Origin of the sequence: Kitasatospora sp. NPDC005748, assembly GCF_040630735.1 — a bacterium.
GTDB lineage: Bacteria > Actinomycetota > Actinomycetes > Streptomycetales > Streptomycetaceae > Kitasatospora.
Genome location: NZ_JBEXYD010000012.1, coordinates 111,880 through 165,017 on the forward strand (window position 1 = coordinate 111,880; position 53,138 = coordinate 165,017).

Here is a 53,138-nt window from a genome sequence, read left to right on the forward strand (position 1 = left end):
GCATGGCCGTCGCACCTCAGATGATCACCATGTTCGGCCTGGTGGAGCGGACCGTGCCGACGGCGCGGCTCGGCGAGGCGATGGCGGCGCTGGTCAGCGCGATCATCCTGGCCCAGTCGGCGGGAACGTTCCTCGGCGGCTGGACGGCCGACCACCTCGCACCCGAAGCGCCGTTCCGGATCACCGTCGTCGCCGCGGCGGCCGCCCTGCTGCTCACCGCCGCGACGGCCACCGACCGCCGCTACCCGCGCCGTTCGGCGCTGCCGGTACCACTGCCGGCAGCGGTACCGGTGAAGGCGGACACCCTGGACCCGGCGGTCGAGCCGGCCCCGGCCCGTGGGGTGAAGACCGCGCAGAACGCCCCGAATGTGCGGCCGTTGCGGGCCGGCCGTGAAGAAAGCGAGGAGCCGATCCGGCCCTCCCGGGCGTAATACCCTGTCCCCCACCACAGGTTAGGCTCTCTCCCCGGTGTCCGCGCCGTACCGTCGCGCGGGCACCGGTGGCAGGTGGACCGACGGACCGGAAGACGGGGGAACGGGGAAGCATGAGCGACGGAGCAGCGCCGGGCGGCGGCGGGGACGGATACGGCGTCAGCGTGGCCGGTCTGAGCGGCGTCACGGACCAACTGAACAAGACGGCGACGGACATCGCCGCGGCCAAGACCGCCTACGCGGGCTCGGTCTGCTACGCGGCCACCGCCTTCGGCGAGTTCGGCATGGACAGTGCGTGGTCCTCCTTCGACAGCGCCTGGTCGAAGGAGATCACCGTCACCCAGCGCGCGCTGGACGAGCTGTCCCAGAAGATGTCGACCACCACGGCCAACTACCGCAACGCGGAGAAGGCCATCACGGCCTCGCTGGTGCCGGCGGGCGGCGGCCGGTGAGCAAGGTCAAGGATCTGGAGAAGGCGCGGCACACCATCGAGAAGGTGAACTTCATGTTCGCCAACCTCCACCTGCTGGAGGGGATCGACCAGGCGCTGGCCGTGCCGGAGCCGGTCGGCGACGTGAGCGCCGTGCAGGCCCGCGCCAAGGACTACGGACAGGCGGCGGCCTCCTTCGGCCAGGCCTCGCAGGACCTCTCCGGGATCGCCACCAACCAGCTGCCCGCGGTCTGGAGCGGCTCGGTGGCCGAGCACGCGACGCAGGCGATCCACGCGATGTCGGAGGAGACCACCACCTCCCAGCAGACCCTCGCCCAGGCCGCCGTCCTGCTGGACACCTGGGCGAGCGAGCTGGACTGGGCGAAGAAGACCGACACCCAGGGCCGCGAACAGCTGCGGTCCGCCGGGGAGCGGGCCCGCCAGGACCCGGGCGGCTTCGACCAGGACGCGATGGCGACCGCGCTGGCCGGCGTCGACGCCCGGCTCGCGGCGGCCCGGCGGGTGGAGAGCACCGGCACCAGCACCGCCAGCAAGCTGAACCAGCTGGCCTCCGCGGCGCGCGCCTCGCGCGCCGGGATGGGCTCGATCGACCCGCTGGCCGCGGTGGTCCTGGCCACCGAGAAGAACCCCGGCGCGGGCGAGGACGGCGGCTACATCCTCACGCCCAACCAGCTCGACCGGGCCAACCAGACCCTCGGTGTGATGACCGGCGCCGACCAGGCGGCGTTCCGCGCGCTGCTGTCCGGCGCGAAGTCCCCCGAGGAGGCGGCCTACCTCTGGAAGGCGCTGGCGGCCGGGCACTCGGTGTCCGACATCCAGCGGTTCGACGCCCAGATCCACCCGCACGGCGACGACCCGGCCTGGCTCGCCAAGCACCTCGTGCCGGCCACCAGCACCGGCGACACCGGCCGGGAGTCCTCGGACAACCTCGACGTCACCTACGGCGGCCAGAACGTCAACATCGACGGCTACGGCCTCTATTCGCAGCGCAACGTCAGCGACTGCGTGGCGGCCTCCACCGTGATCGCCCAGGCCAAGCTGGACCCGCTGATGATGTTCCAGCTGACCACCGGCGGCACCCCGGACGCCCCCGGCGCCGACTCCCCGGAGAACTTCGAGAAGCGGCTGCAGGACACGTACCTCAACGAGTACAAGGACGGCCAGCGGGTCGACGGGAACAAGAAGGTCTACCCGCAGGTGGACAGCGGGCTCGGGCCGAAGGCCCAGACCTACCTGGCCGACAAGGACCTCGGCAAGGCCACCGGCGCCGACTACGAGCACGTCGAGCTGGAGAGCGACGAGGACCGGCGGGCGGCGCTGGCGCGGATCGAGAAGTCCGTCGACGAGGGCCTGCCCGTCCCGATCACCGTGCGGAACGACGACTCGGGTCACCAGATGATGATCATCGGGCGGGACGGTGACAAGCTGCAGGTCTACAACCCCTGGGGCTTCACCTCCTGGGTGACCGAGGAGCAGTTCGTCAACAGCCAGCTCGGCGGACTGACCCCCGGTGAACACCCCCTCAACAAGTCGACCGCGCTGGAGCTGCCGAAATGACGAACGTCCGCCCCGACGCCGAACTGGCGGACCTCGACGTCGCCGCCGCCATCACCCGTGGCCTGCTGCTCACCGGTGGCCCGCGCCAGGCCCTGTTCACCGAGGCCGCCATCGCGGCCGCCCACCGCGCCGAGGCGGCGGGCATCGGCGCGTACCCGCTGGGCTTCCTGGCCCAGCACGTCCGCGCCGGCGGCTTCGCGGCGGCCCTCGCGCTGCCCGAGCCGGTCATCGGCGAGCCGGGCCGGACCGTCGTCCGCGAGTGGCTGCAGGCCGCCGCCGCGAGCGGCGCCGACCTCGGGCGCGAGCACCTGTTCGCGCGCTGGCTGGCGGAGGTCGCGGCGCTGATCGAGCTGCGGCGCAACGCCCGGGAGGCGGACGCCCGGTGACCGCCCGATCCCCGCGCCGCCCGCTCGCCCTCGCGGCCGCCGCCCTGCTGGCCCTGGCGCCGGTGGCCGGCTGTTCGTCCTCCGGCGGGCCGTCGTCGGACGAGCGGCCGGACACCGTCCTCGCCCTGCCCGCCGACCTGGAGGCCGAGGCCGTGGCCGGCGGCAAGCCGGCCTTCGAACCGGCCGACGTCCACCTGGCCGTCGGCCGCTCGGTCGGCGTCAGCCTGACCTCCGCCCCGCTGCCGCACGGCTGGCAGCTGACCGGCGAGGGCGACCGCGCCGTCCTGCACCGGGACGCGGACGCCAAGTTGAGCAGCTGCCCGCCCGACTCCGCGGGCTGCGGCCACACCGTCCGCCAGACCTGGACCGCGACCGCCGCCGGCAGCACCACGCTCACCTGGCACTACGTCGACCGGGCCTCCTGCCGCGAGCCCGGCAACGCCGCCTCCTGCAAGGTGCTGGCGGTCAAGGACGTCCGGGTCACCGTCGGCTGACCGCCGCCGGGGCCCGGGGAGACCGGCCGGGCCGCCGAGGCCGGGGCGAGTCGGGAGCAACGGCGCTCATGGAGTGGGAAGTCGGCCGGGCCGACTTCCCACTCCGGCGGCGACGCCCGGACCCGGCAGGCGGGGTCAGGCGCCCCAGGTCCGGCTGCAGAGCACCAGCCGGTACCCGTCCGGGTCTGCGACGGTCACGCCGTACTCGTCCCAGTACGGGTTGTGCGCGGCGACCCGGGTGCCGCCGGCGGCCTCCAGCCTGGCCACGGCGGCCTCGTCGACCGGCGCGCCCAGGTAGACGACGAAGAGGTCGTCCACGGTCGGCGTCGGCTCCAGCGGGTGCTCCGGGTCGCGGGTGAGCTCGAAGTGCCAGCTGCCGCCGGCCGGGCCGACCATGATCAGGTCGTGCTCGCCGGACACCCGCTCGGTGGTGCGCCAGAGGACGTCGAGCCCCAGGCCGTCGACGTAGAACCGCTCGGCGGCGGCGAGGTCCCGGGAGGGGCGGGCGACCCGCACCCGCATCGTCGAATCGATCATCGGGCGAGCCTATCCGGGCACCTGACATCCCCTCAGCCCGGGGGCCGGGGGCGCCCGCCTCAGAGCCGCCGCAGCCGCTCCTCGTCCGGCGTCCGGGGGCAGGTGATACAGGCGGAGTCCGGCCGGATCGCGTAGTAGAGGCAGCAGCCGAGCCGGGTGCGGGTCGGGTGGCCGCGCCCGTCCTCGCCGCGCAGGAGGCGGAAGTCGGCGGCGCCGAGCAGCGGCTGGGTGCCGCCGGGCAGCACCGCTCCGGCGGCCGCGACGGCGGCGGACTCCTCGCCGAGCATCCGGCCGAGGTACCAGACGGCGGAGGCCAGATCGTCCGTCACCATGCCCCACAGGGCGCGGGTGCCGCGCCGGGTGGCGCCCGAGAAGGCGGTGAGCAGCGGCTCGACGTGGGTGACGACGGAGGCGCGCAGTTCGGCGCGCAGTTCGTCGTCGCCCGGCAGCGTGCTGTGAGCGCGTGGACGGAGTGCGAAGTCACCCGTGGGGGCGTGCATCCAGAGGTCCGCGCCGTCGATGACGGGGACCCGGCGGGCGAGGTGCCAGGGGCCGGCGATCAGGACGCAGACCGACCAGAGGTAGTGGTGCAGCAGCCGGGAGGCGGTGACGTGGGGGCGCGGGGCCTTGCCGTGCTCGGCGGCGATCCGGGCCTCCTCACCGGCCAGCGCGTCGGCCAGCGCGGTCGGATCCGCCGCCAGCTCGACGGCGGAGTACCAGCCCTGAGCACGTGTGGGCGCGGCCTCGACCGCGCCGAGCACGTCGACCCGCAGGGCCGGGGCGAGGTCCAGCAGCCGCCGGTAGTCCGCGTAGAGAGGACAAGGGGCGCATGGGGCGGCGGGCACGGGTGTGGCCCCCAAGATCATCGGTACTCCCCGAGATCGGCTAAGGTGAGCCTCACCTTATACGCGGTACGCGCGCCACGGGGGCCAAACTCGGCCTGGTCCGTACCAAGTCGCCAGGACTTGACGAGATAAGGATTGCCTAACCTAAGATCTCGCCCTGTGCTGAGAACCGACCCGCCGGCCGCCACGGCCCCGGCGGTCCCCCGACATCCGACGCTACGGCGGCCGCTCCTGCTGGCCGCCGGCGTCTGCGCGCTCGTGCTGTGCGCCGCGCTGAGCCTCGCTCTCGGCTCCCGCTCCATCCCGCTCTCCACCGTGATCGACGCTCTGACCGGCGCCGGGCACGGCGGCGACGCCGACGTGGTGACGGGCCTTCGGGTCCCCCGGACGGTCATCGGGCTGACGATCGGGGCGGCGCTCGGCGCCGCCGGCGCGGTCGCCCAGGGCGTCACCCGCAACCCGCTCGCCTCACCCGTCACGCTGGGGATCAACGCGGGCGCGGGCTTCGCCGTGGTCGCCGCGATCTACGCCCTCGGCCTCACCCGGCCGGTCGAGTACCTCTGGTTCGCCTTCGCCGGCGCGGCCGTCGCCGCGGTGGCCGCCTACGCGATGTCCCGCCGGGGCGGCGACCTCGACCCCGTCCGGCTGGCCCTCGGCGGCACCGTGCTCACCGTGGTGCTCACCTCCTGGACCTCGGCACTGATGCTGGCCAGTCACCGCACGCTGGACGAGGCGCGGTTCTGGCTGGCCGGCTCCATCGCCGGGCGCCATCTGGACACCCTGACGCCCCTGCTGCCGTTCCTGGCGCTCGGGCTGGTCGGCGCGTTCGCCGTGGCCCCCTCGCTCAACGCGCTCGCCCTCGGCGACGAGAGCGCCCAGGCGCTCGGCGTGCCGGTGGCCCGGATCCGGGTGCTCGGCGGTCTGACCGTCGTCCTGCTGGCCGGCAGCGCCGTCGCCGTCGCCGGACCGATCGCCTTCGTCGGGCTGGCGGCGCCGCACCTGGTCCGGCCGCTGCTCGGAAACGACCACCGCTGGCTGCTGCCGGGCTGCCTGATCACCGGTCCGCTGCTGCTGCTCGCGGCCGACGTGCTGGGCCGGCTGGTGGCCCGGCCGTCCGAGATCGAGGTCGGCATCGTGACGGCCTTCCTCGGCGCGCCGCTGCTCGCGGTGCTGGCCCGGAAGGTGGCCCGATGAGCGTCCTGACCCCGGCGGTGCCCGCCACCGCCGTCGGCACGGCGGCCCGGCGCCGGGCCCGCACCGCCGCCTGGTCGCTGCTCGCCGCCGCCCTGCTGGTCCTGCTGACCGGGATCGCGCTCGGCACCGGCCAGGTCGAGATGTCGGTCTGGGAGGCGCTGCGCGCCCTGGTCGGGCTCGGCGACGCCGGGAACGTGCTGGTGGTGCAGGATTTCCGGGCACCCCGGGTGGTCTCCGCCCTGATCGCGGGCGCCGCGCTCGCGGTGGCCGGCTCGATGCTGCAACGGCTCTTCCGCAACCCCCTGGCCTCCCCCGACACCATCGGCGTCACCGGCGGCGCGTCGTTCGGCGCGGTGCTGATGCTCGCCACCGGCGCCTCGCAGGAGCTGATCCCGCTCGCCGCGCTCGGCGGCGGGCTGCTCGCCGCCCTGCTGCTCGGCGGCTTCGCCTGGCGGTCGCGGATGGCCGTCACCCGGCTGGTGCTGGTCGGCCTGGCGGTCCAGCAGGGCCTGGCCGCGGCGGTGAACCTGATGATCGTCCGGTTCCCCGCCGAGCTGGCCTCCTCGGCGATGCAGTGGACCACCGGCTCGCTCTACGGACGGGACTGGACCGAGGTCTGGATCGGCGGCACCGCCATCGCGCTCACCGTCGTCGCCGTGGTGCTCAGCCAGCGACGGGTCGCCGTGCTCGACCTCGGCGACGACTCGGCCGGCGGCCTCGGCCTGAACCCGAACCGCGACCGGCTCGTCCTGCTGCTGCTCTCCATCGCGCTGGCCTCGCTGGCCGCCGCGCTCACCGGACCGGTCGCCTTCGTGGCGCTCGCCGTCCCGCACCTGGTCCGCCTGCTGGCCGGACCGCCCACCCTCGGCACGCTCGGCCTCACCGCGCTCGCCGGCGCCGTGCTGCTGCTCTCCGCCGACCTCCTGGTGCTCCATGTGATCCCCGTCCACGGCCTGCCGGTCGGTGCCGTCACCGCCACCCTCGGCGCGCCCTGGCTCCTGGCGCTGATGATCCGCCAGGGCCGGCTTCCCCAGAGGAGCGACCGATGACCCCCGACGTGGCGACCCCCTCCACGGCCCTCGACCCGGCGGCCAACCGCCTCGCCGCCCACGGCCTGCACCTGCGCTACGGCAACCGGGTGATCGTCGACGGCCTCGACCTGGAGCTGCCCGGCGGCGCCGTCACCGCGATCGTGGGCCCGAACGCCTGCGGCAAGTCGACCCTGCTGCGCGGCCTGGTCCGGCTGCTCGGCCCGGCCGCCGGCACCGTCACCCTGGACGGCTCGGACATCCACCGGATGTCCGCCCGGGCGCTCGCCAAGCGGATGGGCCTGCTCCCGCAGCAGCCCGTCACCCCCGAGGCGATCACCGTCGAGGCGCTGGTCCGGCTCGGCCGCTTCCCGCACCAGCGGCTGCTCACCCCCTGGTCCAAGGCCGACCAGGCCGCCGTCGAGGACGCGCTGGCCCGCACCGGCACCACCGACCTGCGCGACCAGCAGGTGGACCGGCTCTCCGGCGGCCAGCGCCAGCGCGCCTGGATCGCGCTCGCGCTCGCCCAGGACACCGACCTGCTGCTGCTCGACGAGCCCACCACCTTCCTGGACCTCCGGCACCAGCTGGACGTCCTCGACCTGGTCGCCGACCTGCACGCCGAGGCCGGCCGCACCGTCGTCATGGTGCTGCACGACCTCGGGCAGGCCGCCCGCTACGCGGACCACCTGGTCGTCCTCAAGGACGGCCGGCTGGCCGCCGCCGGACCGCCCGCCGAGGTGCTGACCGCCGACCTGGTGGAGGCCGTCTTCCAGGTGCCGTGCCAGGTCGTGCCCGACCCGGAGACCGGCACCCCGCTGGTCGTCCCGCGAGCCCGGACCGGGCGGGCCGCCGCCCGCTGACCCGCCCGACCGCTCCGCGGCCGGCCCCGCTCACCCGTGGACCGCGCCGCCGCCCCGCCGCACCCCGCCGGCACCGTCCGGCACCCCCGCACCGAAGAGAAGGAACCGTCATGACCCGCTCCGCCCGCGCCCGCAGAGTCCCCGCCGCGCTCCTCGCCGCCGCGCTCTCCACCACGCTGCTCGCCGCCTGCGGCAGCAACGGCGGCGACAGCGCCGAGCCCGCCGGAGACGCCGCCTCCGCCCCCGCCGCGGCCGGCTTCCCGCGCAGCGTCACGCACGCCGCCGGCACCGCGGAGATCAAGGCCCAGCCCAAGCGCGTCGTGGTCCTGGACAGCGGTGAGCTGGACGACGTCACCCTGCTGGGCATCACCCCGGTCGGCGCGGTCTCCCCGCACATGAAGACCGAGGGCGGCTTCCCGAACTACCTCAAGGACAAGATCAAGGACACCAAGGACGTCGGCCCGATGGCCGAGCCGAACCTGGAGCTGATCGCCTCCCTCAAGCCCGACCTGATCCTCTCCTCGAAGGTCCGGCACGCCAAGGTCTACGACAAGCTCAACGCCATCGCGCCGACCGTGCTCGCCGAGACCACCGGCTTCCCCTGGAAGGAGAACCTCGCCCTCTACGCCCAGGCCCTCGGCAAGGAGGCCGAGGCCAAGAAGGCGCTGACCGACTACGAGGCCCGCGCGGCCAGGCTCGGCGAGGCGATCAAGGCCAAGAACGGCGGCACCGAGCCGACCGCCTCGGTGGTCCGCTTCGTGGCCGGCCCGACCCGCCTCTACGCCAAGGCCTCCTACAGCGGCGTGGTCCTGAAGGACGTCGGCCTGAGCCGCCCGGCCGCCCAGGACGTGGACCAGAACATCATCGAGGTGAGCGCCGAGCAGATCAACCAGGCCGACGCCGACCTGGTCTTCGTCACCGTCGCCGACGACCCGACCAAGACCAAGCAGAGCGAGGTCCAGGGCACGCCGGTCTGGCAGGGCCTGAACGCCGTCAAGAACGCCAAGGTGTTCAACGTGCCGGACGAGACCTGGATGTCCGGCATCGGCGTCCAGGCCGCCGAGGCCATGCTCGGTGACATCGCCAAGGCCGCCGGCGTCGACGCGCCCAGGTAGCCGCCCGCCCCGGGTGCGCGGGGCGGGGGCCCACCGCCCCGCCCCGCGCCACGCGCCCCGCGTGGCCGCCCGCCCGGCCGCCCGGCCCCAGGCCTCGCCCCTCGCCCCTCGCCCCTCGCCCCCGTCACGGAGAGACCCGACATGCGGCTCTACCTGCTCGCCCTCAACCCCACCGACTCGGTCACCCAGGGCTTCCTCCCGGCCGCCGCACGGCTCGGGCTCGACGTCACGGTGCTCACCGACCACGCCGAGCCGCACCGGGACGCCTACGCCGCGCTGGCGTCCGCGCCGGAGGTGGTGGAGTGCGACGTCCGGGACTTCCGCGAGGTGATCGGGCTGATCTCCCGGCGGGAGGCCCCCGACGCGGTGTTCAGCAACAGCGACCACCTGCAGACCCAGACCGCCCTGGCCGCCGAGTACTTCGGGCTGCCGGCCAAGGACTGGAAGGCGGCCCTGCGGGCCAAGAACAAGGGCGAGCTGCGCCGCCACCTGACCGCCGCCGGCCTGGACGCCGTCCGCTCCTTCGAGCTCGACCCCGGCCAGGACCCCTCCGCGCTGCGGGAGTTCGACGTCCCCTTCCCGGCCGTGGTGAAACCGCGCGAGGGCGTCGCCAGCGAGGACGTCTCGCTGGTCGGCGACCGCGCGGAGCTGGAGCTGCGCTGCGCCGAGATCCAGCGGCGGCGGCCCGGCGCGGCGCTGGTCGTCGAGGAGTTCCTGGACGGGCAGTTGTGCACCCTGGAGACGCTCGGCGACGGGAAGCGGCGGCACGTCCTCGGCGGGCTGCGGACCAGACTCTCCGCTCCCCCGCACTTCATCGAGGAGATGCTGGAGTTCGTCCCCGACCACCCGCGGCCGGTGGTCGAGCAGATCCTCGCGCAGCTGGACGCCGTCGGCGTCGGACTCGGCGCCTGCCACACCGAGTTCGTCGTGCAGCCGGACGGCCGGGCGCGCATCATCGAGGTCAACTACCGTGCCATCGGCGACCAGTGCGACCTGATGCTCGCCGAGATCCTCGACATCCCGCTGTTCGAGCACATCCTCGCCGCGCACCTCGGCCGTGAGCTGCCCGAAGGCCTCACGGAGCACTGCGCGGCCACCGCGAAGCGGGCCCGCAACGAGGCGGTCTGCGCGGACCGGGCCGGCACCCTCACCGCCGCGCCCGGCCCGCACCACGAGGAGCGCGACGGCGTCCGGCTCAGCTACCAGCCGGTCCGCCCGCTCGGTGAGCGCCACGAGCTCCACCACACCAACCGCGACTACCTCGGCGTGATCTGGGCCGTCGGCACCGACCAGCAGGCCGTGGACGCCGCCGTCGCCCGCTTCGTCGCGGCCAACCGCTGGGAGATCACCCCGTGAGCGCCGCCACCCGCCCCGCCCCGCCGTGCGACGCCGGGCCCGGCACCCCCACCGCCGCCGAGCAGTTGGCGCTGCGGGTACTCTCCGCGCTGCTGCGCGAGGACGTGCTCGGGCTGCGGACCCGCAGCACCCCGCAGGACCGCGCGGACGGCCGCTGGCTGCTGCTGGCCCCGGCCGGCCTCGCCCTGCCGGTGGTCGCCGAGGGCTTCCAGAGCGAGTACGCGGCCCGGCTCCCGCTGCTGGAGCTGGACGGCGCCCCGCTGACCGGTCTGGAAGCCGTCCTGGCGGCCCTGACCGGCCTCGCCGAGGCGGCGGACCGGCCCGGCTGGGCGGCGTTCACCGAGGAGTGCCGGCAGACCCTCGCCACCATGGAGCTGCACGAGCGCACCCGGGCCGAGGTGCACACCGCCCTCACCGACCTCTACGGCGCGGACCCGGCCCGCTGGAGCGGCCCCGCCGCCGCCCTGGGGCACGACGCCCTGGCCGCCCACCTCGACCACCCGGTCTACCCCACCGCCCGCGGCCGCTCCGGTCTCACCGAGCCGCAGCTGCGCGCCTACGCACCGGAGTTCCACCCGGCCTTCGAACTGCGCTGGCTCGCCGTCCCGGCCGGTGCCCTCACCGTGCACGGCGACCGGCCGCTGCCCAGCTGGTGGCCCACCCCGAGCTGGCTCGGCCTCGACCTGGCGGGCGGTGACGACGCCTGGACCACCCTGCCCGTGCACCCGCTCACGGTGGGCGAGCCGCTCGCCGGGGCACTGCGGGCGGCCGGCCTCGACGGCCGCGCGGTTCTCGCCGACCGGCCCTACCTGACCGTCGTGCCCACCCTCTCCATGCGCACCGTGGCCGTCGCCGACGACCCCGGCCACCACCTCAAACTCCCGCTCGCCACCGCCACCCTGGGCCGGCTCAACCGCCGCACCATCAAGCCGGGGACCCTGGTCGACGGCGCCGCCGGGCAGCGGCTGATCGAGGCCGTGCTGGCCCGCGAACCCCGCTTCGCCGAGCGGATCCTGCACGCCGACGAGCAGAGCTGGGCCCACGCCGGCCACGAACTGCTCGCCGTGCTGCTCCGCCGCTACCCCGCCGACGCCGGCCTGGACCGCGCCGTGACCGTCCCGCTGGCCGCCCTGCTGGCTCCCGCCCCCGGCGGACGCCTGGTGATCGACCACCTGGCCGACCGCTTCCACGGCGGCGACCCGGTCGCCCTCTACGACGCCCTGCTGGACCTGCTGCTCGACTGGCAGGCCACGCTCTTCGGCTACGGCATCGCGCTGGAGTCCCACCAGCAGAACACCTCGGTGGTGTTCGACGAGGACGGCGGCCTGCGGCTGCTCTACAAGGACGACGACGGGCCGCGGATCCACGCCGGCCGGCTCGCCGCCACGCTGGGCGAACACGGCCCGGGCCGGGCGGAGTTCGACGACGCCCGGATCTTCGGCGACGGCGACCGGCCGCTGACCGACCTCTTCGCCACCATCACCGGCCACCTCTGCACCAGCTCCCTGGCGTTCGGCCTCGCCGCCCACGGCCGCGCCGAACTGGGCGACCTGCTCGACCTGCTGCGCAAACGGCTGGCGGAGGCCACCGAACGGATCGGGCCGGCCGGCGCACCTCTGCGCGCCGCCCTGCTGGACGCCGAGCGACTGCCGGTCAAGGCGATGGTGACCGCCGGGACCCTGCTCACCAAGCAGCGCTCGGGCGCCGCCGACATCAACAAGCACTACACCGACGGGCCCAACTACCTCCGCCCGGACGCCGTCGCGGCAGCACCGGCGGGCGGCGCCGGGGCCACCCGATGAGCGTCGACACCCTGCCACAGCACCCCGGCAGCGCCACCCGCCCCGAGGGGCTCGGCCGGCGCCAGGTGCACGCGGTGGCCGCCTGCTACTTCGTCGCCTCCTTCGCCGCCCTCGGCCTGCCGCCCTACCTGACGGCCATCCTCCCGGCCCTCGGCGACCCGCAGGGCCGCTGGGCGGGCGTGCTCTACATCGTCCCGACCGTGTTCAGCGCCCTCGGTGCCCCGCTCTGGGGCCGGCTCGCCGACCGGTTCGGCCGCAAACGGCTGCTGCTCCGCGCCCAACTCGGCCTCACCGTCTCGTTCCTGCTGGCCGGCGCCGCCGACAGCCTGCCCGCGTTCACGCTCGCGCTCGTCCTCCAGGGCTTCCTCGGCGGCACCTTCGCCGCCACCAACGGCTACCTGGCGGCCGCCCTGGACGGCTCGAAGCTCTCCCTCGCGCTGACCCTGATGCAGGGCAGCGCCCGGGCCGCGCTGGTCGCCGCGCCGATCCTGGTCGGCGCGCTCTCCCCGTGGATCGACCCGCACCGGCAGTACCTGCTGATGGCCGTCCTGCCGCTGACCGCGGCCCTGTTCCTGTCGCTCCTGCCGGAGCCCGACCCGGCCGCCCGGGGCGGCGGCGGCCCGGCCACCGACACCAGTACCGACACCGGCAGCGACCGGGCCCCCAGCGCCGCGGCCGCCCGACCCGCCCCGATCGGCCTGCTCTACACCTTCGAGTTCGTGTTCGTCTTCGCCACCGTCATCTCGTTCCCCTATCTGATATCCCTGGCGCAGGAGCGGCTGCCCGGGGTCTCGGGCACGACGACCGGCATCCTGTTCGCCCTGCCGCACCTGTGCTACCTGGCGTTCGCCGCCCGTACGCACACCGCCTTCCTCGCCCGCCCGCACGCCGGCATCGCGCTGGGCTTCGGCTTCGTCGCGCTCGGCCTCGCCGGGCACGCCGCCGCGCACTCGCTGGTGGCGTTCGTCGCCGTCCGGCTGCTGCTCGGGGCCGGGCTCACCCTCGGCCTGGTCTGCCTCTCCGTGCTGGCCGCCGAGGCCGCCCGCGGCCGGGCACCGGGGCGGATGTTCGGCACCCTCGAATTCGTCTCCAAGGGCGGTGCGGTGGCCGCCGGCGCCGTCGCCGCGCTGGCCAACGGCCGCTTCGGCGCCGCCGCCCCCGTGCTGGTCGGCACCGCCGCCGCACTGCTGGCCGCCACCGCGGCCGCCACACTCGTCTTCCCGACCCGCATCCGCTGGAGTAGTCGCCGATGACACACGACCTGACCGACCACGAACTGCCCACCCCCGACGACGCGGTCGCCCACACCCTGCTCAACTGCCTGCTGCGGGAGGTCTCGGGACCGGAACACCAGACCGCGGTCACCGACGGTCGGCTGCTGCTGCGCCTGCCCCGCCGGGGCGTCCTGCTCCGGGTCGCGCTGCGCCGCACCTCGCTGCTCGGCGCGCACCGCTTCACCGGCCCGGTCGAGGAGGAACGGGCCGCGGGCTGGGTCCCGTTGGCCTGGCGGGAGCTCGCCGGGCACGTCCAGGACGAGCTGGAGCTGCGCACCGGCACGGTGAACGAGGAGTTCCTCGACCAGCTGGCGTCCAGTCACGCGGGCGTGCGCGCCGGGCTGGAGAACCGGCCGGCCCCGGGCCCGGACCGCTACCTGGAGTCCGAGCAGGCCCTGCTGTTCGGCCACCGCTTCCACCCCGCGCCCAAGTCCCGCTCGGCCGAGCGCGGCGACTGGCGCGCCTACGCCCCCGAGTCGCGCGCCGCGTTCCGGCTGCGGCACCTCGCCGTGCGGCGGGAGCTGATCGCGGAGTCCTCGCTGGACGCCTCGGCGACGGCGCTGCTGGACGGCCTGGGCCGGGCCCCGGTCGGCTACCGGCTGCTGCCCGTCCACCCCTGGCAGTACGAACTCCTCGCCGACCACCCGCTGCTGCGCGGCGCCCTGGAGCGCGGGGACGTCGTGGACCTCGGGCCCGGCGGTGAGCCCTTCGCCGCGACCGCCTCGGTGCGCACGCTGCACGGCGCGGGCGCGTTCCTGAAGTTCAGCCTCAACGTGCGGATCACCAACTGCCTGCGCAAGAACGCGGCGTACGAGCTGACCGGCGCCGTCGCGCTGACCCGGCTGCTGGCCCCCGCGCTGGGCGACCTCGCCGAGCGGTACCCGAACGCCGCGATGCTGCGCGAACCGGCCTTCCGCACGCTGGCCCTGCCGGGCGCGGACGGCCTCCCCGACCGGGCCCTGTACGAGGGCTTGGGCCTGATCGTCCGCGAGGGCTTCGCCGGGGTGCTGCGGCCCGGCGTCACCCCGCTGCTGGCCGCCGCCGTCGCCGACGAGCACCCGACCAGCTCCGCGCACATCTCGCGGCTGCTCGGCGGGGACGCCGACGCCCGCGAGGCGCTCGCCTGGTGGACGGACTACCTGCGGCTGCTCGTCCCGCCGGTGCTCGCCGCCTACTTCGACCACGGCGTGGTGCTGGAACCGCACCTGCAGAACGTGCTGATCGGCGTCGACGCCGCCGGGCGGCCCGCCCAGGTGCTCTTCCGCGACCTGGAGGGCACCAAGCTCGTCCCCGACCGCAATGCCGCGCTGCTCGCCGCGCTGCCGCCGGAGGTGGCCGGCCCGATGGCCTACGACGCCGAGCGCGGCTGGGACCGGGTGGTCTACTGCCTGCTGGTCAACCACGTCGCCGAGCTGCTGGCCGCGCTCGCCGACCGCCACCCGGAGGCGGAGGGCGCCCTGTGGGAGGCCGTCCGGGACACCCTGCAGGAGTACGCCGACGCGCACGGCCGCCCGCCCCGGCTGCGTGCCCTGCTGGCCGGGGTGCCGCTGCCCGCCAAGGCGAATCTGCTCACCCGCTGGGAGCGCCGCCCCGACCGCGAGGCGGGCTACGTCCGGCTGCCCTCGCCGCTGGCCGGCTCCGTCCTGGCGGAGGCCGCGCGGCTGCGCCTGCCGGCCGCCCGCACGCCGGCCTGGAGCAGCCGGTGAGCCCCGCCCGCCCCCCGACCGCCGACCGGGTGCGGCGCAGGCCCGCCCGCCGCCCGACCGCCGCCGTCCCCACCTGGAGTCACCGATGACCGACGCCGTCCGCCGGCACGTCGCCGCGCTCGCCCCGGAGGCGCTGCCCGCGTACGTCTACGACCTGGCGGCGCTGCGTGCGCACGCCGCCGCCGTCCGGGCCGCGCTGCCCGCCCGCGTCGAGCTGTACTACGCCGCCAAGGCCAACCCGGAGGCGCCCGTGCTGGCCGCGCTGCGGGCCGCCGTCGACGGCTACGAGGTCTCCAGCGGCGGCGAGCTGGCCCACGTACGGCAGGCCGTCCCGGACGCGCCGCTGGCCTTCGGCGGACCGGGCAAGACGCCCGCCGAGATCGTGGCCGCCCTGGACGCCGGGGTGCACCGCTGGCACGTCGAGAGCGAGCAGGAGCTGTACCGGCTCGCCGCCGCCCTGACCGACCGGCCGGACGCCGCGGTGGACGTCCTGCTGCGGGTCAACCTGCCGGTGGGCGCGGGCGCGCTGGACACGGTGGCGCTCTCGATGGGCGGCCGCCCGACCCCGTTCGGGCTGGACCCGGACCGCGCCGAGGCCTGCGCCCGGCTGCTGACCGACCCGCTCGGGCCCTTCGGCCCGCTGCTCCCCCGGCTGAGGCTGCGCGGCGTGCACGCCCACCTGGCGAGCGGGCTGGCGGCGGCGGAGCAGCTCGCCGTCGCCGGGCAGATCGTCGAGTGGTCGGCCCGCACGGCCCGGCGGCACGGGTTCGCGCTGGCGGAGGTCAACGTGGGCGGCGGCATGGCAGTCGACTACGCGGACCCCCGGGCCCGCTTCGACTGGACGGCCTTCGGCGAGGGCCTGGCGAAGCTGCTGGAGCGCCACCCGGGGCCGACCCTGCGGATCGAGCCGGGCCGCGCGCTGACCGCGTACTGCGGCTGGTACGCCACCGAGGTGCTGGACGTGAAGCAGAGCCACGGCGCGGACTTCGCGGTGGTCCGCGGCGGCACCCACCACCTGCGCACCCCGGCCACCCGGGGGCACGACCAGCCGTTCGCCGTGCTGCCGGTCGACGCCTGGCCGCACCCGTGGCCGCGCCCGGCCGTCACCACCGGCCGGGCCACCCTGGCCGGGCAGCTCTGCACCCCGAAGGACGTCCTCGCGCACGCCGCCCCGGCGGCGCGGGGCCTGCGGACCGCGGACCGGGTGCTCTTCGCGATGGCCGGCGCCTACGCGTGGAACATCTCGCACCACGAATTCCTGATGCACCCCCGCCCGGGCTTCCACTACCTGGGCGAGGACGGCTGACGGCGGCCGGGCGGCGGACCGGGAGCGCGTCCCCCGGCCCGGCGCCCGGCGCCCGAGACGGGCGCTCCGGGGGCTGGCGAAGGTCAACACCGCACTGACGTGCGAAAGTGGTAGCCAGCGAAGGGAGCGCGCAACGTGCTGATGGACAGGGTGGCGGAGATTCTCGCCGAGGCGTGCGCCGAGGTGGTGGAGCCGCGGTTCCGCGCGCTGGCAGCCGGCGAGGTCATGGAGAAGGCCCCCGGCGAGGTCGTGACGATCGCCGACCGCGAGGCCGAGGTGATCATCGAACGGCGGCTGCGCGAGCTGCTGCCCGTCCCGGTGGTCGGCGAGGAGGCCGTGTCCGCCGATCCGTCGCTCGCGCTGGCCCTGCACACGGAGCCCGCCGCCTGGCTGGTCGACCCGGTCGACGGCACCTCGAACTTCATCGCCGGCCGCCCCGACTACGCCGTGATGGCCTCGCTGGTCCGGTCCGGGCAGACCGTCGCCTCCTGGATCTGGCAGCCGGCCACCGCCACCTGTTACACCGCCGAGCTCGGCTCCGGCGCCTGGTGCAACGGCGAGCGGCTGACCAGGCCCCTCGCGGCCGGCCCGCCGACCGAGTGGCGCGGCTCGCTGAAGAGCCGCTTCCTGGAGCCGGAGCTGCGCCGGACGCTGGAGGCGAACGCCGCGGCCGGCTTCGGCGAGATCACCCCGGGCCGCAACGCGGCCGGGATCGAGTACCCGGACCTCGTCGACGGCGCGCTGGACTTCATCCTCTACTGGCGCACCCTGCCGTGGGACCACGCGCCCGGTTCGCTGCTGGTCACCGAGGCCGGCGGGGTCTCCGCCCGGCTCGACGGCAAGCCCTACCGGCCGGAGGCCCCGGGCGGCGAGGAGGGCCTGCTGGTCGCCGCCGACCCGGACTGCTGGGAGCGCGCCCGCGCCGTCCTGTTCGGCCGGTAGGGGCCAGGAGCTGGCCGGGCCTCCGGGCCGCACGGCCGCCTGGCCGCACCGCCGGCCCGGCCGGCGCCGGCTACCAGAGCACCGGGAGCCGCTCCGGCAGGCGCTTGATGAAACCGGGCCGCCACGCCAGCTGCTCGACCGGCAGGGCCAGCCGCAGGCCCGGCAGGCGCTCGACCAGCGCCGTGATCGCGATCTCGGCGTGCGTGCGGCCGAGTGCCGAGGCGGGGCAGAAGTGCCGGCCGGCGCCGAAGGCCAGGTGCGGGTTGTCGACCCGGTCGAAGTCGATCCGCTCCGGGTCCGGGAAGACGGCCGGGTCGTAGTTCGCCCCCTCGACCAGGACCAGCACCAGCTCCCCCGCCTTCACCAGCACCTCACCGACCCGGACGTCCGCCAGCGCGATCCGGGGCAGCGCGTCGCCGATCGACAGGTTGACCCGCAGCAGCTCGTCCACCGCCCGGCCGATCAGCGCGGGCTCCCGGCGCAGCCGCTCGGCCAGCTCGGGCTGCCGGGCCAGGTGGATGACGGCGTGCAGCAGGAACGAGGAGGTGGAGACGGCGCCCGCGCCGAACAGCGAGAGCGCGACGGTGGCCAGCAGCTCGTCGCCGACCCGGTCCGCGGCGTCCGGCGAGCGCCGCAGTTCGGCGAACCGGCCCAGCAGGCCCTCGGTGGGCGCCGGCTCCGCCGCGAGCCGCTCCCGAACGTAGCCGAGGTCCTTGTACCAGTTGGGCGCGGAGCCCTCGAACGGCACCGGGCTGGTGACGAAGGCGACGTCGATGCCCGCCATCAGCCGCCGCCAGTCCTCGACGGGCAGGCCGAGCAGCCGGCAGTGCAGGGCGGCGGAGTAGGGCTCGGCGAAGCCGTCCCGCAGGTCGGCCGGGGCGCCCTGGCCGACCAGGGCGTCGATCAACCGGTGCGCCTCGGCCTGCAGCCAGCCGTCCAGCTCCTTGTCCGCGCGCGGCGAGAGGGTCTTCATGACGGCGTTGCGCAGGCCGGCGCCGTTGATCTTGCCCATGTTGTCGACCACCTCGGGCGGGATGGTCAGCGCGTACTGGCGGGGGACGCCGGGGTTGGCGGTGTCCTTGAGGCTGAAGCGCTCGTCCTCCAGCACCTGCTTGGCCAGCGGGTAGCTGCTGACCAGCCAGGCCGGGTCGCCGGTCATGGTGCGGACCGGGGCGACGGGCTGCTCGGCGCGCAGCCGGTTCGCCTCCTCGGGCAGGACGTCGCCCCGGCGGGAGAGCGGGAAGGTGAGGTCGGTCATGGGGGTACTCCCTGGGATCGGGCAGCGGGTACGGGGGGCGGCCCCACGAGGGCGGGGCGGGTGTGCGGGCACCGGTCGGGGCCCGGGCGCGCGGGCGGTCGGCCGGGCTGACCGCGGCACGGGTACGTGCGGGCGCGGCGCGGGTACGTGCGGGCGCGGCGCGGGTACGTGCGGGGCGCGGCCGGGTCGGGCCGCACGGGTCAGGTCGGGTGCGGTCAGGTCGGGTGCGGTCAGGCCGCGCGGGTCCCGGCGACGGCGCCCGCGGCGGCCGTCGGCGCGGCCGGGCGGACCACCGCGTAGCCCTGGCCGGGCGCCGCCCGCAGACCCTCCGAGCGACCGAACAGCACTGGGGTGAGCGGGAGTTGGAGGTGGTAGCAGCTCACCGAGGAGGGCACGCCGAGCAGTGCCGGAGTGTCCAGGAAGAACGGCAGCTCGGCGGCTATGTAGCGGAGCCCGGCGGCCAGTTGGGGCTCGTTCGGCGCCAGCCCCTCGTCCAGCCGGGCGGCCAGGAAGCCGCGCGCCATCGCCTCGGCGGCCGCGCCGAAGTCCCGGTCGGCGCGGAGGGCGTCGAGGGCCTCCCGGTGCAACCGCCGGTAGACGGGGTGACCGGTGAAATCGGAGAGCGCGTGCGCCCGGACGGCGTCGCGGTGGCCGGCCTCCTCGACGCCGCGGGCGATCCGGCGGGCGGTGGCCTTGATCTCCTTGGCAGCCCGCCGGTGCGCGTGTTCGGGGGTGTAGCCGAAGGTCTCGTACTGTGCCTCGACATGCAGATCGGCGTGGACGATGTCGATCCGCTCGAAGAACTCCAGCCCCCACCCGATGAGTTCGGCGATTCGGCGGTGACTGAAATAGCTGTTCCCGGGACTGACACCGATGAGCAGGTGCTCACCGCGGCGCCAGATCTCGCGGCAGCGGTCGGAGAACGGAAGGGCCTCGTACCCGGTCGTATCGATGGGTGTGGCACGTTCACCCGGGAGGGTTTCGCGCATGCCTTGCCTCCGCTTCGCAGGAATGGTCACAGGACTGGCTTCAGGTGGTTCACGCGGTTTTACCGGGAATTCACAGAAGTGCATGACGGCAGCCGGAGTTCACCCGGAGTCGGGGGTGGGGGCACCGCATGCTGATGACGCGCGCCTGGTCAGGCGGCCTGCCCCGGGGAGCCGTGTGCTCCCGGTGGGGCGGCGACCACATGAAGTTACCGCCGCCGTTCGGGATCTCCGCAAGCCCTGCCGAGGGGTTGGCGGATTCTGATCACCAGGCGGCCGGAATCAGCCTGTACTCCTCCGGGAAGGTATGTCCACGGAGGCTTTCCGGGGGCGGCCGAATATCCCCCGGACAGCATGGCACGCCAGTGTGCATTCCTCCAACATCCGCTCCCGAAAAGGCCTTTGTCTTTGCCTCGGCAATTCGGCCGGATGCGGGGACCAGCCGGCCGGACGCGGGGCCCACCGGTCGACCGCGGCGGTCAGCCGGCCGCGATGTCCCGCCCGGCCCGCACCACCCGGCCCAGCAGGACGCCGACCTCGGCGGCGGTGGTGTGCGGATTGAGCAGCGTCAGCTTCAGCCGGACCCGCCCGGGGCCCTCGCCCGGGAGTTCGGTCCGGCCGACAACGGCCCGGCCGGTGCGCAGCAGCTCCCGGCGCAGCTCGCCGTTGAGCGCGTCCACGGTGGCCGGGTCGGCGGCGCCGGCGCCCGGGCGGCCCGGCGGGAGGTAGCGGAACAACACGGTGGTCAGGACGGGTTCGGCGTACAGCTCCAGTGCCGGCTCCGCCCGGACGGCCTCGGCGGCGTCCAGCGCCAACCGGTGGCAGGCGTCGACCAGCCGGCCGAGCCCGGCGCGGCCGAGGGCGCGCAGCGTGACGGCGATCTTGAAGGCGTCGGCCCGCCGGGTGGTGCGCAGCGAGCGGCCCAACAGGCTCGGGTAGCCGGCCTGTTCGTCGTCGGCCGGGTTGAGGTACTCGGCCCGGCGGGCGAGCGAGACATAGGTCTCGGCACGGCGGACCAGGAAGATGCCGGCGGCGGCGGGCTGCCAGCCGAGCTTGTGCCAGTCGAGCGAGACGGAGTCGGCGCGGGCGATGCCGTCGAGCAGCGGGGCGAGCCGGTCCGAGAGCAGCGCGCCGCCCCCGTACGCGGCGTCCACGTGCAGCCAGGCGCCGTAGCGGGCGGCGAGGTCGGCGGCGGCGTGCAGCGGGTCGATCGCACCGGTGTCGGTGGTGCCGGCGGTGGCCACCACGGCGATCGGGGTCTGTCCGGCCCAGCTCGCCCCGGCCAGGGCGCTCGCCAGCGCGTCCGGGTCCATCCGCTGGTCGCGGTCGACGGGGACGGGGACGACGGCGCGTTCGCCGAGGCCGAGCAGCGCCGCGGCGCGCTGGACGGAGAAGTGCGCGGCGCGGGAGGCGATGATCCGCGGCTCGACGCCGGCCGGGATCCCCTCCAGTTCGACGATGCCGTCGAGCTTCTGGTCGCGGGCCAGCATCAGGCCCATCAGGTTGGACTCGGTGCCGCCGGAGGTGAGCACCCCGGCCGCGCCGGCCGGGTCGTAGCCGACCAGGGCGGCCAGCTCGGCGATCAGCGCCGTCTCCAGGGCCGTCGCGGCGGGGGCCTGGTCCCAGGAGTCCTGCGAGGGGTTCAGCGCGCTGACCGCGAGGTCGGCGGCGGCCGCGACGGCCAGCGGCGGGCAGTGCAGGTGGGCGGCGCAGGCCGGGTCGGCCGGGTCGGCGGCGCCGTGGGCGAGGAGTTCGGTGAGCCGGGCGAGTGCCTGCGGGCCGTGCGCGTCGGCCAGCTCCGCGCGGGCCAGCGCGGCGAGCTCCCCGGGTCGGCCGGCGGGCAGCGGACCGGCCCGGCGGGCGGCTCCGGCGGCCAGCGCGGCCAGCACCTCGGCGACCAGCGGGGCGAGCGCCGCGGCGCCGCCGGCGCCACCGGCCAGCGCGTCGGGGGCGGGAGCCGGGGCGGTTCCGGGCACCGCGGCGAGGCGGGCGGGCTCCCGGTCTGGGCGGTCGGGCTCGACCGGGGTCGTCACCGTACGCCCGCCGCGGCCGCCGCGGCCGCCGCGATGGCGTCGGCCAGGCGGTCGAGCACGGCGGCGGCCTGCTCGTCGGTGATGGTGAGCGGCGGCAGCAGCCGCAGGACGGCGTCGTGCCGGCCGCCGAGTTCGACGATCAGGCCGCGGGCGAGGCAGGCCTCCCGGACCTTGACGGCGAGCGCGGGCGCGGCCGGGCGGGCCCCGCAGGCGTCCGGTTCGGCGGCCGGGTCGACGAGTTCGACGCCCAGCATCAGCCCCCGCCCGCGCACGTCGCCGATCACCGGCAGCTCACCGGCCAGCGCCCGCAGCCGCTCGACCATCCGGGCGCCGACCAGCTCGGCCCGCGCGGCCAGGCCGTTCGCGGCGACGTACCGCAGAGTGGCGGCGCCCGCCGCCATGGCGAGGGTGTTGCCGCGGAAGGTGCCGGTGTGGGCGCCCGGCCGCCAGCGGTCGTACTCCTCGCGGTAGACGACGACGGCGAGCGGCAGGCTGCCGCCGATCGCCTTGGAGAGCACCATGGCGTCCGGGACGATCCCGCTGTGCTCGACCGCCCACATCGCACCGGTGCGGCCGACCCCGGTCTGCACCTCGTCGACGATCAGCGGGATGCCGCGCTCGGCGGTGATCCGGCGCATCGCGCGCAGCCAGCCGTCGGGGGCGGGGACGACGCCGCCCTCGCCCTGGACCGCCTCCAGGATCATCGCGGCGGGCCGGACCACCCCGCCCGAGGGGTCGTCCAGCAGCCGCTCGGCGTAGGTCGCGGCGAGCTCGGTGCCGGCCTCGCCGCCGACGCCGAACGGGCAGCGGTAGCCGTACGGGTAGGGCAGCCGGATCACCTCGCCGCCGCCCGGCAGGGGCTCCTTGACGGCGACGTTGCCGGTCAGCGCCAGGGCCCCGGCCGTCATGCCGTGGTAGGCGCCGGTGAAGGCGAGGGCGCCGGAGCGGCCGGTGGCGGTCTGCATCAGCTTGAGCGCCGCCTCGACGGCGTCCGTCCCCGCGGGCCCGCAGAAGTGCACCCGGGCCTGTCGGGCGAACTCCGGCGGCAGGCTCTCGAACAGGGCGGTGGTGAAGTCGTCCTTCTCGGCGGTGGCGAGGTCGAGCAGGTGCAGGGGCGCGCCGCTGTCCAGGGTGCGGCGGATCGCCTCCAGCACCACCGGGTGGTTGTGACCGAGGGCGAGCGTGCCGGCTCCGGAGAGGCAGTCCAGGTAACGGCGGCCGTCGGCGCCCTCGACCGTCATGCCGTGGGCGCGCACCGGGACGATCGGGAACGAGCGGGCGTAGGTGCGGGCGGCGGACTCGCGAACGCGCTGGCGGCGCAGGATGGCGTCGCCCGGGGCCTGGGCGGGGACGGCAGCGGGCCCGGTGGCGGGGACGGCGGCGAGCGTCAAGGCGGACTCCAAGAAGTTAGGTAAGCCTAACTTTACTTCCCTGACCTGACCTCACGGGCTCCGGGAGGCGAGAACCACCCGAGCGGGTGACGCGGAGCCCGACTCCCCAACGAGTGAACCGCCCACCGGTTACGGCCCGCGCGCTACTCTCGCCCCCATGCCGCCCTCACCCTCCCCCGCCCCCGGCGCCCCCGACCCGGCCGGGCGCGACGCCGAGCACTCCGCCGAGCTGGCCCGCACCCGCGCGTTCTTCGCCTCCCGCGCGGCCGGCTGGGACGCCAAGTTCCCCGACGACGGCCCGCGGTACGACGCCGCCGTCGCCACCCTCGGCCTGCTCCCGGGCGGTCGCGTCCTGGACGCGGGCTGCGGCACCGGCCGCGCCCTCCCCCCGCTGCGGGCGGCGGTCGGCCCCGACGGCCTGGTGCTCGGCGTCGACGTCACCCCCGAGATGCTGCACGAGGCCGACGCCCTCCACCCCGGCACCGCGGCCCTGCTGCTCGCCGACTGCGCCCGTCTCCCGCTCCCGGACGCCGCCCTCGACGCCGTCTTCGCCGCCGGGCTGATCTCCCACCTCGACGATCAGGACCGCGCCCTGCGCGAACTCGCCCGCGTCACCCGCCCCGGCGCCGTGCTGGCCCTCTTCCACCCCGTCGGCCGCTCCGCCCTGGCCGCCCGCCACGGCCGCGCGCTCACCCCCGACGACCTCCGCGCCGAACCCAACCTCCGCCCCCTCCTGACCGCCACCGGCTGGCACCTGGACAGGTACACCGACACCGACGACCAGTACCTCGCCCGAGCGGTCAGGACCGCCGGCTAGGTGCCGCCATCGGGGGCCGGCCCCCGGCGGGCGAGGGCGACGGGCGGATCACGCTCGTCCCGGTGGGACGCCCTTCCGCTCGCCGCCGCCCGTCCAGCGGTAGCAGAGCTCCGGGCGGCCGACGTTGCCGTACTGCGGTTCGCGGGCCGCCAGGCCGGTGTCGACGAGGTGTTCCAGGTAGCGGCGGGCGGTGATCCGGGAGACGCCGGCGGCGGTTCCGGCGGCCGCCGCGGAGATCCCGGTGCGGGCCTCCCGCAGCACGGTGGCGACGGTGTCCAGTGTGGGGGCGCTCAACCCCTTGGGGAGGGCGGTGCGTTCGGGGGTGCGCAGTAGGGCGAGCGCCTGGTCGACCTCGTCCTGGCCGGTGGCCTCGCCGGTGCGGCCCAGGGTGTCGCGGTAGCGGGCGTAGCGCTCCAGCCGGTCGTGCAGGGCGGCCGCGCCGAACGGCTTCAGCAGGTACTGGACCACGCCCGCCGAGACGGCCTGGCGGACCATCGCGAGGTCGCGGGCCGAGGTGACGGCGATGACGTCGGTGGTGTGGCCGGCCGCGCGCAGCGTGCCGCAGAGCTGGAGGCCGTGGCCGTCCGGCAGGTAGAGGTCGAGCAGGGTGAGGTCGACGGGCCGGCCGGCCGCCCGGGCGCGGTCCAGGAAGCGCAGCGCGTCGGCGCAGCTGTGCACCGTCCCGGCGGCGCGGAAGCCGGGCTCGCGCCCGACGTACAGGGTGTGGGCGGCGGCGGCCACCGGGTCGTCCTCGACCACCAGGACGGAGATCTCGGGCCGGTCCGATGGGCTGTTCATGACGCCGCCGTCTCGGGCTGCCGGGGCCGGCGGGCGAGCGGCAGCCGGACGGTGAGCACCGCGCCGCGGTCCCGGCCGACCTCGACCGTGCCGCCGTTGCGCCGGGCGGTCTGGGCGACCAGGGCGAGCCCGAGGCCGTGCCCGTGGCCGTCCTGCTTGGTGCTCCAGCCGCGCCGGAACACGTCGTCCACCGCGCCCGGGTCGATCCCGGCGCCGGTGTCGGCGACCCGCAGCAGCAGGTGGTCGCCGTCGACCCGGGCGGTGACGGTGACCTCGGGCTGGTCCGGGTGCCCGGCGGCGCCGGCGATCGCGGCGTCCACCGCGTTGTCGAGCAGGTTGCCGAGGACGGTGATCAGGTCGCGGGCGGCGAGCCCGGGCGGCAGCACACCGTCGTCGATCCGGCTGTCCTCGGTGAGCGTCAACTCCACGCCCCGCTCGGCCGCCTGGGCCGCCTTGCCGAGCAGCAGGGCGGCCAGGACCGGCTCGCCGACGGCCGCGACGACGCGGTCGGTGAGCTGCTGGGCGAGTTCGAGTTCGGCGGTGGCGAACTCCACCGCCTGTTCGTGGCGGCCGAGTTCGATCAGTGAGACGACGGCGTGCAGCCGGTTGGCGGCCTCGTGCGCCTGCGCGCCCAGCGCCTCGGTGAAGCTCTTCACGGAGTCCAGCTCGCCGGTGAGCGACTGCAGTTCGGTGTGGTCGCGGAGGGTGACGACCCGGCCGAGGCCGGTACCGATGGTGGAGGTGTTGAGCACCAGCACCCGCTCGGCGGTGAGATGGACCTCGTCCCGGACCGGCTCCTGCCCGAGCACGGCGGCCACCAGGGCCGCCGGCAGCCCCAGCCCGTCGATCGGCCGCCGCTCCACCTCCCCCGCCAGCGACAGGAGTTCGCGGGCCGCGTCGTTGCAGAGCACCACCCGGTGCTTGCGGTCGAGCAGCACCAGCCCCTCCCGCACCGAGTGCAGGGTCGCCTGGTGGTACTCGTAGAGGTGGCTGAGCTCGGCCGGCCCCATGCCGTGGGTGTGCCGCCGCAGCCGGGAGTTGGCGAGGTAGGTGCCGAGACCGCCGAGGGCGAGCGCGGCCACCGCGACGCCGACCAGCGCGAGCAGCGGCCCGCGCAGCTGCGCGGAGATGGACTGCACCGTGATGCCGGCGCTGACCAGCGCGACCACCCGGTGGTCCGCGTCCAGGACCGGGGTGACCACCCGCACCGACGGCCCGAGCGTGCCGGTGTACGTCTCGCTGCGGGTCTCCCCGGCGAGCGCCCAGTCGATGTGCCCGAGGAAGGTCTTGCCGATCTGCTCGGGCAGCGGGTGCGTCCAGCGCACCCCGGCGGTGTCCATCACGGTGATGAAGGAGACCCCGGTGTCCACCCGCACCTGCTCGGCGTAGGGCTGCAGGACGGCGGTCGGGTCCGGCCCGGCGACGGCCGCCCGCACCGACGGGGCGTCGGCCACCGAGCGGGCGACGGCGGTGACCTGGCGGCGGGCGGCGTCCTCCGTGCGGTCGGCGGTGAACAGGTAGGCCAGCAGGGCGCCACCGGCCACCACGGCGGCGACGATCACCACCTGGACGACGAAGAGCTGTCCGGCCAGGCTGCGCACCGGCCGGCGCGGCGAGGGGAGGGTGCGCGCGGACATGCCTGACAGTGTGCACCACCGCCGGAACCCGGCCCGGCCCCCGCGGGCCCCGCCCGGTCCGCCGCGGGCCCGGGCGGGGTGTGAACTCTATGAACGTAAACGTGACCTCCGTCACGGCGCGGCCCATAGTCGGAGCGGCCCACCACCCGGGGCCGCCAGGACTGCAGGCGAAGGAGCCGCGGATGTCGATCACTGGAGCAGGGCCACAGGCGGGAGGCAGACGCCGGGACCGCACCCACTACCTCTACCTCGCGGTGATCGTGGCGGTGGTCGCGGGCGTGGTGGTCGGCTTGGCCGCACCGTCGTTCGCGGTGGAGCTGAAGCCGATCGGCACCGGCTTCGTCAATCTGATCAAGATGATGATCAGCCCGGTGATCTTCTGCACCATCGTGCTGGGCATCGGCTCGGTGACCAAGGCGGCGAAGGTCGGCAAGGTCGGCGGACTGGCCCTCGGCTACTTCCTCGCCATGTCGACCGTCGCCCTGGCCATCGGCCTGCTGGTCGGCAACCTGCTGGAGCCCGGCGGCGGGCTGCACCTGACCGCCGCGCTGGCCAAGTCCGGACACGCCCAGGCGGCCGCCGGGGGCGCCCAGTCCACCGCCGACTTCCTGCTCGGGATGATCCCGACCACCATGTTCTCGGCCCTCACCGAGGGCAAGGTGCTGCAGACCCTGCTGGTCGCCCTGCTGGCCGGCTTCGCCCTCCAGGCGATGGGCACCGCCGGGGCGCCGGTGCTGCGCGGGATCGAGCACGTGCAGCGGCTGGTGTTCCGGGTCATGTCGATGATCATGTGGGTGGCGCCGGTCGGCGCCTTCGGGGCGATGGCGGCGGTGGTCGGCGCGACCGGCACGGCCGCCCTGAAGAGCCTCGCCGTGATCATGATCGGCTTCTACCTCACCTGCGGACTCTTCGTCGTCGTGGTGCTCGGCACGCTGCTGCGGCTGGTCGCCGGGGTGAACGTGTTCACCCTGCTGCGCTACCTCGGCCGCGAGTTCCTGCTGATCCTCTCCACCTCGTCCTCGGAGAGCGCGCTGCCCCGCCTGATCGCCAAGATGGAGCACCTGGGCGTCAGCCGCCCGGTCGTCGGCATCACCGTGCCGACCGGCTACAGCTTCAACCTGGACGGCACCGCGATCTACCTCACGATGGCCTCGATCTTCATCTCCGAGGCGATGGACAAGCCGATGTCGATCGGCGAGCAGCTGTCGCTGCTGGTCTTCATGGTGATCGCCAGCAAGGGCGCGGCCGGGGTCACCGGCGCCGGGCTGGCCACCCTCGCGGGCGGACTGCAGTCGCACAAGCCGGCGCTGGTGGACGGGGTCGGCCTGATCGTCGGCATCGACCGCTTCATGTCCGAGGCCCGGGCACTGACCAACTTCGCGGGCAACGCCGTGGCCACCGTGCTGATCGGGCACTGGACGGGCGAGTTCGACCGCGAGCGGGCCCGGCAGGTGCTGGCGGGCACGATCCCGTTCGACGAGCGGACGCTGGTGGACACCCACGGCGCGCCCGACGCGCCCGCCACCCCCGAGGTGCGGCCGGACCCGGTCCCCGCGCAGAGCGCCGCCCCGGCGGCCTGAGCCACCGCCACCGAGCCCCCCGGCCCGGCACCCCGCCCAACCCCCCGAGCGGCGCCGGGCCGGGGATCCGCCCGTCCGCACCCGGTCGCCGCCCGGCGACCGGGTGAACGCCGCCGGGCGAGGTCAGAAATCGTCGGATCCGCTGACCGCCCAGCTCAGACCGCTCGCCGGATCCTCCACCGCGATGTGCAGATGGCGCAGCCCGTCCTCCGGTTCGCACCAGGTGAAGCAGCGCATCCGGGCCACCAGGGCGTTCACCTCGGCGCGGTTCGGGCCGCCCGCGCCGGCCATCGCGCCGAGCGCCCGCCACAGCGCCAGCCGGCCCTGTGCCGAGCCGTGCGCCCGGTCCACCACACCGGCCAGCAGCAGCACCGGGTAGGCCAGCGCGAACGGCAGGTACCCCCCGGTGACCCGCCGCCCCGGCGCCACCAGGGCGGCGGCCTGCGGGGCCGGCCCGCGGGCGCAGACCACCTCCACCCAGTCCGCCAGCGCGGCCAGCCCCCGGGTGGCCCGCTGCCCGCGCAGCCGGGTACCGGGCTCGGGCAGCAGGACGGGGCCGAGCCCCTCCCGGGTGGCGGGCAGCGTCAGCAGGGCGCTGCGCGAACCGCCGGCCGGCAGGTAGTCCCGGACCCGCACGCCCTCGCCCCAGCCGGCCGTCTCCCAGGGCTCCAGTTGCAGCGGGACGCCCTCCGGATCGGGCTCGGCCCCGTACGAGAGGTCCTCGCCGATCAGCACCCGGGTGTGCGCGACCAGCCGGCGCACCGGGGCCGGACCGAGCAGCGGGGCCAGCCGCAGCCAGGAGTGCCGGGTCGCCAGTACCTCCCAGAGCGGACCGGCGTCGTGGTCCGCCGTTCCGGCGGCGCTGCCCGGGCCGCCATCGCGGTCGAACAGGCGGACGGCCAGCTCGGGCGGCGCGGCGTAGGCGATCAGGTGGCCGAGCGACGCGGTCTCCGCCGCCGCCCGCTGCTCGCCGTCGCGCGCCGCCGCGAGGGCCCGGGCGCGCCGGTAGTGGCCGAGCAGCTCGGACCAGCGGCCGTCCTCGGCCAGGGTGCGGATCCGGTGTTCCTCGTACGCGATCACGATGGGCAGCGTACGGGCCGGGGACCCGCATCAGCTGACTTGCCGTCAGTTCGGTGCGTCGGCGGCCCCTCCCCGCCGCCACCGCTGGGCGCACGGCCGCGCCTCGGGGCCGGAGCGGCCCCGGACCGGGTCGCAGCGGCGGGCACGGTCGCGGTCGCGGTCTCCCGCGCGTTCGACCGGGTTGCGGCCGGGGAGCCCGCCGGCACACTGCCCCTCGCACCCCCGGCCTCCCTCGTCACCGCGTCCGTGCTCGCGTTCGCCTTCGAGGACCGCCCGGAGCCGGGCCAGCGCCCGGCGCCGGGTGACCGCCAACGTGGAGCGGTGCAGGCCGAGCAGCGCGGCGGCCTCGTCGACGCTGTACCCGTCGAGGTCGACCAGCTGCACCACCCGGGCCTGCTTGGCGGTCAGCCGGCCCAGCAGCCGGAGCACCTCCCAGCGCGCCAGCAGCTCCCCCAGCCCGCCGCCGAGCGGATCGGCGCAGGCCTGCTCGTCGGCCGCCCACTCGGGCGGCAGCACCCGGCGGCGTTCGCGCCGCCACTGGTCCCGGACGAGGTTCGCCATCGTGGTGAACGCGTAGGCGTAGGGCTGCGGATGGCCGAGGAACCGGTCGGGGCCGCGGGCGATCCGCAGATACGCGTCGTGGACGACGTCGTCGGCGGCGGCCCGGCTGCCGGTGAGCCCAACGGCCGCGCGGTGGAGCCGGGGCAGCAGATCCATGAACACCCGGTTGAACTCGGCCGCGTCGGAGGCGGGTCCGGGATCCGGCTCCCGCCCGCCCCGGCACCCACCACTGGACTCCATGCCGCCCCCTCGGACATCGGCACCCCGGAGGCACGGTTGACGGCCCGGCCGACAACCAGCCTGTGACACAGGTCACATCATAGATTGTCGTCTCACGCTCCGCAGTCATTCGTGTGCAATGCGTCATCGTCCGGGCGCAGCCGGGGACTTCCGGCTCCCGACGCCCGTCCGGGGCAGGCACCACGAGCGAGGAGAGAGCACCCATGTCAGGTTGTATCGCCAGGAACATCGCCAAGTTCGGGATGGTGGCCGCGGCCGCCCTCGGCGCGGTCGGCGCCACCACCCTGCCGGCGGCCGCCGCGCCGGCCGCCGGCGACCAGTCCATCTCCGCCGGTCCGGGCGCGTCCGCCGAGGCCGTCACCGCCTCCTACCGCTGCACCATCACCGCCGACTACGGCTGGCGCTGGGAGGGCAACTGCCGGATCTACTCGGGCGAGCTGCGCACCATCACCTACTGCGCCAACGGCACTTCCACCACCGGGCTCTGGATCGGCGCCCGGACGCAGCCGTGGGCGGTCTGGGGCAACTGCCCGGGCTCCAGCTGGACCAGGATCGCGTTCCAGACCCGCGGCTGACCCGTTCCGCGCACCGGCGCGGGGGCGCCACCCGTCCGCGGGTGGCGCCCCCGAACCGTTCCGGACGGCCCGTCGCGCCCGGCGGGCCGGCGGCCGGGACGGCGTCAGGCCGCGCGGTCGTGCCGCCCCGGCCCGGGGCGCGCGGGCGCCGCCGGGAACTCCTCGATGGTCAGCTCGCCCGCCTCCCGGCGGGCGGCGCGGTCCGGGGCCGGCGGCGAGAGCGCGGCGAAGGCGGCGGCGAGGAAGAGGAAGGACCCGGTCCCGACGGCGAGCGGAAGGACGAACTCCATCGGGCCGGTCCCGTCGAGCCCGGCCCGGGCGGGCACGGCGGCCGTCCGCGCGCAGTGCAGACAGCTGACGGCGAGCCCCATCACCAGGGAGGCGGCCGTCTCGGCCGCCGCGCTGCGGAGGGTGACGACGGCCCAGAGCGAGCCGGTGGCCGCCCCGACCGCGACCAGCACCGAGAGCGCCACCGTGCCCGGGTCGAAGCGCAGGCCGCCGCGGGTCCGCAGGGCCGCCAGGTCGAGGTAGTGCACCGCGGCGATCCCGAGGCCGGTGATCACGCCGCCGGCCAGGAGCGCGGGGCCGCGGCGGCGCCCGTACCCGACGGCGCACACCCCCGGACCGGTGACCAGGACGGCCACCGGCAGGCCGAGCACCGCCGCCGGAACGCCGTGGCACGCTTCGGCGCCGTCGGGGGTGAAGCCGGACATCGCCACGACGTCCATCGTCCAGATGCCGGAGCCGATCGCCGCTGCCGCGGTGAGCAGCCGGTTCCGCCGGGCGGCGCCGGTCGCCGCGAGACCGCGCAGGGTGCGGCGCAGGCCGAGCGCCGCGAGGGCGCAGGCCACCACGCACGACAGCGCGGGCGTCACCCAGCCGGAGCCGAGGTGGCTCGTCGTGCCCATGGGACCTCCGGTCGAGCGGTCGGGGCCCGGGGCGGTCCCCGCCGCGCCCCGGGCTCCCTGGACCGGGCGGACTCCGCACGGCCGGCGGGCGGGTGACCGGTCCGGAGGGGCCGATCACCCGTCATATGCCGTCCGCACGTGCGCTTCCGGTCCGGGGTGCGTGGGACGCTATCGGGCCCCCGAAAGAAGTCACCCGAAGATATGGAAAGCTGCCCGCACCCTGGGGAGGCTGTGCTCGAATGAACCGGTCCTGCGCCGCCCCGCCCGGCGGTCGGCCAGCGAGCCCTCCTACTCGTACTCGGTGCCGCCCTTGCGGGTCAGATAGGCGTCGCCGACCACCTTGGCGATCGCCCGGCCGCCCACCACCGGGCTGTACCGCTCGGCCACCGGACGGACCACCACGCCCTCGCGCACGTGCAGTTCGCGCCCGGAGACCGTCTCGCGCCCCTGGGCCAGCGCCAGCACGGTGTCCGGGTCGAACGGGCCGCGCCACAGCTCGGGCACCACCGGCAGCTCACCGCCGAGCAGTTCGGCCGCCGACAGCCAGCGCAGCTGCCCGTCCACCACCGCCGAGACGTCGAACGCCGCGTAGCCGGGCAGCTCGGTGCGGCCGGACTCGCCGTACGTGAGGTCCTGCACACCGGCGCCGAACACCTCGCCGAAGATGCCCACCCGCTCGGCGCCGAGCCGCTCCGCCAGCCGGGCGGCCACCGCCGGTATGCCGTGTGCCCGGACGGCCCGCCAGTAGAGGTTCCGCCCGTCCTCGGCCAGCGCGAGCCCCTGGGCGCCGATGCCCTTCGAGGCCACCTGCACCTCTCCCCCGGCGGCGTGGTAGGTGACGAGGCAGCAACTGCCGTGCAGCTTCTCGGTCAGTACGACCGGCTCGCCGGGCTCGAAGATCCCGGGGAAGCGCTTGAGGTTCTCGATGTCCACCCACGGCAGCAGGTCCGGCGCGCGGACCACCTCGCCGTTCATCGCCGTGGGGATCGGCGGCCGCCACTTCACCACGCCCAGCCGTTCGGCGAAGTCCTCGCCGCGCTCGGCGGCGGCCGCCAGATCGGTGCCGGCCAGCGCACCGGGCCGGCAGACGATGCCCTGCGACAGTTCGCCGCGCAGCCGGACGGCCTTCACCCGGTCGGCGCCGCTCCCGGCCAGCCGCCCGGTCAGGCCCAGCTCCTCGATCAGCGGCGCGGGCAGCACGGCCTGCTCGGGGATGTAGACGGCGTAGTCGCCGGTCCGGTACGCGCCCTTGGCCACCACCGCCCGGTAGAGCCCGACCTGTGCCAGCTCCAGGGCGTCGGCGTTCGGGTGCGCCAGGACGGTCAGCCGTTCGGCGGTGACACGCAGTGTGGACACGGGTGGGCTCCTCCCCTTGGCCCGGCCGGTCGGCCGGCGGTGCGTACGGGCGCGGGTGCGCACGGGCGGACCGCTGCCCGGCCGGGTTGACCGGGCGCGCTCACGCCCGGTGAGCACTCTCGCCCCTCGCGCTGCTCGCGCGCGACGGGTTTTCCCAGCCGGCGCGGGGATCCCCCGCTCGATGCCCGCCCGCCGCGGAGGTGCCGGGCGGCGGGCTCGGCAGGGGCGCGCAGCGGCGTCGGCCCCCTCGCCGAGGGGCCGGCCGACCGCCCGGTTTGAGCCTTCCCACAGCTGGGGCACGAATCCCGGCGGCGCCTGCCTGTGCAATGAGACAGGCACTTTCCGCTCGCATTTGCGGCACTATGATCGGCGTAATGGCCGCACCTGCGGCAGCGTCCCCGCGCCCCTTCCGGCGCGCCCAGGAGGGGAATACCGATGAGCATCCGTGCCGTGCGCTCCCGCAGACTCGCCGTCGCCGCCGCAGCGGCCCTCGCCCTCAGCCTCGGGGTCACCGCCTGCGGCAGCGACGGCGGCGACAAGGCCTCCGGCGGCTCGTCCACCGCGGCCCCGGCCGCCGGGGCGGACACCCCGGCGTCGACCGGCGCCGCCAGGGTGTCCGGCCCGATCACCGTCTTCGCCGCCGCCTCGCTGAAGGAGACCTTCACCGACCTCGGCAAGACGTTCGAGGCGGCCAACCCGGGCGCCAAGGTCACCTTCAACTTCGGCGGCAGCTCCAGCCTCGCCACCAGCATCAACTCCGGTGCCCCGGCGGACGTGTTCGCCGCCGCCAGCCCCGCGACCATGAAGACGGTCACCGACGCGGGCGGCGCCACCGGTGAGCCGAAGACCTTCGTCAGGAACACGCTCACCATCGCCGTGCCGAAGGGCAACCCCAAGCACGTCGCCGGGTTGAACGACCTCACCGCCCCCGGGGTCAAGGTCGCCCTCTGCGCGAAGGAGGTGCCCTGCGGCGCCGCCGCCCTGACCGCGCTCAAGGCCGCCGACGTCAACCTGACCCCGGTCACCCTGGAGCAGGACGTCAAGGGCGCGCTCACCAAGGTCGAGCTGGGCGAGGTCGACGCCTCGCTGGTCTACCGGACCGATGTGAAGGCCGATGCTGCGAAGATCGACGGCGTGGACTTCCCCGAGGCCGCCAAGGCCGTGAACGACTACCCGATCGCCGCCCTCGCCAAGGCGCCGAACAAGGACGGCGCCGCCGCCTTCGTGGCCTACATCCAGTCGCCCGAGGCCCAGCAGGTGCTCACCGCGGCGGGCTTCCAGGCACCATGAGCCGCCGCACCACCGCCGGCTCCGGCGTCCGCGCCGCCTCCGGCGCCGAGCCCCCGCGAGCGGGCACGGCGCACCGGCGGCGGCGCGGGCGGCGCGTCCCGGTCGCGCTGCTGCTCCCGGCCCTGCTCGGGCTGGCGTTCCTGACCCTGCCGCTGGTCGGCCTGCTGGTCCGGGCCCCCTGGAGCACGCTGCCGGAACAGCTCACCAGTACCGAGGTGTGGGACGCGCTGCGGCTCTCGCTGTTCTGCGCGACGGCGGCCACCGGGGTGTCGCTGGTCCTCGGGGTGCCGCTGGCCTGGGTGCTGGCGCGGACCGAACTGCCCGCCCGCCGGCTGGTCCGTGCGCTGGTCACGCTGCCGCTGGTGCTGCCGCCGGTGGTCGGCGGGGTGGCGCTGCTGCTGGTGCTCGGGCGGCGCGGCATCGTCGGCTCCTGGCTGGACTCCGCCTTCGGGATCACCCTGCCGTTCACCACCACCGGTGTGGTGATCGCCGAGGCGTTCGTCGCGATGCCCTTCCTGGTGATCAGCGTCGAGGGCGCGCTGCGGGCCGCCGACCCGCGTTACGAGGAGGCGGCCGCCACCCTGGGTGCCTCCCGGCTGACCGCCTTCCGCCGGGTCACCCTGCCACTGATCGCCCCCGGCATCGGGGCCGGCGCGGTGCTGGCCTGGGCCCGGGCGCTCGGCGAGTTCGGCGCGACGATCACCTTCGCCGGCAACTTCCCGGGCCGGACGCAGACCATGCCGCTCGCCGTCTACCTGGCCATGGAGTCGGATCCGGAGGCGGCGATCGCGCTCTCGCTCGTCCTGCTGGTGGTCTCCATCGCCGTCCTGGCGGGCCTGCGCGACCGCTGGCTGTCCACCCCGTGACCGGCACCCCGGCCGGCGGCCGCGCCGAGCCCTCCGCCCACTCCCTGCCCACCCGCGCCCTGCCCGCCACCGCCGTGGGCGCCCCGCCGCCCCGCACCTCCCCCGGGACACTGCCACGATGACCGCCGCGAAGCACGCCCTCGACGCCCGGCTGCGGGTGGACCGCGCCGCCTTCAGCCTCGACCTCGCGCTCACCGCCGCCCCCGGCGAGGTGGTCGCCCTGCTCGGGCCGAACGGCGCCGGCAAGTCCACCGCGCTGCGGGCCCTCGCCGGGCTGCTCCCGCTCACCGCGGGCCATCTGCGGCTGGACGGCCGGGTGCTGGAGGACCCGGCCGAGCGGCTGCACACCCCCGCCGAGGAACGGCCGGTCGGCGTGGTGTTCCAGGACTACCTGCTCTTCCCGCACCTCAGCGCACTCGACAACGTGGCGTTCGGCCCGCGCTGCCAGGGCCGGCCCAAGCGCGCGGCCCGGGCCGAGGCGGCCGGCTGGCTGGAGCGGATGGGCCTGGCCGAGCACGCGCGCACCCGCCCCGGCCGGCTCTCCGGCGGCCAGGCCCAGCGGGTCGCGCTCGCCCGGGCGCTGGCCGTCCGGCCCCGGCTGCTGCTGCTCGACGAGCCGCTGGCCGCCCTGGACGCCCGCACCCGGCTCGACGTCCGCTCGCAACTGCGGCGCCACCTGGCCGAGTTCGAGGCGGTGGCGGTGCTGGTGACGCACGATCCGCTGGACGCCATGGTGCTGGCCGACCGGCTGGTGGTGATCGAGGACGGCCGCGAGGTGCAGTCCGGGAGCCCCGCCGAGATCGCCCGGCGGCCACGCACCGACTACATCGCCCGCCTGGTCGGTCTCAACCTGTACCAGGGCCTCGCGGACGGCCGCCGGGTCACGCTGGTCGACGGCACCGAGCTGGCCACCTCCGAGGAGCTGACCGGCCCGGCCTTCGTGGCCTTCCCGCCGGCCGCCGTGACGCTGCACCGGGAGCGGCCGCACGGCAGTGCGCGCAACGTCTGGAAGCTGGAGATCGCGGGGCTGGACCTGCACGGCGACCAGATCCGCGCCGACCTGGCCGGCGCCCTCCCGATGGCGGCCGACCTCACCCCCGCCGCCGCGGCCGAACTCGACCTGGCGACCGGCACGTCCGTCTGGGCCTCGGTCAAGGCCGTCCAGACCCACGCCTACCCGGCCTGAGCGGGCCGCCGCCCGGAGCCGCCGGCCGGCGCCCGGCTACTCCGAGGGCTCCACGAACCCGGACTCGTACGCGGCGATCACCGCCTGGGTGCGGTCCCGCGCCCCGAGCTTCGCCAGCACGCTGCTGACGTGCGTCTTCACCGTCTGCACGCCGAGGAAGAGCTGCTCGGCGATCTCACCGTTGGTCAGCCCCCGGGCCACCAGGCGCAGCACCTCGGCCTCGCGCTCGGTCAGCGCGGCGCGGGCCATCGTGTCCCGGGCCGCCCGGTTGCCCTGGCCGGCGGCCAGACGGCGGATCGCGGTCGGGAAGAGCAGCGACTCACCCGCCGCGACCAGCCGGACGGCGTGGGCGATCTCCGCCGGGCGGGAGCGCTTCAGCAGGAAGCCGTCGGCCCCGGCGCGCAGGGCCTGGTAGACGTAGTCGTCGTTCTCGAAGGTGGTGACGACCAGGATCTTCGGCGGCTGCCCGCCGGGCGGCACGGCCCCGACGAGCGCGCGGGTCGCCGCGAGACCGTCCAGCCGGGGCATCCGGACGTCCATCAGCACCACGTGCGGGCGCAGTTCGCGCGCCATCGCGACCGCCTCGGCGCCGTCGGCGGCCTCGCCGACCACCCGCAGGTCGCCCTGCGCCTCCAGGACGGCCCGCAGCCCGGCCCGGACCAGCTCCTCGTCGTCGGCCAGCAGAATGTCGATCATCACGCGCCCAAGCGTAGGGGCATCCGCACGGCCAGCACCCACTGCCCGGCCTCCGGCCCCGCCGCGGCCTCGCCGCCGAGCAGGGTGGCCCGTTCGCGGATGCCGCGAAGTCCCTTGCCGCCCCGGTGTGGTGTCGCGCGGACGGCGGACGACGCCAGCGCGTTGGTGCAGCGCAGCTCCAACTGCCCCTCCCGCACCGTGATCCGGACGGTGATCGGCTCACCCGGCGCGTACTTGAGGGCGTTGGTGACACCCTCCTGGACGATCCGGTAACCCTCCCGGGAGAGCACCCCGGGCAGTTTCGCCGCCGGTACGCCGATCCACGCCTCGACCGGGCTGCCGGCCGCGCGCGCGGTGTCGAAGAGGGCGGGCAGCTGCCCGATGCCGGGCCGCTCGGTGGCCGGGCCGTCGGCGCCGTCCGCGCCCTCGAAGGCCCCGCCCGTACCGGCGGTGTCGCGGGTCTCGCGGAGCAGGACGAGCGTGCGTTCCAGGTCCTCCATCGCCTGCCGGCCGGTCTCCTCGATGACTTCGAGCGCCTTGGCGACGAACGCCGGGTCGCCCACCTCCCGCGCCGCGCCCGCCTGGATGACCGTCACCGTCAGCGCGTGGCCGATGGAGTCGTGCAGCTCCCGGGCCAGCCGGTTGCGCTCCAGCAGGCGTTCGGCCCGCAGCTCGGCGGCGGCCAGCCGCTCGGCCGGGGACGGCCCCAGCAACCGCACCGCCATGGCGAGTTGGAGACGGCCCGCCCAGACCACCAGCCAGCCGAGGGCGAACATCAGCACCGGTGCCAGCAGCGGGTACCAGGTGAACCCCTCGCGCGCCGGGAGCCGGAGGCCGAAGAGGTCCGGCTCCGGCCGGACGAGCAGCCCGACGGCGGCGGCCGGCACCAGGACGGACGGGAAGCCGACGGCCGTCCCGAGGGCCACCCGCCCGATCAGCCAGGCCGCCGTACGGCGCCGGTCGGCGAAGCCGCGGGCCGGCTCGGCCGCGATGTCCTGCTCCCGCGCGGGCATCAGCAGCAACCGGGCCTGGACACCCTCCGCCCGGCGCATCGCGGGTACCAGGGCGGCCGCCACGAGCAGCGCGACGTCCAGCGGGACGGCCAGCGCGAGCAGCCCGCCGAGGCTGCGCCCCTCCGTCCCCGGGAAGACCAGCAGGACGACGCCGGCGAAGATCAGACCGATCAGCAGATGGAGCCACCGCGCGTAGGTGGCGGCGCTCAGCAGCGGCGCGAGGATCCTGGGCATCCGGCCATCCTGCCAGGCCAGGGGCACGGACGGCCTCCCTCCCGGGAGGGAGGCCGGTCCCCTCCCCGGCGGGATCCGCCGCAGCCTCCGCTCCGGTCGAATAGGGCCATCGACAGAGAGGGAGGGCAGCCGTGATCCAGGTTCAGGGCCTCACCAAGGAGTACGACGGCACACGCGTGGTCGACGACCTCGACTTCGAGGTCCGGCCCGGTGTGGTGACGGGCTTCCTCGGGCCGAACGGCGCGGGCAAGACCACCACCATGCGACTGGTCCTCGGCCTGGACCGGCCGACCGCCGGCCGCGCGCTGGTCGGCGGCCGCCCCTACGCCGAACTGGCCGACCCGCTGCGGCAGGTCGGCGCGCTGCTGGACGCCCACGCCCTGCACGGCGGCCGCACCGCCCGCGGCCACCTGCGCTGGCTGGCCGCCGCGGGCGGCCTGCCGGAGCGCCGGGTGGCCGAGGTGCTCGGCCAGGTCGGTCTCGCCGACGCGGCCGGCCGCCGGATCCGCGGCTTCTCGCTCGGCATGCGCCAGCGCCTCGGCGTGGCCGCCGCGCTCCTCGGCGATCCGCCGGTGCTGATGCTCGACGAGCCGGTCAACGGCCTCGACCCGGAGGGCATCCGGTGGATCCGCACCCTGCTGCGCGAACTCGCCGCCGAGGGACGGTCGGTGCTGGTCTCCTCGCACCTGATGACCGAGATGGCGCTCACCGCCGACCACCTGGTGGTGATCGGCCGGGGCCGGCTGCTGGCGGACGCCGCCACCTCCGACTTCCTCGACCGCCACGGCCGCACCCGGGTCCGGGTCCGCGCGGTGGACCCGGTGAAGCTGGCCGCCCTGCTGGCCGGCTCCGACCTGGCCGCCGAGGCGGTGGACGGCGGCGCCTGGGAGGTCACCGGCGCCGAGCCGGAACGGATCGCCGCACTGGCGGCGGCCAACGGCGTGGTGCTGTACGAGATCGCCGTCCAACAGGACTCGCTGGAGGAGGCCTTCATGCGGATGACCGCCGACAGTGTCGAGTACCGGGCGGTGGCGGCATGAGCGCCACCGGCACGCCCGTCCGCACCGGCAGGGCGCCGGCCCCGGGGTCCGCCCCGACGGGCTTCGGGCAGGTCCTGCGGTCCGAGTGGATCAAGCTCGTCACCCTGCGCTCGCTCTGGCTGACGCCGCTCCTGGCGGTCCTGCTGACGGCCGGGCTCGGCACCGCCACCGCCGCGGCGCTCGGCGACGAGGACGCCAGCCTGATCGACGACCCCGGCATCGGGATCCACTACGGCCTCAACTTCGGCCAGGCCGCCCTGACCTGCTTCGGCGTCCTGCTGGTCGGGCAGGAGTTCAACACCCGCATGATCGGCGTCTCGCTCACCGCCGTCCCCCGGCGCGGGCGGTTCTACGCCGGGAAGATCACCCTGGGCGCGCTGGTGGCCCTCGTCGTCGGCCTGCTCGGGACGGCCGGCTCCTTCGCGGGCTACGCCGCCTACGCCACCGGTGCCTGGGACGGCCCCGCCCTGCTCCGCAGCGCCACCGTCGGGGTGCTGTACCCGGTGCTGCTGGTGGTGACCTGCGTCGGCCTGACCGCCGTGCTGCGCAACCTCACCGCCGCGATGGGCCTGCTGGTACCGACGGTCTTCCTGCTCTCCCCGCTGCTGGCCGGCGTGCCGGGGGTCCGCCGCGTGGTGCAGTTCCTGCCCGACCGGGCCGGCCAGTACGCGCTGCACTACGCCGACGATCCGCAGGTCGTCTACGGGCACTGGGCCGGCCTGCTGATCATGGCCCTCTGGGCGGCCGCGGCCGCGTACGGCGGCCTGCGCGCGCTGCGCCGGGCCGACGCCTGACCGCCACTCCCCACGACCGGACCTGCCGGAAAGGACACCCCCGCGATGACCACCGCCGCCGTGCTCCGCTCGGAGCGGCTCAAGTTCACCACCCTCCGCTCGCAGTGGAGCACTCCGCTCGTCGCCCTCGCGCTGACCGTCGGCATCACCGCCGCCGTCAACGCCGCGTACGGGCAGGTGGACCACAGCCCCGGCGAGGACCCGTCCATCGGGATCTACTACGGCCTGCAGTTCGGCCATGTCGCGGTGGCCTGCGTAGGCGTCCTGCTGATCGGCCAGGAGTTCAACACCCGCATGATCGCCGCCTCGCTCACCGCCGTCCCCCGGCGCGGGCGCCTCTACGGCGCGAAGCTGGCCCTCGGCGCCGGGCTCGGGCTGCTGCTGGGGCTGGTCTCCACGGCCGGCTCGTTCCTGGCCACCGCCGCGACCGTGGGGGTGGACCTCACCGTTCCCGGTACCCGGCGCAGCTTCCTCGCTGGGGTGCTCTACCACCCGCTGCTGATCGTGCTCTGCCTCGGGCTGACCGCCGTCCTGCGCAACCTCAGCGCCGCGCTCGGCCTGCTCACCCCGATGCTCTTCCTCGGCACCACCGTGCTGACGGCGATCCCCGGGGTGCGCGAGGCGGCGCAGTTCCTGCCCGACCGGGCCGGCTTCCACGCGATGCGCACCCAGGCGGACCCGACGGTGCACTACGGCCACTGGACCGGTCTGCTGATCATGGCCCTCTGGGCGGCCGCGGCGGCCTGCGCCGGTCTGCGCTCGGTGCGCCGGTACGCGGTCCGCGCCGGGTGACCGGCGGCGGTCGCCCGGCCCGCCCACCGGCCCCGGTCAGCCGCGCCGCAGCGCCGGGTGCTCCGCGACCACCGTGCAGCTCCCCGGGGCGATCTCGGTGAACCCCGCGTCCTGGACCAGCGGCAGACCGCTCGCCACCAGCTCCGCCCAGGCCTGCGGGGTGGCCGTCCGGACCGCCAGCGCGAAGCCGGACTCCGCCCACTCCTTGCGCTGCGCGTCGTCCAGCCGCCACCAGGCGAGCTGGGCGGCGTGGCCGGTCTGGGCCATCGTCTTGCCGGCGCTCATCTCCAGCTCCGGGTTGAGCCAGAGCACCGGCAGGCCCGCCCCGGACTCGGCGACCGGACCGCTCTCCTCCAGATCGGTGCCGGAGACCTGGAGCTTGGCGAGCTCCTTGGGCCAGCCATCGAGCGGGACCGGCGGGAACACCCGCACCTCCGCCTCCCGGCCGGCCACCGTGATGCCCGGCAGCTCGCCCGCCCGGCGCCACTCGCCGCCCCGGGCGCGCCGGACGACCTTGCGGATCCGGGCGTCCTCCCAGGCCTCGACCCGCTCGGCCCACTCGCCGTCCGGCGCGGTGACCCGGGGGTCGGAGAGCAGGGTGAGCACGGCCCGCGCCGAGGTCTCCAGCGCGTCGGTCCGCCCGGGCGGGGTGGCCCGCTCCAGCCGGACGACCAGCGGCAGCACGTACTGCGGCCGGGCGTCGCGGTCCTCGGGAGCAGGGGCGGGGACGGGGGCGTCGAACGGAGAAGTCACCCGTCCAGCATGCCAGCCCGCACGCGGCGGTGATCACGCCAGGTCGGCCGGGACGCACCGCCGGGCCCGGGGCTCCCACCGGGGGCCGGCGGGCCGGTCAGCGCAGGCGCTGCCGCAACTCCTCGACGGCGGTCCGGATACCCGCGCTGTACGCGTCCTGCGGCAGCGCGTCGAGGCTCCGCACGGCGCGCTCCAGCTGCTCGCGCGCCGGCTCGGGCTCGCCGAGCTTGAGGTGGTCGGAGGCCAGGTTGAGGTGCAGGGCCGGGTAGAACGCCCGGACCTGGAGGGCGGCCGCGTAGGTCTGCGCGCGCTCGGCGGTCAGCGAGTCGGCGGCGGCCAGGGCCCGGCGGTCCCACTCCAGCTCGGCGTGCGGATCGTCCTGCAGATCGGCCAGGTAGTGGGCGAGCACGCAGCGGTGGAAGACGTCGCCGCGTTCACCGAGCTCGTGCCAGAGCCGCTCGAAGCTCTCCCGGGCCTGCGCCCGCCGCCCGCGCTGGGCGGCCTCGACGCCCTCCAGGCCCAGCGTGAGCCGCTCCAGCACGCGGTCGTCGGCACCGGCGGCGTCGTGGGCCCCGGCATCGGCGGCTCCGGCGGCGTCGTGGGCACCGGCTCCGGCGGCGGCTCCGGTGGCGCGGGCGCCGGAGACGGCGGTACCCAGCGCGGCGGCCGCACCGGCGTCGGCGAGGCCCGCGCCGGGGGCGGGCCCGTCAGGAATGTCTGACAAATCGGACATGCCCGCAGCCTAACCGGCCGCCGCGCCCCCCGCCCCACCCGGCCGGGCCGCCCCGACCCGCGCCGTCAGCGCCGGTAGCCACGCTGCGGATCCCGCTCCTCGGCGTCCTCGTACACCAGGAACCAGCCCTCCGGGTGGGTCGCCGCGAGCAGCAGTTCGGTGCGCTGCTCGGTGCTCAGCTCCGGATCGCCGTCGTCCGGCCCGAAGACCCCGAAGAGCTCGTCGTGGCAGCCGTCCCAGTCGTAGTCGTAGAGGTCGGCCGGCAGGTCGCCCATCATGTCGGCGACCGACTCCGGCTGCGCGCCGAGCAGCGTGCGGGCGTCCACCAGGGCCATCCGCAGCGCGATCTCCTCGGCCAGGTTCCGCGGCAGCGGCCACTCACCGAGCGCGAGGTCGTCGGCGAGGTCGTCGAAGGCGCGGGCCATCGCCCGGCGCCAGTTCCGGTGCTGGCGCCAGGTGCGCTGCGGCAGCCGGGCGAAGACCGTCCAGTCCGTCTCGTCGCCGTCGCCGACCGGCTCGTCCTCGTGCTCCTCCAGGTCGTCGTACGCGGCGTCGGCCAGGCCCAGCAGCTGGGCGTGGAGGAGGCAGGCCGTGCGCGGGGTCAGCGTCCAGTCGCCGGCCCCGCCGCCGCCGTCCTCGTCCTCGCCGCCGTCCAGCGGGAACAACTCGGCGAAATCCGGCGCGAAGTCCTCGGTCACGCTGATCTCCAGCGTGCCGCCGATCGCCTCGACACCGGCGATCGCGGCCACCAGCCGGTCCGGGTGCAGCAACGCGCCGAGCGCCGCGTTGGCGTCCTCGGACACCTCGCGCAGCAGCTCACGCCGCTGACCCGCCGGGTCGACGCCCGCGAAGTCCAACTCCTCGACCGCCGCGATCGCGGCCGCCCGCAACGCCGGCCAGTCGGTGATCCGCAGGCCCAGCACCACCGTCGCCTCGATCTCCTGCGCGCCCGAGTCCTCCGCCGCGCCCGGCCCCTGTGGATGATCGCTTCGCTCGCCCATGGGGCTACGGTACGGCCTTTCCGCCGACCGATCACCGGTCCGTCCGGCATCTCGACGCCTTCTCCGCCGGTTCCCGGCCATGCCTCTGCCCACCGGCGGTACGCAGCCCGCAGGATGGCCCCATGGCTAACATCGACGAATTCGGCGGCGGGCAGCGCCCGGACGCCCAGGTCCTGGTCGTGACCACCAACGACATCCCCGGCTTCCGGGTCGACCACGTCATCGGCGAGGTCTTCGGCCTGACGGTCCGCAGCCGGCACATCGGCAGCCAGATCGGCGCCTCCCTGAAGTCACTGGTCGGCGGCGAGCTGCGGGGTCTGACGAAGACCCTGGTGGAGAGCCGCAACGAGGCGATGGAGCGCCTGGTCGAGCAGACCAAGGCACGCGGCGGCAACGCGGTCCTGATGTTCCGGTTCGACGTGACGGAGGCGCTGGACGCGGGGACCGAGGTCTGCGCCTACGGCACCGCCGTGGTGATCTCCCCGCTCACCTGAGCCGGCCGCCCGAGCCCCTGGCCGCACCCACCGCCGGGTCCCGGCGCGAGGGTCCTCCCCCGCGCCGGGAACACTCCCCGCCCGCGGGGTGTTTCACCGGCGTGACTGTTTACGGTGCAACCAGCCTGGGGGCGGTCGAGCCCGGGGCCGCCCCGCTCGCCGCCGACGCCGCCCCGGGGGCCGGCCGGACCACCCGACGGGTGGACGTCCTGGTGGTCGGGGCCGGGCAGGCCGGACTGTCCGCCGCCTACCATCTGCGCCGCCGCGGCTTCGCCCCCTACCGGGAGGACGCCGACGGCGGCTTCGTCGTCCTCGACGCCGGTTCCGCCCCCGGCGGCGCCTGGGCGCACCGCGCGCCCTCGCTGCGGATGGCCACCGTGCACGGCTTCCACGACCTGCCCGACTTCGAACTGCCCGAGCCCGACCCGGACGCGCCCGCGCGCGAGGTGGTCCCGGGGTACTTCACGGCGTACGAGGCGAAGCACGCGCTCCCGGTGGTGCGCCCCGTCCACGTCCGGGCGGTGCGCTCCGAGTCCGACCGGCCGGACGCCCGCCTGCTGGTCGGGACGGACGCCGGTACCTGGTCCACCCGGGCGCTGATCAACGCCACCGGCACCTGGACCCGCCCCTTCGTGCCGCACTACCCCGGCCACTTCGCCGGGCGGCAGCTGCACTACGCCGAGTACCGGGGGCCGACGGAGTTCGCCGGAAAGCGCGTCCTGGTGGTCGGCGGCGGCGCCTCGGCGGTCCAGGTGCTGTCCGAGGTCGCGGCCGTCGGCGAGACGGTCTGGGTCACCCGCACCCCGCCCGTCTTCCACGAGGGCCCGTTCACCCCCGAGTACGGCCGCGCGGTGGTCGCCAAGGTCGAGGAGCGGGTCCGCCAGGGGCTGCCGGTGCGCAGCGTGGTGAGCGTGACCGGGCTCGGCCCGTCCGTCGCCTACCGCCGGGCCGAGGAGCTCGGCGCCCTGCACCGCCGGCCGATGTTCGACCGCCTCACCGAGCACGGCGTCGCCTGGGGCGAGCGGGAGCTGGCGGTCGACGCGATCGTCTGGGCCACCGGGTTCCGCCCCGAGGTGGGCCACCTCGCCCCGCTCGGCCTGCGCTCCCCCGGCGGCGGGATCGCCCTCACCGGCACCCGGGCCACCGCCGACCCGCGCGTCCACCTGGTCGGCTACGGCCCGTCCGCCAGCACCGTCGGTGCCAACCGGGCGGGCCGGGCCGCCGTCCACGACATCGTCGCGCTGCTCGGACCGCCGGCCGGGGCGGCCGCGGTGCCCGCTCAGCGGTCGTAGTCGACCGTCACCCGGTCGGTGAGCGGGCGGGCCTGGCAGGTCAGCACGTAGCCGGCGGCCAGCTCCTTCTCCTCCAGCGCGAAGTTGCGGCGCATCTCCACCTCGCCCTCGGTGACCAGGGCCCGGCACGTACCGCAGACCCCGCCCTTGCAGGCGAACGGCAGGTCGGGGCGGGAGCGCTGGGCGCCGTCCAGGACGGACCGGTCGCGCGGCAGCGTGAGCGTGCTGCCGCGCCCGTCGAGGACGACGGTGACCTCGCTGTGCGCGACGCCGTCCGCCGGACCGGCCGGCTCGGTCCGCTCGGCGGCCGGCTCGTCCTCGGCGTGGAACAGCTCCTGGTGCACCCGCGCGGTCGGCACGCCCAGCCCGGCCAGCAGCTCCTTGGCGCCGGTGACCATCCCGAACGGCCCGCAGAGCCACCAGTGACCGACCGCCGGCACGTCCACCAGCGCGGTCAGCAGCGCCTCGACCCGCTCCGGGTCCAGCCGCCCGCTGAGCAGCTCGGCGTCCCGGGTCTCCCGGGAGAGCACGTGCACCAGCTGGAACCGGCCGAGGTAGCGGTCCTTCAGGTCGGCCAGCTCGTCGGCGAACATCACGGTGTCGCTGCGCCGGTTGCCGTAGAGCAGCGTGACGGTGGAGGTGCGGTCGGCGGCCAGGACGGAGGCGGCGATGGAGAGCATCGGGGTGATGCCGGAGCCGGCCGCCAGCAGCACGTGGTCGGCGGGCTCGCCGAGCGCGGGGGTGAAGAGCCCGGACGGGGTCAGCACCTCGACCTCCTCGCCCGCCCGCGCCTCGCGCACCAGCCGGCGGGAGAACAGCCCGCCGGGCACCTCGCGGACGGCGATCCGCAGCGGGCCGCCGACGGGGGCGCAGATCGAGTACGAGCGGCGCTCGTCGGTGCCGTCCACCACCTGGCGCAGCGTCAGCGTCTGTCCGGGGCGGAACGCGAACTCCTCGGCGAGCGCCTCCGGCACCTCGAAGGTCACCGCGACGGCGTCGTCGCAGAGCCGCTCCACCTCGGCGATCCGCAGGTGGTGGAAGGCCGGACGCCGGGCGGCCGGGGCGGGGCCGGCGGCCTGCTCGGCACTGGTGGCCGGGGCGGGGCCGGTGGCCGGGGCGGGGCTGGCGGCCATTCAGATCTCCTTGACGCGTTCGAAGGGCTCGCGGCAGTCCCGGCAGCGCCACAGCGCCTTGCAGGCGGTCGAGCCGAAGCGGGACAGCTCCTCGGTGTCGGTGCCGCCGCAGAGCGGGCAGGCCACCACACGGCGGGTCGGGCCGAGGGCCAGCAGGCCGGGGGACGACCGGTGCGCCGACGCCCGGTCGGGCGGCGCGATGCCCGCCTCGGCGAGCTTGCGGCGGCCCTCCTCGGTGATCAGGTCCGTCGACCACGGCGGGTCCAGCCGCAGCCGCACCCGGACGTCCGGGTACCCCGCCGCGTGCAGGCGGCGGTCCACATCGGCCGCCATCTCGGCGACGGCCGGGCACCCGGAGTAGGTCGGGGTCAGCCAGGCGGTCACCGTCGAACCGCCCTCCTCCACCTCGGCCAGCACCCCGAGGTCGGCCAGGGTGAGCATGGGCAGCTCCGGATCCGGGACGCTCGCCGCGACCTCCCAGGCCCGGCCGCGCGTGGTGGTCACCATGTCGCCCCCGGGTGCGCGCGGGCCACCACCTGGAACTCGGCCAGCAGCGGACCGAGCGCCTCGGTGTGCACGCCGTCCCGCCCGGCCCGGCCGCCGACCGTGGCCAGCCCCGGCACCTCGGGCACGGTCAGCCCGGCCTCGGCGAGGACGGCGGCCAGCGAGCGCAGCACCGGCTCGCGCAGGCCGGCCGGGTCCACGCCGACCCGCAGCTCCACCGGATGCGCCGTGAACAGCTCCTCCACCAGCGGCCAGACCGCGTCCAGACCGGCCTGCATCCGCAGCGCCGAGTACGGCGTCCCGTCGCCGAGCCGCAGCGTCCAGGCGGTGGCGTACTCGCGGTGGTAGGCCAGCTCCTTGACGCCCCGGGCGGCGACCGCCGCCAGCACGGGGTCGCGGTGCGTAGCCAGCGCCTCGTACAGCGCGCCGCGCGCGGTCGCGAAGACCAGCAGCCGGGCGACCGAGAACGCGAAGTCCCCGTTCTCCGCCTCGACCAGCCGGACGTTGCGGAAGTCGTGCTCCTCGCGCCAGTACGCCAGGTCGTCCTCGGTGCGGCCGGAGCCGTCCGCCTGGCCGGCCCGGGTGAGCAGCTGGCGGGCCTGGCCGAGCAGGTCGAGGCCCAGGTTGGCGAGCGCGACCTCCTCCTCCAGCTCCGGCGCCCGGGTGCACCACTCGGTGAGCCGCTGGGCGAGGACGAGGGCGTCGTCGCCCAGCATCAGGCAGTAGGCGGCGAGGTCGGCGCCGTCCAGGCCGGGCGGCACGGCGGTGTCCACCCCGAGCAGCGGGTCGGCGAAGCCCGTCCCGTACGCCCAGCGGCCTTCACCCTCGGGCTCGTCGGACGCCTCGGAGAGGCTCAGGTAGACGTGGTCGTCTGTCATGGTCGTGCTGCTCCCCGTCAGATGTGCGGGACATCCTCGGGGATGTCGTAGAAGGTCGGGTGGCGGTACACCTTGTCGCCGCTGGGGGCGAAGAAGGGGTCGCGCTCGTCCGGGGTCGAGGCGGTGATCGCGGCGGAGGGGACCACCCAGAGGCTGACGCCCTCGTTGCGCCGGGTGTAGAGGTCACGGGCGGCGAGCAGCGCCATCCGGTCGTCGGCCGCGTGCAGCGAGCCGACGTGGACGTGGTTCAGTCCGCGCCGGGGGCGCACGAACACCTCGTAGAGCGGCCAGCCGGCCTTGGACTCGGTCACTTTCCGTTCTCCTCGCTCTGCGCGCTCGGCGCTTCGGGTCCGGCCGTCGGGGCCGGGGAGGTGGCGGCCGGGGAGGTGGCGGCCGGGGCGGTCGGGCGGCTCTCCGCCCGGCGCTTGCGCGCGTAGGCGGTGGCCGCCTCGCGGACCCAGGCGCCGTCCTCGTGGGCCGCGCGGCGGCGGTCCACCCGCTGGGCGTTGCACGGGCCCTGGCCCTGGATGACCCTGGTCAGCTCGGACCAGTCCGGCTCGCCGAAGTCCCAGCAGCCCCGGTCCTCGTTCCAGCGCAGCGCCGGGTCGGGCAGCGTGACCCCGAGGTGGTCCGCCTGCGGGACGGTCATGTCGACGAAGCGCTGCCGCAGCTCGTCGTTGGTGTGGCGCTTGATCCGCCAGCCCATCGAGCGGGCGGTGTTCGGCGACTCCGCGTCGGAGGGACCGAACATCATCAGGGACGGCCACCACCAGCGGTCCACCGCGTCCTGGACCATCCGCCGCTGGGCGTCGGTGCCGCGCATCAGCGTCATCAGCAGTTCGTAGCCCTGGCGCTGGTGGAAGGACTCCTCCTTGCAGATCCGGACCATCGCGCGCGCGTACGGGCCGTAGCTGCAGCGGCAGAGCGGTACCTGGTTGCAGATCGCGGCGCCGTCGACCAGCCAGCCGATCACACCGACGTCGGCGAAGCTGAGGGTCGGGTAGTTGAAGATCGAGGAGTACTTCTGGCGGCCGGAGATCAGCTTCTCGGTCAGCTCCGCCCGGTCCACGCCGAGGGTCTCGGCGGCGGCGTACAGGTAGAGGCCGTGGCCGGCCTCGTCCTGGGCCTTGGCGAGCAGGATCGCCTTGCGGCGCAGCGACGGGGCACGGGTGAGCCAGTTGCCCTCGGGCTGCATGCCGATGATCTCGGAGTGGGCGTGCTGGGCGATCTGGCGGATCAGGGTGGCCCGGTAGGCGTCGGGCATCCAGTCCCGGGGTTCGATCCGCTGCTCGGCGGCGACGACCGCCTCGAACCGCTCCTCCTGCGTCTGCGCGGAGGCCGGTTCGGCCACCTCTGTTGTCACCACTCGCCCCTCTCGCGTCCTGTCCCTGCGGTCCGCGCCCGGTGGCCGGTGCCCCGGTGGCCGGTGCCCGGGCGCGATCCGCTCGCGTCCCCGCAGCGGCGCCCCGTGCACCGGCCACCGGCAGCGCGGTGTGCCGGGCTCGGCCGCCGCCCTCACGGCAACCGACTGACCGTTCGGTCGGTACCATTGTGCGCGGTGAGGCGGCGCCCTGACAAGGGAACCGGGCCGCCCGGGGTCCGCCGGGGCTCGCTCCCGCGCCGGGGACCGCCCCGGGCGGGGGTGCGGGTGGCGGCCGCCGTCTCCCCGGGGGCCTCACCGGGGCCCCGCTGTGGCCTCGCCGGGCCCCGCTGGGCAGCGACCCGTCCGTCGCGGCGCGTCACGGCGGCCCCAGCGGGGGAGCCGCTCACCGCAACCGGCCCCACGGCGGTGGGCCCGCCGTCCGGGGTCGGACGACGGGCCCACCCGGCCCGGCCCGCCGCTACCGCGACGGGGGCGCGCTCACCCCTCCGACCGGTCCCGCAGGCGCGGCAGCGGTACGGCGAGGAGCGCCGCCAGCAGCGCGATCCGGGGCGCCAGCTGATCGATCCGGATGTGCTCGTGCCGGGCGTGCGCCCCGGCCCCGACCGCGCCGAAGCCGTCCAGCGTCGGCAGGCCGCGCGAGCCCGGCAGGTTGGTGTCACCGGCGCCGCCGGCCGGGCCGCCGTCCAACTGCTGCCCGAGCACCGCCGCGAGCGATCGGACGTGCCGCAGCAGCGGGTTGGCGGTGCGCTCCGGCCAGGCCGGCCGGCTGGACAGGACCTCCGTCCGCACCCGGGCCCCGGGCCGCAGCGCGGTGAGCCGGGCGAGGCTGTCGAGCGTGCGGCGCTGCGCCTCACCGGTGGAGAAGCGCAGACCCAGCTCGGCCTCGGCCCGGCCGGCCACCACGTTGGCGCGGGTACCGCCGCTGATCCGCCCGGCGTTGAGCTCGGTACCGGGCCGGCGGGCGAGGTCACGGACCGCGACCAGCTGGTCGACCAGCTCGTCCACCGCGGAGACCCCCTCGCCGGCGTCGTTGCCGGCGTGCGCCTCCCGCCCGGTGACGGTGAGCCGCACCCGGGTGCTGCCCCGGCGGGCCGTCTTGAGCCGGCCGTCCGGGTGCGGCGGTTCGAGCCCCAGGACGGCCGCCGCGCCGCGCAGTTGGCGCTCGACCAGGCGCCTGCCGTCCGGGCTGCCGACCTCCTCGTCCGAGACCACGACCAGCCGGACGGTGCGGTGCGGGCGCTGACCGAGGTCGGCCAGCAGTGCGAACGCGCCCTCCAGGACGGCGAGTCCGCCCTTCATGTCGACGACGCCGGGGCCGCTGAGGGTGCCGTCCTGCTCGGTCACCGGCCAGTCGTTCAGGATCCCGGCCGGCCAGACGGTGTCGTGGTGGCCGACCACGAGGAGGTGCGGCAGGCTCTCGTCCTGGCCGTCCCACTGGAGCACCAGGTGATCACCGGCGGGGCCGGGCTCGCGGTGGGCGGTGGCGCCGGTCGCGCGGAATCCGGCGGCCAACTCCTCGGCGAGGGCGTCGAGTCGGGGCGCGTCGCCACTGGGCGACTCGATGCGGGCGAGGTCCGCGCAGCGGCGTCGGACGGCTCCGGCCAGCGTACGGGCGCGGGAGCTGAGGGCCTGGGGCAGTCCGGGGAGGGCGGCGGTCAGGCCGGCGTGGGGATCACCGTCGGCGGCCGGAGGGGCGGGCGGCTCCACGGGCAACGCCTGGGCGGAGGCGGTGGGGCGGGCCGACGGGGCGGGCTCGGGCCGGGGCGGCGTCGCGGCTGGTGTCGCGGCCGGCGCCGGTGCGGACCGCACCGCCTGCACCGCCTCCGCGATGGCCGCGGCCTTGGGTGTGGTGGTGGTTGGACCTGGGGCCGTGGCCGCAGCTGTGGCTGTGGCCGTGGCTGTGGCTGTGGCCGTGGCTGTGGCTGTGGCTGTGGCGAGAGTCACAGGGGCGACGGTGGCCGAGGAGGGGCCGGCGGCCGCGGTGGTCACGGTCGACGCGGCGGGCGGCCGGACGGTTTGAGGACTCAACGCTCGCCTCCGCGGCCGCCGCCGGTATTCAGCGGCCGGACCGGCCGACCGGACCAGCCCGGGTGCCCGGACCAGCCGGGGCGCGCGGCCCCGGCCCGGCGTACGACCTGCCAGGCCGGCCCGTCTGGCCCAAGTGCGGTGGAACGGCTGGGCGGCATGCTTGGCATTGCGTCCTCCTCGCTCGATCCGGAGGCCCCGGTCGGCCCGGAGCCCCCGTGGACGGCGGCTTCGATGCGGCGGGCGCAGCTACGGCACCGCCACGGGGAAGCCGAGATGTGAGCCTAGAAGAACCGTTCGGCTTCCTGCGAGGTGGCCCTGCTCCCAGCGCGCCGAAGGGCCGGGCCCTGCCTCGGGCACCCGTCGGAGAACGGCGGCGGGCGCACGGCGCGCGGGCCTGGATCGGCGCGCGAGCGCGGTCGCCGGATCGCGCCCATCTCCACCATGGACCCGGCGCCCGGGTTCGGCAGCCCAAACGCCCAAGGCGCGGGTTTTCCACGCCGGATGGGTGACCCCGGCTCAGCGCCCGGTACGAGGAAGCGGGCCGTCGGCGCGGCCGTCCGTCGCGATACGCGGCGGCGGCGGAGGCACTCGTGGCGCGACCCGTCGGCCGGGTGGACGTCGCGGCGGAGGTGACCGGGCGAGAGCACCGGGGCGGCGCGCCCGGCACCGGCCCGGGCGACCCGGCACCGGCCCAAGTGCGGTGCCCCGGCGCCCGGTTGCCCCTCGTCGGGGGCGACCCGCGGTCCACCGGACGGCGAGGCCGTCCGGCGTGGAGACGGCGCGGCCGCGGTAACACCGGGCCGACCGACGGGCGGTGCGGCCTCCGGAACTCGATGATGGACCGGGGCCGGCCCCGGCTCCGCGACCTACCGCGAGGAGCCTTCGATGACCGTCACCGTGCACGACGCCGAAGCCGAGAACCGCTTCGAGGCCCGGGTGGACGGCGCCCCGGCGGGCTTCGCCGAGTACATCCGCAGCGACCGGCTGGTGGTCTACCCGCACACCGTGGTCGAGCCGGCGTACGAGGGGCAGGGGATCGGCAGCGCGCTGGCCCGGGCCGCGCTGGACGACGCACGCGAACGGGGCCTGGCGGTACTGGCGACCTGCCCGTTCATCAAGGGCTGGATGCTGCGCCACCCCGAGTACACGGATCTGGCCTACGAGAACCGCAGCCGGGTGAGCGACTGACGAATGACAGGTGACAGGTGACAGGTGACAGGTGACGACTGACAGATGACGGCTGACAAACTTTGAAATCTGTCAGTCGAGGTGCCATAGTGGAATCCGGCGGGCCCGCGCCCCGTGCGGCCGCCGGACCCTCCACCCCCTCACCCCGCCGGAGCACCCCGTGACCACGACCTCCCGGATCCCGCAGCGCCCGCTCGGCGCCGCCGGCCCCACCACCTCCGCCCTCGGCCTCGGCTGCATGGGCATGTCCGACCTCTACGGCCCGGCCGACGAGGCCGAGAGCATCGCGACCGTGCACGCCGCACTCGACGCGGGCATCACCCTGCTCGACACCGGCGACTTCTACGGCATGGGCCACAACGAACTGCTGATCCACGACGCGCTGCGCGGCCGGGACCGCGCGAGCGTGCAGATCAGCGTGAAGTTCGGCGCCCAGCGCGCCCCGGACGGCCAGTGGCTCGGCTACGACGCGAGCCCGGCCGCCACCAAGACCGCCCTCGCCTACACGCTGCGCCGGCTGCGGACCGACTACGTCGACGTCTACCGCCCGGCCCGGCTGGACCCGAGCGTTCCGATCGAGGAGACGGTCGGCGCGATCGCCGACCTCGTCAAGGCCGGTCACGTCCGCCACATCGGCCTCTCCGAGGTCGGCGCCGACTCGCTGCGCCGGGCCGCCGCCGTGCACCCGATCAGCGACCTGCAGATCGAGTACTCACTGCTCTCGCGGTCCATCGAGGCCGAGATCCTGCCCACCGCCCGCGAGCTGGGCATCGGCGTCACCGCGTACGGCGTGCTCTCGCGCGGGCTGCTCAGCGGGCACTGGGACAACGGGCGCGCGCTGGCCGGCTCGGACTTCCGCGGCCACAGCCCCCGCTTCCAGGGCGACAACCTGGCCCACAACCTCGACCTGGTCGAGGCGCTGCGCGCGGTCGCCGAGCAGCGGGGCGCGAGCGTCGCCCAGGTCGCGATCGCCTGGGTCGCCTCGCGCGGCGAGGACATCGTGCCGCTGGTCGGCGCCCGCCGTCGCGACCGGCTCGCCGAAGCCCTCGGTGCGCTGGACGTCGCCCTCACCCCGGCCGACCTCGCCGCCATCGAGGCCGCCGTCCCCGCCGGGTCCGCCGCCGGGGACAGGTACGCTGCCGCTCAGATGGCCCACCTCGACAGCGAGCACTGACCGGCACCCCGGCGGTCGCCGGTTCGCGGCCGGGGCGGGGCCCCGCCCCGCCCCCCCCCCCCCCCCCCGCCCCCCCCGCCCCGGGCGGGGCCCCCCCCCCCCGGGGCCCCCGACCCCAAAATCCACAACCCGTAATCCGGATTATGCTTTAAAAGTGG

General features: G+C 75.7%; 51 protein-coding genes (1 of these 51 running past the window's edge). 28 read left to right on the forward strand and 23 right to left on the reverse strand.

Annotation, left to right across the window (positions count from 1 at the left end; genetic code table 11):
• The 5 genes from ABZ495_RS12670 to ABZ495_RS12690 form a co-directional block, all read left to right on the forward strand.
• On the forward strand, positions 1 to 431 hold the final stretch of the coding sequence (locus ABZ495_RS12670; RefSeq protein WP_359835648.1) for an MFS transporter. 940 nt of this gene lie to the left of the window's left edge; the window shows 431 of its 1,371 coding nt (coding positions 941-1,371); its start codon lies off the left edge, out of view; it ends in the stop codon at positions 429 to 431.
• A 113-nt stretch (positions 432 to 544) separates the two neighbouring features.
• Positions 545 to 883: a type VII secretion target gene (locus ABZ495_RS12675; protein WP_329490535.1), complete on the forward strand. Its 339-nt coding sequence runs from the start codon at positions 545 to 547 to the stop codon at positions 881 to 883.
• Positions 880 to 2,439: a hypothetical protein gene (locus ABZ495_RS12680; protein ID WP_329490534.1), complete on the forward strand. Its 1,560-nt coding sequence runs from the start codon at positions 880 to 882 to the stop codon at positions 2,437 to 2,439. Before ABZ495_RS12675 ends, ABZ495_RS12680 begins: the two co-directional genes overlap by 4 nt.
• A complete protein-coding gene (locus ABZ495_RS12685) occupies positions 2,436 to 2,825 on the forward strand; it encodes a hypothetical protein (RefSeq protein ID WP_329490533.1) in 390 nt (129 codons plus the stop codon). Before ABZ495_RS12680 ends, ABZ495_RS12685 begins: the two co-directional genes overlap by 4 nt.
• The gene (locus ABZ495_RS12690; protein WP_359804267.1) at positions 2,822 to 3,319 is read left to right on the forward strand and encodes a hypothetical protein; all 498 of its coding nucleotides are present in this window, start codon (positions 2,822 to 2,824) and stop codon (positions 3,317 to 3,319) included. The genes ABZ495_RS12685 and ABZ495_RS12690 overlap by 4 nt, the downstream gene beginning before the upstream one ends.
• Before the next feature lie 135 nt (positions 3,320 to 3,454).
• Here the strand turns inward: ABZ495_RS12690 and ABZ495_RS12695 are convergent, their stop codons facing one another.
• Together ABZ495_RS12695 and ABZ495_RS12700 are read right to left on the reverse strand one after the other, a co-directional pair.
• Positions 3,455 to 3,856 (reverse strand): VOC family protein, encoded by a 402-nt coding sequence (locus ABZ495_RS12695; protein ID WP_329490531.1) that lies wholly within the window; start codon positions 3,854 to 3,856, stop codon positions 3,455 to 3,457.
• A 59-nt stretch (positions 3,857 to 3,915) separates the two neighbouring features.
• Entirely contained in the window at positions 3,916 to 4,722 is an 807-nt protein-coding gene (locus ABZ495_RS12700; protein ID WP_359804266.1) for a (2Fe-2S)-binding protein, read from the reverse strand.
• Between the two features lie 210 nt (positions 4,723 to 4,932).
• Between ABZ495_RS12700 and ABZ495_RS12705 the strand changes: the two genes are divergently transcribed.
• The 10 genes from ABZ495_RS12705 to ABZ495_RS12750 all read left to right on the forward strand — a co-directional run bounded on the left by ABZ495_RS12705 (position 4,933) and on the right by ABZ495_RS12750 (position 17,287).
• A complete protein-coding gene (locus tag ABZ495_RS12705) occupies positions 4,933 to 5,895 on the forward strand; it encodes an iron ABC transporter permease (protein WP_329492333.1) in 963 nt (320 codons plus the stop codon).
• The gene (locus ABZ495_RS12710; RefSeq protein WP_359835649.1) at positions 5,892 to 6,944 is read left to right on the forward strand and encodes an iron ABC transporter permease; all 1,053 of its coding nucleotides are present in this window, start codon (positions 5,892 to 5,894) and stop codon (positions 6,942 to 6,944) included. Before ABZ495_RS12705 ends, ABZ495_RS12710 begins: the two co-directional genes overlap by 4 nt.
• Positions 6,941 to 7,786: an ABC transporter ATP-binding protein gene (locus ABZ495_RS12715; protein WP_359835651.1), complete on the forward strand. Its 846-nt coding sequence runs from the start codon at positions 6,941 to 6,943 to the stop codon at positions 7,784 to 7,786. The genes ABZ495_RS12710 and ABZ495_RS12715 overlap by 4 nt, the downstream gene beginning before the upstream one ends.
• A gap of 110 nt (positions 7,787 to 7,896) precedes the next feature.
• The gene (locus ABZ495_RS12720; protein WP_359835653.1) at positions 7,897 to 8,901 is read left to right on the forward strand and encodes an iron-siderophore ABC transporter substrate-binding protein; all 1,005 of its coding nucleotides are present in this window, start codon (positions 7,897 to 7,899) and stop codon (positions 8,899 to 8,901) included.
• A 141-nt stretch (positions 8,902 to 9,042) separates the two neighbouring features.
• A complete protein-coding gene (locus ABZ495_RS12725) occupies positions 9,043 to 10,257 on the forward strand; it encodes an ATP-grasp domain-containing protein (RefSeq protein ID WP_359835655.1) in 1,215 nt (404 codons plus the stop codon).
• Positions 10,258 to 10,322: 65 nt separating this feature from the next.
• Positions 10,323 to 12,059: an IucA/IucC family protein gene (locus ABZ495_RS12730; protein WP_359835695.1), complete on the forward strand. Its 1,737-nt coding sequence runs from the start codon at positions 10,323 to 10,325 to the stop codon at positions 12,057 to 12,059.
• Positions 12,056 to 13,312, forward strand: a complete 1,257-nt coding sequence (locus ABZ495_RS12735) for an MFS transporter (protein WP_359835657.1) — start codon at positions 12,056 to 12,058, stop codon at positions 13,310 to 13,312. The genes ABZ495_RS12730 and ABZ495_RS12735 overlap by 4 nt, the downstream gene beginning before the upstream one ends.
• Positions 13,309 to 15,039, forward strand: a complete 1,731-nt coding sequence (locus ABZ495_RS12740) for an IucA/IucC family protein (RefSeq protein WP_359804260.1) — start codon at positions 13,309 to 13,311, stop codon at positions 15,037 to 15,039. Before ABZ495_RS12735 ends, ABZ495_RS12740 begins: the two co-directional genes overlap by 4 nt.
• A gap of 85 nt (positions 15,040 to 15,124) precedes the next feature.
• Positions 15,125 to 16,345: a type III PLP-dependent enzyme gene (locus ABZ495_RS12745; RefSeq protein ID WP_359835659.1), complete on the forward strand. Its 1,221-nt coding sequence runs from the start codon at positions 15,125 to 15,127 to the stop codon at positions 16,343 to 16,345.
• Positions 16,346 to 16,486: 141 nt separating this feature from the next.
• Positions 16,487 to 17,287, forward strand: coding sequence for an inositol monophosphatase (locus ABZ495_RS12750; RefSeq protein ID WP_359835697.1), 801 nt, complete (start codon positions 16,487 to 16,489; stop codon positions 17,285 to 17,287).
• Between the two features lie 70 nt (positions 17,288 to 17,357).
• Here ABZ495_RS12750 and ABZ495_RS12755 read toward each other — a convergent pair whose 3' ends face one another.
• The 4 genes from ABZ495_RS12755 to ABZ495_RS12770 form a co-directional block, all read right to left on the reverse strand.
• Complete coding sequence (locus ABZ495_RS12755; RefSeq protein WP_359835661.1) at positions 17,358 to 18,545, reverse strand: cytochrome P450; 1,188 nt, start codon at positions 18,543 to 18,545, stop codon at positions 17,358 to 17,360.
• A gap of 230 nt (positions 18,546 to 18,775) precedes the next feature.
• Positions 18,776 to 19,534, reverse strand: a complete 759-nt coding sequence (locus ABZ495_RS12760; protein ID WP_359835663.1) for a tRNA-dependent cyclodipeptide synthase — start codon at positions 19,532 to 19,534, stop codon at positions 18,776 to 18,778.
• Positions 19,535 to 20,010: 476 nt separating this feature from the next.
• A complete protein-coding gene (locus ABZ495_RS12765) occupies positions 20,011 to 21,507 on the reverse strand; it encodes a pyridoxal-dependent decarboxylase (RefSeq protein ID WP_359835665.1) in 1,497 nt (498 codons plus the stop codon).
• A gap of 53 nt (positions 21,508 to 21,560) precedes the next feature.
• Entirely contained in the window at positions 21,561 to 22,955 is a 1,395-nt protein-coding gene (locus ABZ495_RS12770) for a diaminobutyrate--2-oxoglutarate transaminase (protein ID WP_359835699.1), read from the reverse strand.
• A 157-nt stretch (positions 22,956 to 23,112) separates the two neighbouring features.
• Here ABZ495_RS12770 and ABZ495_RS12775 point away from each other — a divergent pair, with 157 nt between their 5' ends.
• Positions 23,113 to 23,772: a methyltransferase domain-containing protein gene (locus ABZ495_RS12775; protein ID WP_359835667.1), complete on the forward strand. Its 660-nt coding sequence runs from the start codon at positions 23,113 to 23,115 to the stop codon at positions 23,770 to 23,772.
• A gap of 48 nt (positions 23,773 to 23,820) precedes the next feature.
• Here ABZ495_RS12775 and ABZ495_RS12780 read toward each other — a convergent pair whose 3' ends face one another.
• Positions 23,821 to 24,570: a response regulator gene (locus tag ABZ495_RS12780; RefSeq protein ID WP_359804253.1), complete on the reverse strand. Its 750-nt coding sequence runs from the start codon at positions 24,568 to 24,570 to the stop codon at positions 23,821 to 23,823.
• The gene (locus tag ABZ495_RS12785) at positions 24,567 to 26,207 is read right to left on the reverse strand and encodes a sensor histidine kinase (RefSeq protein WP_359835669.1); all 1,641 of its coding nucleotides are present in this window, start codon (positions 26,205 to 26,207) and stop codon (positions 24,567 to 24,569) included. Before ABZ495_RS12785 ends, ABZ495_RS12780 begins: the two co-directional genes overlap by 4 nt.
• A gap of 182 nt (positions 26,208 to 26,389) precedes the next feature.
• Between ABZ495_RS12785 and ABZ495_RS12790 the strand changes: the two genes are divergently transcribed.
• Complete coding sequence (locus tag ABZ495_RS12790; RefSeq protein ID WP_359804251.1) at positions 26,390 to 27,787, forward strand: cation:dicarboxylase symporter family transporter; 1,398 nt, start codon at positions 26,390 to 26,392, stop codon at positions 27,785 to 27,787.
• A gap of 123 nt (positions 27,788 to 27,910) precedes the next feature.
• Here the strand turns inward: ABZ495_RS12790 and ABZ495_RS12795 are convergent, their stop codons facing one another.
• Both ABZ495_RS12795 and ABZ495_RS12800 read right to left on the reverse strand, forming a co-directional pair.
• Entirely contained in the window at positions 27,911 to 28,867 is a 957-nt protein-coding gene (locus ABZ495_RS12795; RefSeq protein ID WP_359804250.1) for a hypothetical protein, read from the reverse strand.
• A gap of 45 nt (positions 28,868 to 28,912) precedes the next feature.
• On the reverse strand, positions 28,913 to 29,668 hold the full coding sequence (locus ABZ495_RS12800) for an RNA polymerase sigma factor (protein ID WP_359835671.1): 756 nt from the start codon (positions 29,666 to 29,668) through the stop codon (positions 28,913 to 28,915).
• A gap of 203 nt (positions 29,669 to 29,871) precedes the next feature.
• Between ABZ495_RS12800 and ABZ495_RS12805 the strand changes: the two genes are divergently transcribed.
• On the forward strand, positions 29,872 to 30,243 hold the full coding sequence (locus tag ABZ495_RS12805) for a hypothetical protein (protein ID WP_359835673.1): 372 nt from the start codon (positions 29,872 to 29,874) through the stop codon (positions 30,241 to 30,243).
• A gap of 104 nt (positions 30,244 to 30,347) precedes the next feature.
• On the opposite strand, the gene ABZ495_RS12810 is transcribed toward ABZ495_RS12805, so the two are convergent.
• Both ABZ495_RS12810 and ABZ495_RS12815 read right to left on the reverse strand, forming a co-directional pair.
• Complete coding sequence (locus ABZ495_RS12810; protein WP_359835675.1) at positions 30,348 to 31,151, reverse strand: MHYT domain-containing protein; 804 nt, start codon at positions 31,149 to 31,151, stop codon at positions 30,348 to 30,350.
• Between the two features lie 288 nt (positions 31,152 to 31,439).
• The gene (locus tag ABZ495_RS12815; RefSeq protein WP_329490510.1) at positions 31,440 to 32,507 is read right to left on the reverse strand and encodes an RNA ligase (ATP); all 1,068 of its coding nucleotides are present in this window, start codon (positions 32,505 to 32,507) and stop codon (positions 31,440 to 31,442) included.
• Between the two features lie 435 nt (positions 32,508 to 32,942).
• On the opposite strand from ABZ495_RS12815, the gene modA reads away from it, so the two are divergent.
• The 3 genes from modA (at position 32,943) to ABZ495_RS12830 (ending at position 35,849) form a co-directional block, all read left to right on the forward strand.
• Positions 32,943 to 33,797: a molybdate ABC transporter substrate-binding protein gene (modA, locus tag ABZ495_RS12820; protein WP_359835677.1), complete on the forward strand. Its 855-nt coding sequence runs from the start codon at positions 32,943 to 32,945 to the stop codon at positions 33,795 to 33,797.
• Positions 33,794 to 34,663 carry an ABC transporter permease gene (locus tag ABZ495_RS12825; protein WP_359804245.1) on the forward strand — a complete coding sequence of 290 codons (870 nt, stop codon included), beginning with the start codon at positions 33,794 to 33,796 and terminating at the stop codon, positions 34,661 to 34,663. Before modA ends, ABZ495_RS12825 begins: the two co-directional genes overlap by 4 nt.
• Before the next feature lie 118 nt (positions 34,664 to 34,781).
• Positions 34,782 to 35,849, forward strand: coding sequence for an ABC transporter ATP-binding protein (locus ABZ495_RS12830; RefSeq protein ID WP_359835680.1), 1,068 nt, complete (start codon positions 34,782 to 34,784; stop codon positions 35,847 to 35,849).
• A gap of 36 nt (positions 35,850 to 35,885) precedes the next feature.
• On the opposite strand, the gene ABZ495_RS12835 is transcribed toward ABZ495_RS12830, so the two are convergent.
• Entirely contained in the window at positions 35,886 to 36,548 is a 663-nt protein-coding gene (locus tag ABZ495_RS12835; protein ID WP_359804243.1) for a response regulator transcription factor, read from the reverse strand.
• Positions 36,545 to 37,792, reverse strand: coding sequence for a histidine kinase (locus tag ABZ495_RS12840; RefSeq protein ID WP_359804242.1), 1,248 nt, complete (start codon positions 37,790 to 37,792; stop codon positions 36,545 to 36,547). The genes ABZ495_RS12835 and ABZ495_RS12840 overlap by 4 nt, the downstream gene beginning before the upstream one ends.
• A 131-nt stretch (positions 37,793 to 37,923) precedes the next feature.
• On the opposite strand from ABZ495_RS12840, the gene ABZ495_RS12845 reads away from it, so the two are divergent.
• From ABZ495_RS12845 to ABZ495_RS12855, 3 genes are read left to right on the forward strand one after another with little or no spacing between them, the layout of a single operon-like run.
• Positions 37,924 to 38,832: an ABC transporter ATP-binding protein gene (locus ABZ495_RS12845; protein WP_359804241.1), complete on the forward strand. Its 909-nt coding sequence runs from the start codon at positions 37,924 to 37,926 to the stop codon at positions 38,830 to 38,832.
• A complete protein-coding gene (locus ABZ495_RS12850) occupies positions 38,829 to 39,626 on the forward strand; it encodes an ABC transporter permease (protein ID WP_359835682.1) in 798 nt (265 codons plus the stop codon). Before ABZ495_RS12845 ends, ABZ495_RS12850 begins: the two co-directional genes overlap by 4 nt.
• Positions 39,627 to 39,671: 45 nt before the next feature.
• A complete protein-coding gene (locus tag ABZ495_RS12855) occupies positions 39,672 to 40,418 on the forward strand; it encodes a hypothetical protein (protein WP_359835684.1) in 747 nt (248 codons plus the stop codon).
• Positions 40,419 to 40,454: 36 nt separating this feature from the next.
• Here the strand turns inward: ABZ495_RS12855 and ABZ495_RS12860 are convergent, their stop codons facing one another.
• From ABZ495_RS12860 to ABZ495_RS12870, 3 genes are all read right to left on the reverse strand, one after another.
• Complete coding sequence (locus ABZ495_RS12860; RefSeq protein WP_329490501.1) at positions 40,455 to 41,171, reverse strand: aminoacyl-tRNA hydrolase; 717 nt, start codon at positions 41,169 to 41,171, stop codon at positions 40,455 to 40,457.
• Between the two features lie 97 nt (positions 41,172 to 41,268).
• Positions 41,269 to 41,904, reverse strand: a complete 636-nt coding sequence (locus ABZ495_RS12865) for a hypothetical protein (protein ID WP_359804238.1) — start codon at positions 41,902 to 41,904, stop codon at positions 41,269 to 41,271.
• 65 nt (positions 41,905 to 41,969) lie between these two features.
• On the reverse strand, positions 41,970 to 42,905 hold the full coding sequence (locus ABZ495_RS12870) for a hypothetical protein (RefSeq protein ID WP_329490499.1): 936 nt from the start codon (positions 42,903 to 42,905) through the stop codon (positions 41,970 to 41,972).
• A 122-nt stretch (positions 42,906 to 43,027) separates the two neighbouring features.
• Here ABZ495_RS12870 and ABZ495_RS12875 point away from each other — a divergent pair, with 122 nt between their 5' ends.
• Together ABZ495_RS12875 and ABZ495_RS12880 are read left to right on the forward strand one after the other, a co-directional pair.
• Positions 43,028 to 43,399 carry a YbjQ family protein gene (locus tag ABZ495_RS12875; RefSeq protein ID WP_329490498.1) on the forward strand — a complete coding sequence of 124 codons (372 nt, stop codon included), beginning with the start codon at positions 43,028 to 43,030 and terminating at the stop codon, positions 43,397 to 43,399.
• 200 nt (positions 43,400 to 43,599) lie between these two features.
• A complete protein-coding gene (locus tag ABZ495_RS12880) occupies positions 43,600 to 44,691 on the forward strand; it encodes an NAD(P)-binding domain-containing protein (RefSeq protein ID WP_359835701.1) in 1,092 nt (363 codons plus the stop codon).
• On the opposite strand, the gene paaE is transcribed toward ABZ495_RS12880, so the two are convergent.
• From paaE to ABZ495_RS12910, 6 genes are all read right to left on the reverse strand, one after another.
• On the reverse strand, positions 44,679 to 45,824 hold the full coding sequence (paaE, locus tag ABZ495_RS12885) for a 1,2-phenylacetyl-CoA epoxidase subunit PaaE (RefSeq protein WP_359835685.1): 1,146 nt from the start codon (positions 45,822 to 45,824) through the stop codon (positions 44,679 to 44,681). The two genes, ABZ495_RS12880 and paaE, sit on opposite strands and share 13 nt — an antisense overlap.
• Entirely contained in the window at positions 45,825 to 46,331 is a 507-nt protein-coding gene (gene paaD / locus ABZ495_RS12890; protein ID WP_359804236.1) for a 1,2-phenylacetyl-CoA epoxidase subunit PaaD, read from the reverse strand.
• On the reverse strand, positions 46,325 to 47,206 hold the full coding sequence (paaC, locus tag ABZ495_RS12895) for a 1,2-phenylacetyl-CoA epoxidase subunit PaaC (protein ID WP_352291080.1): 882 nt from the start codon (positions 47,204 to 47,206) through the stop codon (positions 46,325 to 46,327). Before paaC ends, paaD begins: the two co-directional genes overlap by 7 nt.
• 17 nt (positions 47,207 to 47,223) lie before the next feature.
• On the reverse strand, positions 47,224 to 47,517 hold the full coding sequence (gene paaB, locus ABZ495_RS12900) for a 1,2-phenylacetyl-CoA epoxidase subunit PaaB (protein ID WP_329490494.1): 294 nt from the start codon (positions 47,515 to 47,517) through the stop codon (positions 47,224 to 47,226).
• Positions 47,514 to 48,569, reverse strand: a complete 1,056-nt coding sequence (gene paaA, locus ABZ495_RS12905) for a 1,2-phenylacetyl-CoA epoxidase subunit PaaA (protein ID WP_359835687.1) — start codon at positions 48,567 to 48,569, stop codon at positions 47,514 to 47,516. The genes paaB and paaA overlap by 4 nt, the downstream gene beginning before the upstream one ends.
• 498 nt (positions 48,570 to 49,067) lie before the next feature.
• Positions 49,068 to 50,297 (reverse strand): M20/M25/M40 family metallo-hydrolase, encoded by a 1,230-nt coding sequence (locus ABZ495_RS12910; protein WP_359835689.1) that lies wholly within the window; start codon positions 50,295 to 50,297, stop codon positions 49,068 to 49,070.
• 1,206 nt (positions 50,298 to 51,503) lie between these two features.
• Between ABZ495_RS12910 and ABZ495_RS12915 the strand changes: the two genes are divergently transcribed.
• Both ABZ495_RS12915 and ABZ495_RS12920 read left to right on the forward strand, forming a co-directional pair.
• Positions 51,504 to 51,806: a GNAT family N-acetyltransferase gene (locus tag ABZ495_RS12915; protein ID WP_359835691.1), complete on the forward strand. Its 303-nt coding sequence runs from the start codon at positions 51,504 to 51,506 to the stop codon at positions 51,804 to 51,806.
• 160 nt (positions 51,807 to 51,966) lie between these two features.
• Positions 51,967 to 52,980 (forward strand): aldo/keto reductase, encoded by a 1,014-nt coding sequence (locus ABZ495_RS12920; RefSeq protein WP_359835693.1) that lies wholly within the window; start codon positions 51,967 to 51,969, stop codon positions 52,978 to 52,980.
• Positions 52,981 to 53,138: the final 158 nt, after the last annotated feature.

Coding starts and splice junctions, on each gene's coding strand:
- ABZ495_RS12735 (WP_359835657.1), top strand. CDS start 12,056: ATGAGCGTCGACACCCTGCCACAGCACCCCGGCAGCGCCACCCGCCCC.
- ABZ495_RS12865 (WP_359804238.1), bottom strand. CDS start 41,904: ATGTCCGATTTGTCAGACATTCCTGACGGGCCCGCCCCCGGCGCGGGC.
- ABZ495_RS12700 (WP_359804266.1), bottom strand. CDS start 4,722: ATGATCTTGGGGGCCACACCCGTGCCCGCCGCCCCATGCGCCCCTTGT.
- ABZ495_RS12775 (WP_359835667.1), top strand. CDS start 23,113: ATGCCGCCCTCACCCTCCCCCGCCCCCGGCGCCCCCGACCCGGCCGGG.
- ABZ495_RS12800 (WP_359835671.1), bottom strand. CDS start 29,668: ATGGAGTCCAGTGGTGGGTGCCGGGGCGGGCGGGAGCCGGATCCCGGA.
- ABZ495_RS12850 (WP_359835682.1), top strand. CDS start 38,829: ATGAGCGCCACCGGCACGCCCGTCCGCACCGGCAGGGCGCCGGCCCCG.
- ABZ495_RS12805 (WP_359835673.1), top strand. CDS start 29,872: ATGTCAGGTTGTATCGCCAGGAACATCGCCAAGTTCGGGATGGTGGCC.
- ABZ495_RS12780 (WP_359804253.1), bottom strand. CDS start 24,570: ATGAACAGCCCATCGGACCGGCCCGAGATCTCCGTCCTGGTGGTCGAG.
- ABZ495_RS12740 (WP_359804260.1), top strand. CDS start 13,309: ATGACACACGACCTGACCGACCACGAACTGCCCACCCCCGACGACGCG.
- ABZ495_RS12725 (WP_359835655.1), top strand. CDS start 9,043: ATGCGGCTCTACCTGCTCGCCCTCAACCCCACCGACTCGGTCACCCAG.
- ABZ495_RS12825 (WP_359804245.1), top strand. CDS start 33,794: ATGAGCCGCCGCACCACCGCCGGCTCCGGCGTCCGCGCCGCCTCCGGC.
- modA (WP_359835677.1), top strand. CDS start 32,943: ATGAGCATCCGTGCCGTGCGCTCCCGCAGACTCGCCGTCGCCGCCGCA.
- ABZ495_RS12755 (WP_359835661.1), bottom strand. CDS start 18,545: ATGACCGACCTCACCTTCCCGCTCTCCCGCCGGGGCGACGTCCTGCCC.
- ABZ495_RS12715 (WP_359835651.1), top strand. CDS start 6,941: ATGACCCCCGACGTGGCGACCCCCTCCACGGCCCTCGACCCGGCGGCC.
- ABZ495_RS12855 (WP_359835684.1), top strand. CDS start 39,672: ATGACCACCGCCGCCGTGCTCCGCTCGGAGCGGCTCAAGTTCACCACC.
- ABZ495_RS12760 (WP_359835663.1), bottom strand. CDS start 19,534: ATGCGCGAAACCCTCCCGGGTGAACGTGCCACACCCATCGATACGACC.
- ABZ495_RS12720 (WP_359835653.1), top strand. CDS start 7,897: ATGACCCGCTCCGCCCGCGCCCGCAGAGTCCCCGCCGCGCTCCTCGCC.
- ABZ495_RS12710 (WP_359835649.1), top strand. CDS start 5,892: ATGAGCGTCCTGACCCCGGCGGTGCCCGCCACCGCCGTCGGCACGGCG.
- ABZ495_RS12685 (WP_329490533.1), top strand. CDS start 2,436: ATGACGAACGTCCGCCCCGACGCCGAACTGGCGGACCTCGACGTCGCC.
- ABZ495_RS12675 (WP_329490535.1), top strand. CDS start 545: ATGAGCGACGGAGCAGCGCCGGGCGGCGGCGGGGACGGATACGGCGTC.
- ABZ495_RS12785 (WP_359835669.1), bottom strand. CDS start 26,207: ATGTCCGCGCGCACCCTCCCCTCGCCGCGCCGGCCGGTGCGCAGCCTG.
- ABZ495_RS12695 (WP_329490531.1), bottom strand. CDS start 3,856: ATGATCGATTCGACGATGCGGGTGCGGGTCGCCCGCCCCTCCCGGGAC.
- ABZ495_RS12830 (WP_359835680.1), top strand. CDS start 34,782: ATGACCGCCGCGAAGCACGCCCTCGACGCCCGGCTGCGGGTGGACCGC.
- ABZ495_RS12840 (WP_359804242.1), bottom strand. CDS start 37,792: ATGCCCAGGATCCTCGCGCCGCTGCTGAGCGCCGCCACCTACGCGCGG.
- paaD (WP_359804236.1), bottom strand. CDS start 46,331: ATGGTGACCACCACGCGCGGCCGGGCCTGGGAGGTCGCGGCGAGCGTC.
- ABZ495_RS12790 (WP_359804251.1), top strand. CDS start 26,390: ATGTCGATCACTGGAGCAGGGCCACAGGCGGGAGGCAGACGCCGGGAC.
- paaC (WP_352291080.1), bottom strand. CDS start 47,206: ATGACAGACGACCACGTCTACCTGAGCCTCTCCGAGGCGTCCGACGAG.
- ABZ495_RS12745 (WP_359835659.1), top strand. CDS start 15,125: ATGACCGACGCCGTCCGCCGGCACGTCGCCGCGCTCGCCCCGGAGGCG.
- paaE (WP_359835685.1), bottom strand. CDS start 45,824: ATGGCCGCCAGCCCCGCCCCGGCCACCGGCCCCGCCCCGGCCACCAGT.
- ABZ495_RS12810 (WP_359835675.1), bottom strand. CDS start 31,151: ATGGGCACGACGAGCCACCTCGGCTCCGGCTGGGTGACGCCCGCGCTG.
- ABZ495_RS12870 (WP_329490499.1), bottom strand. CDS start 42,905: ATGGGCGAGCGAAGCGATCATCCACAGGGGCCGGGCGCGGCGGAGGAC.
- ABZ495_RS12915 (WP_359835691.1), top strand. CDS start 51,504: ATGACCGTCACCGTGCACGACGCCGAAGCCGAGAACCGCTTCGAGGCC.
- ABZ495_RS12875 (WP_329490498.1), top strand. CDS start 43,028: ATGGCTAACATCGACGAATTCGGCGGCGGGCAGCGCCCGGACGCCCAG.
- ABZ495_RS12750 (WP_359835697.1), top strand. CDS start 16,487: ATGGACAGGGTGGCGGAGATTCTCGCCGAGGCGTGCGCCGAGGTGGTG.